The 56062-nt window shown below is 72.3% G+C and carries 52 protein-coding genes (1 of these 52 only partly in view); 24 read left to right on the top strand and 28 right to left on the bottom strand.

All coding sequences use genetic code 11. The annotated features are described in order from the left end of the window. On the bottom strand, positions 1-941 hold the 5' portion of the coding sequence (locus ACZ7G1_RS17020) for an amino acid ABC transporter permease (protein ID WP_470877216.1). Its footprint begins 202 nt before the window's first position; the window shows 941 of its 1143 coding nt (coding positions 1-941); it begins with the start codon at positions 939-941; the stop codon falls past the left edge of the window. Positions 942-1688: 747 nt separating this feature from the next. Here ACZ7G1_RS17020 and ACZ7G1_RS17015 point away from each other — a divergent pair. The 12 genes from ACZ7G1_RS17015 to ACZ7G1_RS16960 all read left to right on the top strand — a co-directional run bounded on the left by ACZ7G1_RS17015 (position 1689) and on the right by ACZ7G1_RS16960 (position 14094). After that, positions 1689-2819: an LLM class flavin-dependent oxidoreductase gene (locus tag ACZ7G1_RS17015; protein WP_470877217.1), complete on the top strand. Its 1131-nt coding sequence runs from the start codon at positions 1689-1691 to the stop codon at positions 2817-2819. Then, positions 2816-3334, top strand: a complete 519-nt coding sequence (locus ACZ7G1_RS17010; RefSeq protein WP_470877218.1) for a GNAT family N-acetyltransferase — start codon at positions 2816-2818, stop codon at positions 3332-3334. Before ACZ7G1_RS17015 ends, ACZ7G1_RS17010 begins: the two co-directional genes overlap by 4 nt. Then, on the top strand, positions 3331-4296 hold the full coding sequence (locus ACZ7G1_RS17005) for an ABC transporter substrate-binding protein (RefSeq protein ID WP_470877219.1): 966 nt from the start codon (positions 3331-3333) through the stop codon (positions 4294-4296). The genes ACZ7G1_RS17010 and ACZ7G1_RS17005 overlap by 4 nt, the downstream gene beginning before the upstream one ends. 33 nt (positions 4297-4329) lie before the next feature. Continuing rightward, entirely contained in the window at positions 4330-5331 is a 1002-nt protein-coding gene (locus ACZ7G1_RS17000; RefSeq protein ID WP_470877220.1) for an amino acid ABC transporter permease, read from the top strand. Next, complete coding sequence (locus ACZ7G1_RS16995) at positions 5328-6092, top strand: amino acid ABC transporter ATP-binding protein (protein ID WP_470877221.1); 765 nt, start codon at positions 5328-5330, stop codon at positions 6090-6092. Before ACZ7G1_RS17000 ends, ACZ7G1_RS16995 begins: the two co-directional genes overlap by 4 nt. A 61-nt stretch (positions 6093-6153) precedes the next feature. Next, positions 6154-7143 (top strand): ABC transporter substrate-binding protein, encoded by a 990-nt coding sequence (locus ACZ7G1_RS16990; protein ID WP_470877222.1) that lies wholly within the window; start codon positions 6154-6156, stop codon positions 7141-7143. An 88-nt stretch (positions 7144-7231) separates the two neighbouring features. Continuing rightward, a complete protein-coding gene (ssuE, locus tag ACZ7G1_RS16985; protein ID WP_470877223.1) occupies positions 7232-7798 on the top strand; it encodes an NADPH-dependent FMN reductase in 567 nt (188 codons plus the stop codon). A gap of 55 nt (positions 7799-7853) precedes the next feature. Continuing rightward, positions 7854-8954 carry an LLM class flavin-dependent oxidoreductase gene (locus tag ACZ7G1_RS16980; protein WP_470877224.1) on the top strand — a complete coding sequence of 367 codons (1101 nt, stop codon included), beginning with the start codon at positions 7854-7856 and terminating at the stop codon, positions 8952-8954. Positions 8955-9204: 250 nt separating this feature from the next. Next, the gene (locus tag ACZ7G1_RS16975; RefSeq protein WP_470877225.1) at positions 9205-10410 is read left to right on the top strand and encodes an LLM class flavin-dependent oxidoreductase; all 1206 of its coding nucleotides are present in this window, start codon (positions 9205-9207) and stop codon (positions 10408-10410) included. 18 nt (positions 10411-10428) lie between these two features. After that, positions 10429-11832, top strand: coding sequence for an NtaA/DmoA family FMN-dependent monooxygenase (locus ACZ7G1_RS16970; protein ID WP_470877226.1), 1404 nt, complete (start codon positions 10429-10431; stop codon positions 11830-11832). Continuing rightward, positions 11829-12944, top strand: coding sequence for an LLM class flavin-dependent oxidoreductase (locus ACZ7G1_RS16965; RefSeq protein ID WP_470877227.1), 1116 nt, complete (start codon positions 11829-11831; stop codon positions 12942-12944). The genes ACZ7G1_RS16970 and ACZ7G1_RS16965 overlap by 4 nt, the downstream gene beginning before the upstream one ends. Positions 12945-12960: 16 nt before the next feature. Further along, positions 12961-14094, top strand: a complete 1134-nt coding sequence (locus ACZ7G1_RS16960; RefSeq protein ID WP_470877228.1) for an LLM class flavin-dependent oxidoreductase — start codon at positions 12961-12963, stop codon at positions 14092-14094. Between the two features lie 82 nt (positions 14095-14176). Here ACZ7G1_RS16960 and ACZ7G1_RS16955 read toward each other — a convergent pair whose 3' ends face one another. After that, the gene (locus ACZ7G1_RS16955) at positions 14177-15148 is read right to left on the bottom strand and encodes a GlxA family transcriptional regulator (RefSeq protein WP_470877229.1); all 972 of its coding nucleotides are present in this window, start codon (positions 15146-15148) and stop codon (positions 14177-14179) included. A 98-nt stretch (positions 15149-15246) separates the two neighbouring features. Between ACZ7G1_RS16955 and ACZ7G1_RS16950 the strand changes: the two genes are divergently transcribed. Further along, on the top strand, positions 15247-15651 hold the full coding sequence (locus ACZ7G1_RS16950; RefSeq protein WP_470877230.1) for a hypothetical protein: 405 nt from the start codon (positions 15247-15249) through the stop codon (positions 15649-15651). 8 nt (positions 15652-15659) lie between these two features. Here the strand turns inward: ACZ7G1_RS16950 and ACZ7G1_RS16945 are convergent, their stop codons facing one another. The 4 genes from ACZ7G1_RS16945 to ACZ7G1_RS16930 all read right to left on the bottom strand — a co-directional run bounded on the left by ACZ7G1_RS16945 (position 15660) and on the right by ACZ7G1_RS16930 (position 18732). Then, positions 15660-16835 carry a GTP-binding protein gene (locus tag ACZ7G1_RS16945; RefSeq protein ID WP_470877231.1) on the bottom strand — a complete coding sequence of 392 codons (1176 nt, stop codon included), beginning with the start codon at positions 16833-16835 and terminating at the stop codon, positions 15660-15662. 7 nt (positions 16836-16842) lie between these two features. After that, a complete protein-coding gene (rpmF, locus tag ACZ7G1_RS16940) occupies positions 16843-17013 on the bottom strand; it encodes a 50S ribosomal protein L32 (protein ID WP_470877232.1) in 171 nt (56 codons plus the stop codon). 158 nt (positions 17014-17171) lie between these two features. After that, entirely contained in the window at positions 17172-17867 is a 696-nt protein-coding gene (locus ACZ7G1_RS16935) for a sigma-70 family RNA polymerase sigma factor (RefSeq protein WP_470877233.1), read from the bottom strand. A 157-nt stretch (positions 17868-18024) separates the two neighbouring features. After that, positions 18025-18732 (bottom strand): hypothetical protein, encoded by a 708-nt coding sequence (locus ACZ7G1_RS16930; RefSeq protein WP_470877234.1) that lies wholly within the window; start codon positions 18730-18732, stop codon positions 18025-18027. 203 nt (positions 18733-18935) lie between these two features. Between ACZ7G1_RS16930 and ACZ7G1_RS16925 the strand changes: the two genes are divergently transcribed. Continuing rightward, positions 18936-20162, top strand: a complete 1227-nt coding sequence (locus ACZ7G1_RS16925) for an MFS transporter (RefSeq protein ID WP_470877235.1) — start codon at positions 18936-18938, stop codon at positions 20160-20162. Continuing rightward, positions 20159-21247: a sugar ABC transporter permease gene (locus tag ACZ7G1_RS16920; RefSeq protein ID WP_470877236.1), complete on the top strand. Its 1089-nt coding sequence runs from the start codon at positions 20159-20161 to the stop codon at positions 21245-21247. The genes ACZ7G1_RS16925 and ACZ7G1_RS16920 overlap by 4 nt, the downstream gene beginning before the upstream one ends. Here ACZ7G1_RS16920 and ACZ7G1_RS16915 read toward each other — a convergent pair. Continuing rightward, the gene (locus ACZ7G1_RS16915; RefSeq protein WP_470877237.1) at positions 21234-22430 is read right to left on the bottom strand and encodes an acyl-CoA dehydrogenase family protein; all 1197 of its coding nucleotides are present in this window, start codon (positions 22428-22430) and stop codon (positions 21234-21236) included. The genes ACZ7G1_RS16920 and ACZ7G1_RS16915 overlap by 14 nt on opposite strands. Before the next feature lie 145 nt (positions 22431-22575). On the opposite strand from ACZ7G1_RS16915, the gene ACZ7G1_RS16910 reads away from it, so the two are divergent. Further along, positions 22576-24372, top strand: a complete 1797-nt coding sequence (locus ACZ7G1_RS16910) for a CoA transferase (protein WP_470877238.1) — start codon at positions 22576-22578, stop codon at positions 24370-24372. Beyond that, positions 24369-26024 carry a class I adenylate-forming enzyme family protein gene (locus ACZ7G1_RS16905; RefSeq protein WP_470877239.1) on the top strand — a complete coding sequence of 552 codons (1656 nt, stop codon included), beginning with the start codon at positions 24369-24371 and terminating at the stop codon, positions 26022-26024. Before ACZ7G1_RS16910 ends, ACZ7G1_RS16905 begins: the two co-directional genes overlap by 4 nt. Positions 26025-26084: 60 nt before the next feature. Here the strand turns inward: ACZ7G1_RS16905 and ACZ7G1_RS16900 are convergent, their stop codons facing one another. The 6 genes from ACZ7G1_RS16900 to ACZ7G1_RS16875 all read right to left on the bottom strand — a co-directional run bounded on the left by ACZ7G1_RS16900 (position 26085) and on the right by ACZ7G1_RS16875 (position 32420). Beyond that, positions 26085-26888, bottom strand: coding sequence for a metal ABC transporter solute-binding protein, Zn/Mn family (locus tag ACZ7G1_RS16900; protein ID WP_470877240.1), 804 nt, complete (start codon positions 26886-26888; stop codon positions 26085-26087). Continuing rightward, positions 26837-27715: a metal ABC transporter permease gene (locus ACZ7G1_RS16895; RefSeq protein WP_470877241.1), complete on the bottom strand. Its 879-nt coding sequence runs from the start codon at positions 27713-27715 to the stop codon at positions 26837-26839. Before ACZ7G1_RS16895 ends, ACZ7G1_RS16900 begins: the two co-directional genes overlap by 52 nt. After that, positions 27712-28347, bottom strand: coding sequence for a metal ABC transporter ATP-binding protein (locus ACZ7G1_RS16890; protein WP_470877242.1), 636 nt, complete (start codon positions 28345-28347; stop codon positions 27712-27714). Before ACZ7G1_RS16890 ends, ACZ7G1_RS16895 begins: the two co-directional genes overlap by 4 nt. A 121-nt stretch (positions 28348-28468) precedes the next feature. Beyond that, on the bottom strand, positions 28469-29698 hold the full coding sequence (locus tag ACZ7G1_RS16885) for an ROK family transcriptional regulator (protein ID WP_470877243.1): 1230 nt from the start codon (positions 29696-29698) through the stop codon (positions 28469-28471). A gap of 155 nt (positions 29699-29853) precedes the next feature. Then, the gene (locus ACZ7G1_RS16880) at positions 29854-31077 is read right to left on the bottom strand and encodes a chitosanase (protein ID WP_470877244.1); all 1224 of its coding nucleotides are present in this window, start codon (positions 31075-31077) and stop codon (positions 29854-29856) included. Between the two features lie 242 nt (positions 31078-31319). Further along, a complete protein-coding gene (locus tag ACZ7G1_RS16875) occupies positions 31320-32420 on the bottom strand; it encodes a class I SAM-dependent methyltransferase (protein WP_470877245.1) in 1101 nt (366 codons plus the stop codon). A 161-nt stretch (positions 32421-32581) separates the two neighbouring features. Here ACZ7G1_RS16875 and ACZ7G1_RS16870 point away from each other — a divergent pair, with 161 nt between their 5' ends. Both ACZ7G1_RS16870 and ACZ7G1_RS16865 read left to right on the top strand, forming a co-directional pair. Further along, complete coding sequence (locus ACZ7G1_RS16870) at positions 32582-32974, top strand: carboxymuconolactone decarboxylase family protein (RefSeq protein ID WP_470877246.1); 393 nt, start codon at positions 32582-32584, stop codon at positions 32972-32974. A 3-nt stretch (positions 32975-32977) separates the two neighbouring features. Then, positions 32978-33190 (top strand): hypothetical protein, encoded by a 213-nt coding sequence (locus ACZ7G1_RS16865; RefSeq protein ID WP_470877247.1) that lies wholly within the window; start codon positions 32978-32980, stop codon positions 33188-33190. Positions 33191-33276: 86 nt separating this feature from the next. Here the strand turns inward: ACZ7G1_RS16865 and ACZ7G1_RS16860 are convergent, their stop codons facing one another. After that, a complete protein-coding gene (locus tag ACZ7G1_RS16860; RefSeq protein WP_470877248.1) occupies positions 33277-34668 on the bottom strand; it encodes a copper resistance CopC family protein in 1392 nt (463 codons plus the stop codon). Positions 34669-34815: 147 nt separating this feature from the next. After that, positions 34816-35415: a DUF2867 domain-containing protein gene (locus tag ACZ7G1_RS16855; protein WP_470877249.1), complete on the bottom strand. Its 600-nt coding sequence runs from the start codon at positions 35413-35415 to the stop codon at positions 34816-34818. A gap of 112 nt (positions 35416-35527) precedes the next feature. Between ACZ7G1_RS16855 and ACZ7G1_RS16850 the strand changes: the two genes are divergently transcribed. Together ACZ7G1_RS16850 and ACZ7G1_RS16845 are read left to right on the top strand one after the other, a co-directional pair. Then, positions 35528-36175, top strand: coding sequence for a TetR/AcrR family transcriptional regulator (locus ACZ7G1_RS16850; protein WP_470877250.1), 648 nt, complete (start codon positions 35528-35530; stop codon positions 36173-36175). A 297-nt stretch (positions 36176-36472) separates the two neighbouring features. Beyond that, positions 36473-40270 carry an FG-GAP-like repeat-containing protein gene (locus ACZ7G1_RS16845; protein WP_470877251.1) on the top strand — a complete coding sequence of 1266 codons (3798 nt, stop codon included), beginning with the start codon at positions 36473-36475 and terminating at the stop codon, positions 40268-40270. 81 nt (positions 40271-40351) lie between these two features. Here ACZ7G1_RS16845 and ACZ7G1_RS16840 read toward each other — a convergent pair whose 3' ends face one another. Next, complete coding sequence (locus ACZ7G1_RS16840) at positions 40352-42088, bottom strand: amidase (RefSeq protein WP_470877252.1); 1737 nt, start codon at positions 42086-42088, stop codon at positions 40352-40354. 166 nt (positions 42089-42254) lie between these two features. On the opposite strand from ACZ7G1_RS16840, the gene ACZ7G1_RS16835 reads away from it, so the two are divergent. Continuing rightward, positions 42255-42905, top strand: coding sequence for a TetR/AcrR family transcriptional regulator (locus ACZ7G1_RS16835; RefSeq protein WP_470877253.1), 651 nt, complete (start codon positions 42255-42257; stop codon positions 42903-42905). A 55-nt stretch (positions 42906-42960) separates the two neighbouring features. On the opposite strand, the gene ACZ7G1_RS16830 is transcribed toward ACZ7G1_RS16835, so the two are convergent. Next, positions 42961-43788, bottom strand: a complete 828-nt coding sequence (locus tag ACZ7G1_RS16830; protein ID WP_470877254.1) for a dienelactone hydrolase family protein — start codon at positions 43786-43788, stop codon at positions 42961-42963. Positions 43789-43884: 96 nt separating this feature from the next. On the opposite strand from ACZ7G1_RS16830, the gene ACZ7G1_RS16825 reads away from it, so the two are divergent. Beyond that, entirely contained in the window at positions 43885-44862 is a 978-nt protein-coding gene (locus tag ACZ7G1_RS16825) for a GlxA family transcriptional regulator (RefSeq protein ID WP_470877255.1), read from the top strand. A gap of 46 nt (positions 44863-44908) precedes the next feature. Here the strand turns inward: ACZ7G1_RS16825 and ACZ7G1_RS16820 are convergent, their stop codons facing one another. From ACZ7G1_RS16820 to ACZ7G1_RS16790, 7 genes are all read right to left on the bottom strand, one after another. Continuing rightward, entirely contained in the window at positions 44909-45328 is a 420-nt protein-coding gene (locus ACZ7G1_RS16820; RefSeq protein ID WP_470877256.1) for an SRPBCC family protein, read from the bottom strand. Positions 45329-45367: 39 nt separating this feature from the next. After that, positions 45368-46378, bottom strand: coding sequence for an aldo/keto reductase (locus ACZ7G1_RS16815; protein WP_470877257.1), 1011 nt, complete (start codon positions 46376-46378; stop codon positions 45368-45370). A gap of 110 nt (positions 46379-46488) precedes the next feature. Then, entirely contained in the window at positions 46489-47475 is a 987-nt protein-coding gene (locus tag ACZ7G1_RS16810) for a TIGR03571 family LLM class oxidoreductase (RefSeq protein ID WP_470877258.1), read from the bottom strand. Positions 47476-47581: 106 nt separating this feature from the next. Continuing rightward, on the bottom strand, positions 47582-48427 hold the full coding sequence (locus ACZ7G1_RS16805; protein ID WP_470877259.1) for an aldo/keto reductase: 846 nt from the start codon (positions 48425-48427) through the stop codon (positions 47582-47584). A gap of 11 nt (positions 48428-48438) precedes the next feature. Continuing rightward, a complete protein-coding gene (locus ACZ7G1_RS16800) occupies positions 48439-48786 on the bottom strand; it encodes a nuclear transport factor 2 family protein (RefSeq protein WP_470877260.1) in 348 nt (115 codons plus the stop codon). Then, a complete protein-coding gene (locus ACZ7G1_RS16795; RefSeq protein ID WP_470877261.1) occupies positions 48783-49202 on the bottom strand; it encodes a GlcG/HbpS family heme-binding protein in 420 nt (139 codons plus the stop codon). The genes ACZ7G1_RS16800 and ACZ7G1_RS16795 overlap by 4 nt, the downstream gene beginning before the upstream one ends. 38 nt (positions 49203-49240) lie before the next feature. Next, the gene (locus ACZ7G1_RS16790) at positions 49241-50431 is read right to left on the bottom strand and encodes an MFS transporter (RefSeq protein WP_470877262.1); all 1191 of its coding nucleotides are present in this window, start codon (positions 50429-50431) and stop codon (positions 49241-49243) included. Positions 50432-50605: 174 nt separating this feature from the next. On the opposite strand from ACZ7G1_RS16790, the gene ACZ7G1_RS16785 reads away from it, so the two are divergent. Next, positions 50606-51091 (top strand): MarR family winged helix-turn-helix transcriptional regulator, encoded by a 486-nt coding sequence (locus ACZ7G1_RS16785; protein ID WP_470877263.1) that lies wholly within the window; start codon positions 50606-50608, stop codon positions 51089-51091. A gap of 49 nt (positions 51092-51140) precedes the next feature. Here the strand turns inward: ACZ7G1_RS16785 and ACZ7G1_RS16780 are convergent, their stop codons facing one another. The 4 genes from ACZ7G1_RS16780 to ACZ7G1_RS16765 form a co-directional block, all read right to left on the bottom strand. Beyond that, positions 51141-51788 carry an HAD family hydrolase gene (locus ACZ7G1_RS16780; RefSeq protein WP_470877264.1) on the bottom strand — a complete coding sequence of 216 codons (648 nt, stop codon included), beginning with the start codon at positions 51786-51788 and terminating at the stop codon, positions 51141-51143. Between the two features lie 357 nt (positions 51789-52145). Then, positions 52146-52853: a hypothetical protein gene (locus ACZ7G1_RS16775; protein WP_470877265.1), complete on the bottom strand. Its 708-nt coding sequence runs from the start codon at positions 52851-52853 to the stop codon at positions 52146-52148. Then, complete coding sequence (locus ACZ7G1_RS16770; RefSeq protein WP_470877266.1) at positions 52850-54079, bottom strand: 2-isopropylmalate synthase; 1230 nt, start codon at positions 54077-54079, stop codon at positions 52850-52852. Before ACZ7G1_RS16770 ends, ACZ7G1_RS16775 begins: the two co-directional genes overlap by 4 nt. Positions 54080-54329: 250 nt before the next feature. Next, on the bottom strand, positions 54330-55940 hold the full coding sequence (locus ACZ7G1_RS16765; RefSeq protein WP_470877325.1) for a bifunctional metallophosphatase/5'-nucleotidase: 1611 nt from the start codon (positions 55938-55940) through the stop codon (positions 54330-54332). Positions 55941-56062 lie beyond the last annotated feature (122 nt).

The raw sequence follows: 56062 nt of genomic DNA, 5'->3' as shown, positions 1-56062 counted from the left end.
ATGACCTGGTACGTCTGGTTGTAGACCAGCTGCACCGAGTACAGGAGGTCGTGCACCGCGAGCACGCTGACGATGCTGGTGCCCTTCAGAGTGCCGATCAGCATGTTCCCGGCCGTCGGGACGATGGAGCGCATCGCCTGCGGGATGACGATCCGGCGCAGGGTGCGGGGCCTGCCGATGCCGAGGGCCTGGGCGGCCTCCGTCTGGCCGGCGTCCACCGAGAGGATGCCGCCGCGCACCACCTCGGCGGCGTACGCGGCTTCGTGCAGGGTCAGGCCGATGACGGCGGTGAGGGTGGGGCCGAGCAGGTTGACGGTCCGGACGGTGACGAACTCGGGCCCGAAGGGGATGCCGAGTCCGAGCGTCGGGTAGAGCGCGCCGATGTTGAACCAGAACAGCAGCTGCACCAGGAGCGGTGTGGAACGGAAGATCCAGACGTAGCCCCAGCTCAGCGTGCGCAGCACCGGGTTCGCGGACAGGCGCATCACGGCCAGCGGAGTGCCCAGCAGGAAGCCGAGCACCATCACCACACCGGTCAGCCAGAGCGTGAGCAGCAGGCCGTCGAGCACGGCCGCGGTGGTGAAGTAGCGGCCGACGACGTCCCACTGGAAGGCGCTGTTGCGGACGACGGAGCTGACCGCCATCGCGAAGAGCAGCAGCGCGGCGGCGGCCGTCAGCCAGCGGCCGGTGTGCCGGCGCGGCACGATCCGTGGGGGAGCTGCCTCGGGATCCTTGCCGATCCGTGGGGGAGCGGCACCGGGGCCTTGGTCGTCGGGGGCACTCAGGAGCGGTGCGGGCGGTGTGGGCGGTTCCGGCTGTGCGGACGGTGCCGGTGGTGCGGGCTGTGCGGACGGTGCCGGTGGTGCGGGCGGCGCGGACTGCGTGGACGGTGCGGAGGTGGAGACGTGGGTGGGACCGAAGATGTCGGACGGCGATGCCATCAGAAGGCTCTCCAGGGGAGGGAGGCACGCGGGCGGAGGCGGCCGCCCGGAGCGTGCACGTTCGTGGACTCCGGGCAGACACAGCGCGGGGTAGGGGGTGGTGGCCGATCACCGGCGTCGTCACACTCGCCGCGTCCCTCAACGCGGCCGGTACGGCTGCCGCGAGAAGCGGTGCCGGTCCGGTCTCGATCGTACGGTCGAACCGCGCGTGGATGTCAACCACACCGCGCACGGAAGCCGTTCGGTGCGGGTCCGGTATCCGGGACGTGGTTGACGAGAAGCGCGATGCAATGCTCAATTGGGCCCATGAACGCCGAGCAGCGCCTGGTCACTCGCGACCACATCGACTTCGGTCGGGTGTGGTCCGCGGCGTGTTGCGCCTGACGCGGCAGCGGGCCGTCTGACCGGCCCTTCCCTCCCTCGGTGACCCCGTCGCGGGCCGAGTTTCCCCTTTCGTCGCACCGTCTCGCGTATCGCGGACTCGGCACCTGCCGGGTCCGAGTGCGGGCGGTCGTGCGAGAGACCTGACGCGCGCTGCCGCCGCCCTTCCTCGTCCGAGGCCCCGGAACCTTCCCTCCGCCCCGGCGTCGTCACACCTGCTCACCCCCGATTCCCCGCCCCGATTTCCCCGCCCCCCGAAGCGCCGCCCCCGACGGCCGGCGCCGAGGGCTGCCCTGCTCCGCCGTGCCCAGCCGTGCCACCGCACCACGGCACGGACCAAGAGGACTTGAGGAAAGGTCATCTCCCATGCCTGTGGAGTTCCTTGGCATCGCCGCCACGAACGACGGTTCCGAGACCAACCCGCGCTCCGGCGCCGCCTTCGACAAGGAGTACACGCTCAGGCTCGCCCGGGCGCACGAGGACTACGGCTGGGACCGGGTGCTGTTCGCGTACGGTTCCGGGACGCCCGACCCCGCCCCGGCCGCGGCCTATATCGCGAGCAGACTGGAGAAACTCCAGATCCTGCTCGCCCACCGGCCCAACGTCTCCTACCCCACCTTCGCCGCGAAGACCTTCGCCACCCTCGACCAGATCAGCGAGGGCAGACTGACGGTGCACTTCATCACCGGCGGCAACGACCAGGAGCAGGGCCGCGAGGGGGACACCCTCACGAAGGACGAGCGCTACGCGCGGACCCGCGAGTACATCGACATCGTCAAGAAGATCTGGACCACCCACGAGCCCTTCGACCACGAGGGCGACCACTACCGCTTCCACGACTTCGTCAGCGACGTCTTCCCGGTCCAACAGCCGCGCCCCGGCGTGTCGTTCGGAGGTTCGTCCCCCGCCGCGTACGCCGCCGGCGGCGCCGAGGCGGACATCTACTGCCTGTGGGGCGAGCCCCTGGCGAAGACCGCCGAGCAGATCGAGGCCGTGGAGGCCGCGGCGAAGGCGGCCGGCCGCACCGAGGCGCCCCGTATCCAGGTGGCGTTCCGCCCGATCATCGCCCCGACCGAGGAACTGGCCTGGGAGAAGGCCCACCGCACCGTGGGGGCGATCCGGGAACGGCGCGAGGCGGGGCTCGTACGGCACCATCGCAGAGTTGCCCAGGACGGCCCGGAGAACACGGGCTCGCAGCGGTTGCTCGCCATCGCCGAGGCGGGGGAGCGCTACGACCGCGCCCTGTGGACCCCGACCGCGGCCGCCACCGGCGGGGCGGGCAACTCCAACGCCCTCGTCGGCACCCCGGAGACCGTCGCCCAGGCGCTGCTCGACTACTACGACCTCGGCGTCGACATCCTCTCCGCCCGCGGCTACGACCTCCTCGACGACGCCATCGACTTCGGGCGTTACGTCATCCCGATCGTCCGCGAAGAGGTCGCCAAGCGCGACGTCGAACGCGTGGCGCGCGGCGCCCTCGCGGCGGTGAACGGATGACGTCCGCAGTGGAACTGACGGTGATTCACGTCCCCGTCTCCGATCCCCGGGTGCAGCCCCTGCTGCGGGAACTCGCCGACGAGTACTCCCGGCGCTACGGCAGGATCGCGGACGGCGAGATCTCCCGTTACCCCGACGAGGAGTTCACGGCCCCGCACGGCGGCCTCCTGCTCCTGCTCCTCGAACACGGCGAGCCGGTCGCGGGAGGCGCTTTCCGCCGCTATGACGCGACCACGGCCGAACTGAAACGGATCTGGACGCACTCCGCCCACCGGCGGCGCGGCCTCGCCCGCCGTGTCGTCGCCGAACTGGAGCACGAGGCGAACGCCCGCGGCTACCGGCGGATCTACCTGACCACCGGGCCCCGCCAGCCCGAGGCCCGCGGCCTGTACCTGGCCACCGGCTACGCCCCGCTCTTCGACACGGAGGCCGACCCGGAGACCATCGGCCCGCTGCCCTTCGAGAAGCACCTGCCGACCACCCCCGCACACCCCGGAAAGGCCGCACATCTGTGAGCGCCCGTGACATCGCAACCCGTTCGAGCCGACTGCGCCTCGCCGCCGCGACCGCGCTGCTGCCCTTCCTGGCGCTGACCGCCTGCGGTTCCGGCGACACCTCCGGCACCGCGCCGGCGGGAGCCCAGGCGTCCCCGGCGCCGAGCGGCGACCCGGTCGCCGCCGTCAGGAAGGTGGACTCCGCCGCCGCCCTGCTGCCCGAGGACGTGCGCCGGGCGGGCACGCTCCGGATCGGCAGCTCGATCGGTTTCCCGCCGGGCGCGTACTACCCGAACGGGCAGGAGAAGCCGCCCGCCGGCCAGGACATCGACCTCGCCGACGCGGTGGCCAAGGTCCTCGGCGTGCGGCTGGAGCGGCAGGACGCCTCCTTCGAGACGATCCTGCCCGCCCTCGGCAGCGGCAAGTACGACGTCGGCACCGGCAACTTCGGCGTCACCACCAAACGACTGAAGACCGTCGACTTCGTCACCTACATCAACGACGGCCAGGGCTTCGCCGTGAAGAAGGGCAGCACGACCCTCAAGACGAAGGTCACCGACCTCACCCAGTTGTGCGGGCTGACCATCGGCACCGGCGCCGGCACCACCTTCGAGGCGACCCTGACCGCGAAGAAGGGGGTGTGCGCCGAGGCGGGCAAGAAGCCGTACGACGTCAAGGTCTACTCGGAGAACGGGGCGACGCTCACCGCGCTCCAGCAGGGCCGGATCGATGTCGTCATGTCGACCATCAACGGCCTGCGCTACCAGGCGGCGCAGCCTGCCGCGCAGACGGAGTTCCTCGGCGAGTACCACCGCCTCGACGTCGGCTTCGCCTTCAAGAAGGGTTCCCCGCTCACCAAGGCGTTCCAGGCCGCCGTCAACGAGCTGATCAAGGACGGCACGTACGCCCGGATCCTCGAGAAGTGGGGCACCCCCGCCTCCGCGATCGACGCGTCCCAGGTCAACCCGCCCGAGCACACGTAACGACCCCGCATCACGACCCCACAGGACATGTCGATGGCTCTCACCGCAGACCCCTCTGCCGCGCCACCGAGCGCACCCACCGCGGCCACCGGCCCCGGACCCCGGCCCGGACCGGACGACCCGGCCTCGCTCACGGTCGTACCCGCCCGGCACTACGCACGCTGGGCGGCGGCCGTCGCCGTGATCGTGCTGGTCGCCCAGTTCGCGCACGGGCTGGCCACCAACCCGGTCTGGGAGTGGGGCGTCTTCCGCGCCTACTTCTTCTCCGAGACGATCGTCCAGGCGGTGTGGGTGACCCTGCAGCTCACCGCCTACGCCTCCGTCCTCGGCTTCCTCCTCGGCACCGTCCTGGCCTTCATGAGGCTGTCGCGCAGCCCGGTGCTGCAGACCGTCGCCTGGTCCTACATCTGGATCTTCCGGTCGATCCCGATGATCGTCCAGCTCGTGTTCTGGTTCAATCTGAGTGCGCTGTACGAGGAGTTGGGCGTCGGCATCCCCTTCGGGCCGGTCTTCTGGTCCGTCGACAGCAACAGCCTCATCGGCACCATCGGCGCTGCCGTCATCGGGCTGACGCTGCATCAGGCCGCCTATGCCGCCGAGATCGTGCGCGGCGGCGTCATCGCCGTCGACCACGGACAGCTGGAGGCCGCCGCCTCGCTCGGCATCCCCCGGCTCCGGCAGATCCGCCGGATCGTGCTGCCACAGGCCATGCGCGCCATCCTGCCCACCGCCGGCAACGAGATCATCGGCCTCCTCAAAGGCACCTCGGTGGTCTACGTGATGGCCATCGGCGAGCTCTTCTACCAAGTCCAGGTGATCTACGGCCGCAACGGCCGGGTGATCCCCCTGCTCCTGGTCGCCACTGCCTGGTACGTGATCCTCACCTCCCTGCTGTCGGTCGCGCAGTACTACGTGGAGCGCCACTTCGCCCGGGGCGCCGACCGCACCCCGCCGCCCACCCCGCTCCAGCGCGCCCGCCGCTTCCTGGCGACGCGGCGCCTCGCCGCCACCCACCCCCTGACGGAGAAGACATGAACGACGTCATGGTCGACGTCCACGACGTCCACAAGAGCTTCGGCCCGCTGGAGGTGCTGCGCGGCGTCGACCTGAAGGTCCGTGCCGGCGAGGTGACCGTGATCCTCGGCCCGTCCGGCTCCGGGAAGTCCACCCTGCTGCGGACCATCAACCACCTGGAGAAGGTCAACCGCGGCTGGGTCAGCGTCGACGGCGAGCTCATCGGCTACCGCCGCTCCGGCGGCAAGCTGCACGAGCTGAAGGAGAAGGACGTCCTGAAGCAGCGGACCCACATCGGGTTCGTCTTCCAGAACTTCAACCTCTTCCCGCACCTGACCGTACTCGACAACCTCGTCGAGGCACCGGTCTCCGCCCTGCGCAGGTCGCGCAAGGAGGCGGAGGAGAACGCCCGCAGGCTCCTCGACCGGGTAGGCCTCGCCGACAAGACCGACGCGTATCCGCGTCAGCTGTCCGGAGGCCAGCAGCAGCGCGTGGCCATCGCCCGCGCGCTCGCCCTCGAACCCAAGGTGCTGCTCTTCGACGAGCCCACGTCGGCGCTCGACCCGGAACTCGTCGGCGAAGTCCTCGACGTCATCAAGGCCCTGGCCCGCACCGGCACCACCATGATCGTCGTGACGCACGAGATCGGCTTCGCCCGCGAGGTCGCCGACACCGTCGTGTTCATGGACGGCGGCGTCGTCGTCGAACAGGGCCCGCCCTCGGCCGTACTCGACGCCCCGAGGCACGAGCGCACCCGCGCCTTCCTCTCCAAGGTCCTCTGACCACCCCGTTCACACCGTTCCACCCCTTCTCCCCCGATCTCCCAAGGCAAGGAGCACGACCATGGCCACCACCTCGATCACCCGCCGCCGCACCACCGCCGCCGCGCTGGGACTCACCGCCGCCCTCGCCCTCACCGCCTGCGGCAACCCCTCCGACGGCGGCACGACCGAAGTCGCGGCCGCGTCGGGCGACACGGTGAAGATCAACCTGAGCCCCGACCAGAACCGCGTCACCACCGGAAAGGTCGACTCCATAGCCGCGCGGGTCCCGGAAGCGATCCGCAAGAGAGGCACCCTGGAGATCGTCGACTCGTCCGGTTCGGCGGCGCCCCTGACCTTCCACGCCACCGACAACAAGACCATCATCGGCGTCGAGCCCGACCTCGCCTACCTGGTCGCCGACGTACTCGGCCTCAAGCCGCACATCAACACGGTCTCCTGGGAGAACGTCTTCATCGGTCTGGACAGCGCCAAGTACGACGTCGGCTTCAGCAACATCACCGTCACCGAGGAACGCAAGGAGAAGTACGACTTCGCCACCTACCGCGAGGACAACCTGGGCTTCGGGGCGAAGAAGGGCAGCGGCCTGAAGATCAGCGGACCCGCGGACGTCGCCGGCAGGACCGTCGCCGTGGGCAGCGGCACCAACCAGGAGAAGCTGCTCGTCGAGTGGAGCAAGGAGAACGTGAAGGCCGGCCGCAAGCCGGTGGACATCAAGTACTACCAGAACGACAGCGACACCTACCTCGCCCTCCAGTCCGGCCGCATCGACCTCTACCTCGGCCCCAACCCGACCGCCGCCTACCACGCCGCCACCACCGGGAAGACGGAGGTCGTCGGTACGTACTCCGGCGCCGGCGCCACCCTCCAGGGCCTCATCGCGGCCACCACCAAGAAGGACAGCGGCCTGGCCGCGCCGCTCGCCGACGCGCTCAACGAGGTCATCAAGAACGGCACGTACGCCAAGGTGCTCCAGCGCTGGGGCCTCACCGACGAGGCCGTGACCACGTCCCAGGTCAACCCGCCCGGCCTGCCCAAGACCAACAAGTAGCAGTCCCGGGGAGCGGGGCCGCGACACACCGCCGCCCGCGGCCCCGCCCCCACCCCACGTCACTTCCCACGCCCCCGAAGGGTCCGCCATGGCCACCGTCCTGTCCGTCTCCGGAAGCCCCTCCGCCACCTCTCGCACCGCCAGGCTGCTGCGCCACCTGGACCGGCAGCTCACGGCCCAGGGACACGAGGTGATCCCCCTGGACGTCCGCACCATCCCCGCCGAGGCCCTGCTCGGCGCCGACTTCCGACATCCGGCCATCATCGAGGCGACCGAACTGTTCGCCCGCGTCGACGGGGTCGTCATCGGCACGCCCGTCTACAAGGCCGCCTACTCCGGGCTGCTGAAGTCCCTGCTCGACCTGCTGCCGCAGTACGCGCTGGTCGGCAAGACGGTCCTCCCACTGGCGACCGGCGGAAGCACCGCGCACGTCCTGGCCATCGACTACGCGCTGCGCCCCGTCCTCAGCTCCATGGGGGCCGCGCACATCGTCCAGGGCTGGTTCACCCTCGACAAGGACATCCAGGTCGGCGACGACGGCACCCTGACCGTCGCACCCGGCCCGGCCGAGGCCCTCGCCCACGTCGTCGACCGGTTCTCCGACGCCCTCGGCGGCCGTACGGCCCTGCCGGCCACCGCCGGACGAGCAGCCTGACGGGCCTCGCGCCCACGCCCGACCGGCGACGACGAGCGAAAGGCCCGAGCCTCACGTGACCCTCACCTTCCACTGGTTCCTGCCCACCAACGGCGACAGCCGTCATGTCGTCGGAGGCGGCCACGGCGCTCCCGTCACCGCGACCGGAGGCGACCGGCCGCCGAGCATCGGCTACCTCACGCAGATCGCCCGCGCCGCCGAGGACCTCGGCTTCACCGGCGTGCTGACCCCCACCGGGGCCTGGTGCGAGGACGCCTGGCTGACCACCGCGATGATCAGCCGGCACACCGAGCGCCTGAAGTTCCTGGTCGCGTTCCGGCCCGGCTTCGTCTCGCCCACCCTCGCCGCGCAGATGGCGTCCACCTTCCAACGGCAGACCGGCGGCCGGCTGCTGCTCAACGTGGTCACGGGCGGCGAGAGCCCCGAGCAGCGCGCGTACGGGGACTTCCTCGACAAGGACGCCCGCTACGCCCGCACGGACGAGTTCCTCCAGATCGTCCGCGCGCTGTGGACCGGCGGGACCGTGAACCTCGCGGGCGAGCACCTGCGGGTCGACGACGCGCGTCTCGCCCGGGTGCCCGACCCGCTCCCGGAGGTCTACTTCGCCGGCTCCTCTCCCGCCGCGGGAGGTGTCGCCGCCCGTCACGCGGACGTCTATCTCACCTGGGGCGAGCCGCCCTCCGCCGTCGCCGAGAAGATCGCCTGGATCCGGACCCTGGCCGAGAAGGAGGGCCGGAACGTCCGCTTCGGCATCCGCCTCCACGTCATCACCCGCGACACCTCGGAACAGGCCTGGGCCGAGGCCCGACGACTCCTCGACGGCTTCGCCCCCGAGACCGTCGCCGCCGTGCAGGCCGGGCTCGCCCGAAGCGAGTCCGAGGGCCAGCGGCGCATGCTCGCCCTGCACGGCGGCGGCCGCGACGGCCTGGAGATCCACCCCAACCTGTGGGCCGGCATCGGTCTCGTGCGCGGCGGAGCCGGTACGGCGCTGGTCGGCAGCCACACCGAGGTGGCCGAGCGCATCACCGAGTACCACCGGCTGGGCATCGACGAGTTCGTGCTCTCCGGCTACCCGCACCTGGAGGAGGCGTACTGGTTCGGCGAGAACGTCCTGCCCCGCCTCGTCGGCCCCGCCCACCGCGCGTGGTCCGGCTGACCGCCGTCCCGCGGCTCCGGCGCGGCGCCGGTGACGCCCCCGACCGGCGCCTGCCGCACCCGCGCGGCGGGCTTCACGGAGCCGAAACACGCGCTCCACCTTCACCCGTCCAGCTCCGCCTAGGCTGCGAGGACAGGGGGACCGGCCGTGCCGGCCGGCGCCCTCTGCCGTCGCTGACCTGCTCCCGCCATCGGAACCTCCGCACGAGCGGCCGATGACCCGTACGGTCGACCAGGAAGGCCCCCTTCTCATGTCCGCACGTCCCCCTCTTCATCTCGCCGTGGCGCTGGACGGCACCGGCTGGCACCCGGCCGCGTGGCGCGAGCCGGACGCCCGGCCCGGCGACCTGTTCACCGCCGCCTACTGGGCCGGCCTCGTCGCCGAGGCCGAACGCGGCCTGCTCGACTTCGTGACCTTCGAGGACGGCCTCGGACTGCAGTCCTCGCACCCCACGGAGCCGGACGGGCGCACCGACCAGGTGCGCGGACGGCTGGACGCCGTGCTCGTCGCTGCCCGGATCGCACCGCTCACCCGGCACATCGGGCTCGTACCGACCGTGGTCGCCACGCACACAGAGCCGTTCCACATCTCCAAGGCGATCGCCACCCTGGACTACGTCAGCGGCGGCCGTGCGGGCCTGCGCGTCCAGGTGACCGCGCGGCAGAACGAGGCCGCCCACTTCGGCCGCCGCACCTTCCCGTCCCTCCGCGTCGAGGACCTGGGCACCCCGGCCGGCCGGGACCTGGTCACCGAACTCTTCGACGAGGCCGCCGACCACGTCGAAGTGGTGCGCCGCCTGTGGGACAGCTGGGAGGACGACGCCGAGATCCGCGACGCCGCCACCGGACGCTTCGTCGACCGCGACAAGCTCCACTACATCGACTTCGAGGGCCCGCACTTCCGGGTCAGGGGCCCGTCGATCACCCCCCGGCCGCCGCAGGGCCAGCCCCTCGTCAGCGCGCTCGCGCACGACACCGTGCCCTACCGGCTGGTGGGCCGCTCCGCCGACATCGGCTACGTCACCCCGCACGACACCGACCAGGCCCGTGCCGTCGTCGCCGAGATCCGAGCCGCCCAGGCCGCCGCGGGACGGGCGGAAGAGCGGCTGCACGTCTTCGGAGACCTGGTGGTCTTCCTGGACGACGACCCCGCGGCGGCGGAGTACCACAAGGCCCGCCTGGACGACCTGGCGGGCCACGCCTACACCAGCGACGCCAAGGTGTTCACGGGCACGCCCGCACAACTCGCGGACCTGCTCCTCGAGTTCCGCGAGGCGGGCCTGAGCGGCTTCCGGCTGCGCCCGGGAGCGATCGGCCACGACCTGGAACAGATCACCCGGGGCCTCGTGCCCGAGCTCCAACGCCGAGGCGCCTTCCGGCACGCCTACGAGGCGGACACCCTCCGGGGGCTGCTCGGGCTCGCCCGCCCCGCGAACCGCTACGCCGCCGCCGTCTGAAGCAGGAGTCGCACCACCATGACGAACCCGACCACCGGCAAGCCCCTGAAGCAGATCCATCTCGCGGCCCACTTCCCCGGCGTCAACAACACCACCGTGTGGAGCGACCCGCGGGCCGGCAGCCACATCGACTTCAGCTCGTTCGCGCACTTCGCGCGGACCGCCGAACGCGCCAAGTTCGACTTCCTGTTCCTCGCCGAAGGACTGAGACTGCGCGAACAGGGCGGCCGGATATACGACCTGGACGTGGTGGGCCGGCCCGACACCTTCACCGTCCTGTCCGCGCTCGCCGCCGTCACCGAACGCATCGGCCTGACCGGCACCATCAACTCCACCTTCAACGAGCCCTACGAGGTGGCCCGCCAGTTCGCCAGCCTGGACCACCTGTCGGGCGGACGCGCCGCCTGGAACGTCGTCACCTCCTGGGACGCCTTCACCGGCGAGAACTTCCGGCGCGGCGGCTTCCTCCCGGAGGACCAGCGCTACTCCCGGGCCCGGGAGTTCCTGTCCACCGCCCACGAACTGTTCGACTCCTGGCAGGGCGACGAGATCGTCGCCGACCGCGAATCCGGCACCTTCCTGACGGACGCGAAGGCCGGAGCCTTCGCCCACCAGGGACAGCACTTCGACATCGCCGGCCAGTTCGACGTCCCCCGCGGCCCGCAGGGCCGCCCGGTGATCTTCCAGGCGGGCGACTCCGACGAGGGCCGCGAGTTCGCCGCCGCCGAGGCCGACGCCATCTTCAGCCGGCACAGCACCCTGGAGGCGGGCCGGGCCTTCTACACCGACGTCAAGGGACGACTCGCCCGCCACGGCCGCACCCACGACCAGCTGCTCATCCTGCCCGCGGCGACCTTCGTACTCGGCGACACCGACGCCGAGGCACAGGAGCAGGCCCGGGAGGTACGGCGCCGCCAGGTCAGCGGCCGGACCGCGATCGCGTACCTCGAACACGTCTGGAACCGGGACCTGTCCGCGTACGACCCCGACGGCCCCCTCCCGGACATCGACCCGGACCCCGGCGAGCACACCGTCGCCCGCGGCCGGGCCAGCGTCCGCGAGTTCCGGGACTCCCTCGCCGTCGCCCGGAAATGGCGCGAACGCGCCGCGGCCGACAACCTGTCGATCCGGGAGCTCGTCATCGAGACCACCGGCCGCCAGTCGTTCGTCGGTTCCCCGGCCACCGTCGCCGACGCCATCGACCGGTTCGTCCAGACGGACGCCGCCGACGGCTTCATCCTGGTCCCGCACATCACCCCCGGCGGCCTCGACGAGTTCGCCGACACCGTCGTCCCGCTGCTCCAGGAACGCGGTGTGTTCCGCCACGACTACACGGGCACCACGCTCCGGGACCACCTCGGCCTGGCCCACCCCGACTCCCGCGCGCGCGTGGACGCGGAGAACCGGCGGGTGGCGTCGTGAAGTTCCTCGCCATCACCCTCATCGTGCACGCCCCGGACCCGGTGACCGGCGTACGGAAGTCCACCAACGAGCGCTTCCGCGAGGTGATCGACAACGCGCTCCTCGCCGAGGAACTGGGCTTCGACGGCTTCGGCGTCGGCGAGCGCCACGAGCGGCCGTTCATCTCCTCCTCGCCGCCGGTCGTGCTCAGCCACATCGCCGCGCTCACCTCGCGCATCCGGCTCTTCACCGCCGTCACCACCCTCAGCCTGCTCGACCCGGTGCGCGCCTACGAGGACTACGCGACCCTGGACCACCTGTCCGCGGGCCGCCTCGACCTGATCATCGGCAAGGGCAACGGCACCGCCCAGCGCGAGCTGTTCCACGTCACCCCCGAGGACCAGTGGGACCGCAACGCCGAGAGCTACGAACTGTTCCGCCGCATCTGGCGGCAGGACAAGGTGAGCGCCTCCCCGCGCTTCCGCCCCGGGCTGACCGAAGCGGAGGTGTGGCCGAGACCGCTCCAGCAGCCCATCCGGGTCTGGCACGGCAGCGCGACCAGCCTGGAGTCGGTCGACCTCGCCGCCCGTTACGGGGACCCGCTCTTCTCGGCCAACGTCACCCACCCGATAGAGCCGTACGCCGAACTCGTCCGCCACTACCGGGAGCGCTGGGAGCACTACGGCCACGACCCGGCCCAGGCGGTCGTCGGCGCGGGAACGGCCGGCTACTACGCGGCCCGCACGTCACAGGAGGCCGTCGCGGCGTACCGGCCGGTGTTCGAGGGCCACCTCGCGTTCCAGAAGAGCCTCGGCCTGGAGCCGGTGTTCGCCACCCTGGATGACTTCGTCGAACGCAGCTCGGCGCTGATCGGCAGCCCGCAGCAGATCATCGACAAGGTGCACCGCTACCACGAGCGGTTCGGCCACAGCGTGCTCCACCTGCAGGCCGACGCGAGCGGTCTCCTCCCCGCCCAGCACCACGCGTCGCTCGAACTCTTCCAGTCCGAGATCGCCCCGGTGCTGCGACGCGAGATCCCCGACCCTCCGTTCCCCTGGGCGCCGGTCATCGCGGCGCCCGAGCCCCCGCTCGTGTCCCCGCCCGCACCGGCGCCCGCGTCCACCGACCACTGAGGAGCACCACCCGACCATGCCCGGCATACCTCTCGGAGTCCTCGACCTCGTCCCGATCCCGTCCGGAGCCACCGCCGCCCAAGCGCTGCGCCACACCGTCGACCTGGCCCAACAGACCGAGCGCTTCGGCTACACCCGCTACTGGATCGCCGAGCACCACCTCAACCCGGGGGTCGCCGGGGCCTCTCCCGCCGTCGTGCTGGCCCTGACCGCCGCCGCGACGTCCACCATCAGGATCGGCTCCGGTGCCGTACTGCTCGGCCACCGCACCGCGCTGTCCACCGTCGAGGAGTTCGGCCTGATCGACGCCCTGCATCCCGGGCGGATCGATCTGGGGCTCGGCCGCTCCGGCGCACGCTCGTCCGGGCGGAAGGCGGACCCGCGCCCGACCACGACCCCCGTCGTCGACGGCCGCACGCCCAACGGCCTGAAGATCCCGCCCCGCTTCTCCTTCGAGCACCTGATCGGCTCGCCCCGCTTCCGGGTCCAGCAGCAGTTGCTGCACCAGCCCGGCGCCCAGCCCCAGGACTACGGCGAGCAGGTCGACGACATCCTCGCCCTCCTGCGCGGCGACTACCGCGCGGCGGACGGGACCGAGGCGCACGCCGTCCCCGGCGAGGGCGCGGACCTTGAGGTCTGGATCCTCGGCAGCAGCGGCGGAGAGAGCGCCGACGTCGCCGGCCGCAACGGCCTCCCCTTCGCCGCCAACTACCACGTCAGCCCGGCCACCGTACTGGAGGCGGCGGAAGGCTACCGCGCCGCCTTCCAGCCCTCCGACCACCTCGACAAGCCCTACGTCAGCATCTCCGCCGACGTCGTCGTCGCCGAGGACGACGAGACCGCCCGCGAACTCGCCACCGGCTACGGCCCCTGGGTCCGCAGCATCCGCACGGCCGAGGGCGCCATCCCCTTCCCGACCCCGGACGAGGCCCGCGCCCTCACCCGCACATGGACCGAAGCGGACCGCACCCTCGTCGCGGACCGCCTCGACACCCAGTTCGTCGGCTCACCCCAGCGCGTCGCGGACCACCTCGAACAACTCCAGGAGGCCACCGGCGCCGACGAACTCGTCATCACCACCATCACCCACGACCACGCCGACCGGGTCCGCTCCTACCGCCTCCTGGCAGAGGAGTGGCGACGGCGCTGAGCGGGCTCGCCTCTCAGGATCGCGATGACCTCGGCCCGCGTGGACGCCGCGGCGCCCGCCCGCGCGGCCCCCGGTCATGGACTCAGGCCGTGACCCCGTCGCGGTACCGGGACGGGGAGACGCCGTAGCGGTCCAGGAACGCCTTGCGCAGGGCCTCAGGGGTGCCGAAGCCGCAGCGGGCCGCCACGGAGGCCACGGGGAGGGGACTCGTCCGGAGGAGGTGCGCGGCCGTCTCCGTGCGGACGGCCCGGACGTACCGGCCGGGCGGTTCCCCGAGGCACCGGGTGAAGAGCCGGGTGAGGTGACGGGGTGTCATGCCGGCGCGGGCGGCGAGGGTGGGGGTGCTCAGGTCGTCGTTCGGGTGCGCGGCGATGTAGGACGCGAGGACGCGGACGGTGTCCTCGCGAGGGGGCGGCGCCGTGGTGAACACGCTCATCTGGCGCTGGTCGCCGGGACGTTGCATGTGGACGACGAGGTGCCGGGCCACCTGGCGAGCCGTCTCCGGGCCGTGGTCCTCCTCGACGAAGGCCAGGGTCAGGTCGAGCGCGCTGGTGATCCCGGCCGACGTGTACACGTTGCCGTCGCGGATCCACAGGGGCGCCGGGTCCACCCGTACCGCCGGGTATCCGTCCGCCAGGTGCGGGGCGAACTGCCAGTGGGTGGTGGCCCGTCGGCCGTCGAGGAGACCTGCCGCGGCCAGCACGGCCGCGCCCGTGCAGACCGAGGCGACCCGTCGGCTCTCGCGGCTGAGGCGCCGGACGTGTCCGACGAGGCGGGGATCGCGGGTGAACCGCTCGACACCCAGCCCGCCCGAGACGACGAGCGTGTCCAGCGGCCCCTTCGTCCGCTCCAGGGACTCGACGCCGGCCAGCGTGAGTCCGGTACCGCACCGGATGGAAGCCCCGCCCGGCGCGAGCACCCGCACGCGATACGGCGTCCCGGGGTCCCCGAGCGCGTTGGCGAGGGCCAGTCCGGTCGTGACGCAGGCGATGTCGAGGAGCTCGGCCGACTCGAACCCGACGACGGCCACCACCCGTTCAGCGCGATCCCCCATGCCCCGACCCTAGTCCGCACGGACCTACAGCCCAAGACGACGGACATCCCGTTACCGCACCGGCGGCCGGGGCGGCCGAGCGTCGCACAGTGGGCCGCATGACGACGATCCGCTTCCTCGCACACCGCTGGCCCACCTTGCTCGCCCTCGCCCTCGCCGTGGCCACCTTCGCCGACGGGCTGCCGCCCACCCCCTTCCTCGCCGCCCTCCTCGTGGTCATGCCGCTGTGCTACCTGGCCCTCGGCGCCGCACGCGGCGAACTCGGCACCCGGCGCGCGCTCACCGTCCAGTCCACCGGTCTCCTCGCCTTCGGCGCGTGGGCCGTGGCCGTCCTCCTCCTGGACGGCCGGACCGCGCTGTACCTCGTCGCCGCCGGCTGGCTCGCCCACGGCCTCTGGGACCTGTCACACCACCGCACCGGCCGGGTCGTCCCCCGCGCCTGGTCGGAATGGTGCGGTGTCGTCGACGCGTCGGGCGCCCTGGCGATCGTCCTGCTCGTCTGACCGCGCCCTCACGGCACGTGCACCGCAACGGCGTGTTCGTGTTCGCACGCGTCCTCGATGCCGTAGGTCTCCCAAGCGGGGAAGGCGTCTTCGGAGGGCGCCCGCTCACCGGGGGCGAGGAGGCAGGCGTCGAGAGCCGCGCGGAGGGCTGCGGGGCGCAGGCCGGTTCCGATGAACACCAGCTCCTGGCCCTGTCCGGTGCCGGGGTCGCGGGCACCGGAGGGCTCGAAGCGGGCGACGGCGCCGGCTTGGGACCACAGTCCGGTCACGCGCGGGCGGCTGGCGAGCCAGAAGAAGCCCTTGGAGCGCAGGATTCGACCGTAGGTGCCGCTGTCGAGACCCTTGGTGACGAAGGTCCAGAGGCGGCCGGGGTGGAAGGGCGCGGCGGAGCGGTACACGAGGGAGGAGATGCCGTACTCCTCGGTCTCGGGTACGTGGTCGCCGTTGAGCTCCTTGACCCAGCCGGGGGCCTGCTGGGCGCGCTCGACGTCGAAGAGGCCGGTGCCCAGTACCTGCTGGAGGGCGACTTGTCCGCGGACGGCGGGCACGATCCGGGCCTCGGGGTTGAGGCGGGTGAGCGTCGCGCGCAGCCGCGCCGCCTCGTTCGGTCCGACCAGGTCGAGCTTGTTGAGGACGATGACGTCGGCGAACTCGACCTGGTCCACGAGCAGGTCGCTGACGGTGCGTTCGTCGTCCTCGTACGGGGCGAGTCCGCGGGCGGCGAGTTCGTCGCCGCCCGCGAGTTCCGGCAGGAAGTTCGCCGCGTCGACGACGGTGACCATGGTGTCGAGGCGGGCGAGGTCGCCGAGGGTGGCGCCGTCGTCGCGGGGGAAGGAGAAGGTGGCGGCGACGGGCATGGGCTCGGAGATGCCGCTGGACTCGATGAGCAGGTAGTCGAACCGGCCCTCGCGGGCGAGGCGGTCGACCTCTTCGAGCAGGTCGTCGCGCAGGGTGCAGCAGATGCATCCGTTGGTCATCTCGACCAGGCGTTCGTCGGTGCGGGACAAGGCGGCCTCGCCGCCGCGCACGAGCGCGGCGTCGATGTTGACCTCGCTCATGTCGTTGACGATGACCGCGACCCGCAATCCCTCGCGGTTGCCGAGGACATGGTTGAGCAAGGTGGTCTTCCCCGCGCCGAGGAAGCCGGACAGGACGGTCACGGGCAGGCGGCCGTACGTCGTCATGAGCGGCTCAGCCCTCGGGGCGGAGCAGGCCGCGCTCGTACGCCTTCACCAGGCGCTGCGGCACCTGGTGGACCACGCCGTCGACCGTGATCGGGACGAGCTGGGGGGTGGTGGCCTTCCACTGGGCCCTGCGGTGACGGGTGTTGCTGCGGGACATCTTCCGCTTGGGGACGGCCATGGGGATCTCCAGGGGGTGGGGGACCGGTGATGGCCAAGACCATATATGAAAACGGTTGTCGTTACCAATGTGCCCTGCTGCTCGCCCTCGCCGTCACCGGTGCGGGATCGCGGTCCGACACCGTGATCCCGCACCGGTCAGGGGCGTGCCGTCAGGGCTCAGGCGAGCGCCGGTGTCCGGGTGAACCGTCTGGGTGCGGGCAGCTCGCCGGCCGGGGCGGTCACCGGCGGGGGTGCCGCGTCCTCGTCGCCGCGGAGCAGGGCGACCAGGGAGGTGCGGGCCCGCGCGACGCGGGAGCGGACGGTGCCGACGGGGCAGCCGATGGCTTCGGCGGCCTCGGCGTAGGGGAGGCCGAGGAGTTGGGTGAGGACGAAGGCGTCCTTGCGTTCGGGCGGGATGGCGGCGAGGAGCTCGGCGAGAGCGACGCCGTCCTCGAAGCCGGGGAGGCCCTGGGGCTGGGTGTGCTCGGCCTGGGCCTGCCAGTCGTCGCGGTCGGACAGCCGGGGGCGGGCGGCGGCGTGCCGCAGGCTGTCGACGACCGTGCGGCGGGCTATCGAAAGGAGCCAGGTGCGGGCCGAGGAACGCCCCTGGAAGCGGGGCAGCGCGGCGAGCGCGCGGAGGAAGACCTCCTGGGTGAGGTCGTCGGCCGCCTGGCGGTCGGCACTGAGGTAGGTCACATAGCGCCGGACGTCGCGGTGCAGGGCGCGTACGAAGAGGTCGGCCTTGGCCGGGTCGCCGTCGCGGGCGGCCAGCGCGAGCCGGGTCGTCGCCGCGTCGGTGTCCGCGTCCGGCGCGTGGGCCGAACGGGAGGTCCTCGGCGGGCGCTGAAGGAGGGTGTCGTGGGCAGGAGTCATCGCCACAAGTCCTTACGAGGCAAAGGGAATCCGGCCGGGCGCGCGGATGAGGGCGGCGCCGTGCCGGTGACGGGTACGGCCCGCCGCGACCGAGCGGAGGCGGCGTGGCCGATGCCCGAGCGACGGAACGGTGCCGTCGAGCTCGGGGAGCCGGCTGTCAGAGGACAGCGAGTGCCTGGGGAGGACCTCGGGAGATGAGCGAATGGGCGAGGAGGAGGCGGCGCGGAGCCCGCTCGTCACCGGCCCGCGCGGGCCTGAAGCGAGGCCTGTTCGGCGCGATGGGGACGAAGGACGCGAGCAGCGGACACAGGGGGCGGAACAGTCGCAGGGACGCGGCGCGCAGAAGACGGAACGCCGCCCGCTCGCCGTACGCCATCCACAGTCCGCTCAGGAGCGCGGCCAGGAGGTGTGCCGAGACCATGCCGAAAGATGCCGACATGTTTGTCATGTCATGCGCGGCCGGGAGCTCGGAGACCATGTCGACGGACGCGGCCATGTCCCCGTGACCCATGGCCGCGTGCGACATGTGCGCGTGTGCCCCATGCGTCTCGCCCGTGGGCATCGGCATCGGCGTGAGTATCCGGATCGGCAGCGCCGCCGGCGCCGGCGGCGTCGGCTGGGACCAGGAGAAGGCCGCGTGGAGCGCGCTCTGCACGGCCACGCTCGCCGTGGTGACGGCGAGGAGACCGCGCTCGCGGCTCGCGAGGTACCAGGTGACCGCCGTGGTGGCGGCGAAGGCGAGGGAGAGCGTCCAGGCGGGCACGGCCTGCCCCGACATCACGATGTGACCGGTGGCGGCGAGCAGCACGCAGACGGCCGCGAACATCGCGGCCCGCACTCCTCGCGAACATCGGCCTGGTGTCATGGCGCGCCCATCCTTGCACCCCTCCCCGGAGGCATGAGGGCGGGTACGGCCGACCCGCGGCCGCCCCCTCGACCTGTCGGGACATGAGTACGCGACTGTGGCGCGTCCCACAAGACCGCCTCGGGAACTTCAGGCACGGTCGCCACGACTCCTTCAAGGCGACGGCGTTCGGCCCGTTCGCCGAACGGGGGAGGAGAGACGCGGTGACGAGCGCGGGTACGGCGGCGGAGCCAGGCCATGCCGATGCCGGAGAGGGGCCGGCCCGCGGACTGACCGCACTCCTGACGACGGCCATGGCCTTCTCGATGATGCAGCTCTTCCTGCTCGGAGCACTGGGCCCGCGCCTCGTCGACCGACTCGGCGTCTCGGAGACCGTGCTGGGCCTGACCACCACGGTCGGCTTCGGCACGGCGGCCGTCCTGTCGCCCGTCGGCGGCCGGATCGTCGACCGCGTCGGCCCGCGCCGGGCGCTCGTGGCCCTGCTCTCCCTCTCGGCCGTGGCACTGGGGCTGATCGGCGCCGCGCCCGGCTCCGGCCCGCTGCTCGCGGCCGTCGCGCTCGGCGGCCTGCCCCAGGCGCTCGCCAACCCGGCGACGAACAAGGCGATCCTGGCGTCCGTACCGGTGGCCAGGCGGGGTGCGGTCACCGGCGCCAAACAGTCCGGCGTCCAGCTGGGGGCCTTCGTGGCGGGGCTGCCCCTCGCCGTGGCCGCGAGCGCGATCGGCTGGCGGGGCGCGGTCTGGGTGGCCGCCGGTGCGGCGCTCCTCGCGGCCCTGTGGGCCCGGCGCGCGCTGCCCGCCGACGCGTCACCGTCGCCGAAGGGGGCCGCGAACGGTCCGGCACGGTCCCGCTCCGGTGGTCCCGTGCCGTGGCTGGCCGCCTTCTCGCTCTTCCTCGGCGCGGGGATCGCCTCCGTCAACACCTACCTCGCGCTGTTCGGCGCCCAACGCCTGGGCATGGGGCCCACGGTGGCGGGCGCACTGGTCGCCGTCCTCGGGGTCGCCGGGATCGCCGGCCGCGTCGGCTGGTCCCGGGCCGCCACCCCCGGCCGGGCGCCGTGGCTGCCGGGCCTGCTCGCCGGCGGGGCGGTGGGCGCGGCCGTGCTCCTGGCCGCCGCCGTCCGCGTCGACCCGCTGGTGTGGGTGGCCGCCGTGGCGGTGGGCGTGTTCGCCGTCTCCGGCAACGCCGTCTCGATGGTGCTCGTGATGCAGCGCTCCGCCCCGGGACGAGCCGGTCAGGACTCCGCGCTTGTCGCCGCCGGTTTCTTCGCCGGATTCGCCGTGGGGCCACCGCTGTTCGGCGTCCTCGCGCAACGCGGACGGTACGGGGAGGGCTGGGCGCTGGTCGCCGTCGAGTTCGCCCTCGCGGCGGCCGTCGCGCTCGCCTGGGCGGTACGGGACCGCCGTACGCGCGCGGCGGGTCCGCGGTGACCGCCACGGCCTGGGCCGAGGAGGCCCTCGACCTCGTGCTTCACCGGGTGGGGGAGACCTCGGAGCAGGTGGGACAGCGCTTTCCCCTGTACGCCGACCCGGCCGACGGCCGTTGGACGACGACAGGGCGCGGATCGTGGACGGGAGGTTTCTGGGCGGGACTCCTGTGGCTTCGGGCCGGCCGCACCGGCGGCGACGCGGACCGTGCGGCGGCCTCGGCCGTCACCGCCCGCCTCGCCCCGTGGGCCGAGGCGGACACCGCGACCCGCGGCCTCATCCTCTGGTACGGCACCGCCCTGGCCGGCGAGGACGGCACGGCGAGGGGCCTGCGGGAGCGTGCGGCGAGGAGCGCCGTCGACGCCTTCGATACGGAGCTGGGCCTCGTCCCGTGGGGCGCGGCGCTCGGCGGCGCACGGCTGAGGGCTCGTACGGACGGCGTCCCCGGTCTCGTACCCCTGCTGGCTTCGGCCGGACCCGAGGGGCGGGTCGCGGCCGCCGCGCACCTGCACCGCCACCTGGACCTGTGTCTTCCCCGCGAGGGCGCAGGGCGGCCCCGCCCGGCATGGCGCCGGGACGAGACGGGCGGGTGGACGGTCGAAGCCGACCCCGCGCGCGGCTGGACGCGCGGCGAGGCGTGGCTCCTCCTGGCCGTGGCGGACGCCCTCCTGCTCGCGGACGCCCCGCCGTGGCGCAAGGACCGGCTGACCAGGGCGGCCGAACTCCTGCTCTCCGACTGCGCGATGCTCGTCGGCCCTCTCGTCCCGCCGACGGACGCCCACCGTGCGGACGGGCCGCTCGACACCTCCGCCGCCGCCATCACCGCGGTCGCCCTCCTGAAGCTCGCGCTTCTCCCCGGAGCCGACTGGTCGGCGGCGTGCGCGTCCCGGGCGGAGACCGTCCTGCACCGGCTCGCCCACGTCCACCTCACCCGCCCGGGCGGTCGGCGCCCGGCCGGCATGCTGCTCGACGGCTGCTACGACGCCCCCAGCGGAACGGCCGTCCGCCACGAACTCGTCTGGGGCGACTTCTTCCTGACCCTCGGCCTGGCCGCCCTGCTCGGCCGCGCCGACCTCAGGCGGGTGTGACGGCAGAGCCCTGACGGCCGCGCAGGACGCGCCGGGCCACGGACGAGACGTGCTGCTCGTCCGGCCCGTCGAGGATCCGCGCCGTCCGTCCGGTACGGAACAGCGCCGGCAGCGGCGTGTCCGGACCGAGCCCGGCCGCGCCGAAGACCTGGACGGCACGGTCCGTGACCGTCTGAAGGGTGCGGGCCGCCGCCGTCTTCGCCAGGCCGACCTCCACACGGGCGTCGCGTCCCTCCGCGACCAGGGCCATCGCCTCGTACACGAGGGGCCGCGCCGTCCTCAGCGCCAACAGGGATTCGAAGACGTGCTGTTGGACGAGCTGACGGTCCGAGAGCGGGCCCCGTACGCCCTGACGTGCCGTGGCGCGGTCGCAGAGCAGGTCGAAGGCCCGCTGGGCCTGGCCGATCCACCGCAACGCCCTGAGGGTGCGCCCCAGTTGGAGGCGTTCGGCCGCGATGGCCAGAGCCTGCCCGGTGTCGCCGACGAGGTGATCCTCGTCGACGTCGACACCGTCGAACTCGATCTCGTACTGGCCGGTCGCGCCCAGGATCGGCAGCTCGCGCACGACCCGGAACCCGGGGGAGCCGGTCGGCACGAGGAGGAGCGACAGGCCGGTGCGGTCTCCGGGCGACCCGCCGGTGCGGGCGAGCACGGTCACGAGGTCCGCGTCGCCCGCGTTCGACACGAACCACTTGCGGCCGGTGACGCGCCAGCCGCCGCCGGGCCGTCGCTCCGCCCGGGTCGCCGTGAGCGCCGGTTCGGTCCCGGGCGTGTCCGGCTCCGTCATCGCGTAGCAGGTACGGAGGTCACCGGAGACCAGGCGCCGCAGATACTCCGCGCCCACCTGCGCGGACCCGTGCCGGGACAGCATGGTCACGTCGAGGAGGGACGCCGATCCGAGGGCCGCGGGACCGTGATCAGTGGCGCCCTCGGCCTCGGCGAGCGTCGCGTAGGCGCTCAACGTCAGCCCTCCGCCGCCGAGTTCGGCCGGCAGGGGGAGCGCCCACAGCCCGGACTCGCGGGCTTCCGCGCGCAGCCGTTCCCGAAGGTCCCTGGCGTTCGGGCCGCCGGCGTCGAGCTCCGGCTCGGAGGGGAGGACGCGGTCACGGACGAACGCGGAGACCCGCTTCCGCAGCAGGTCCAGATCGGCATCACCCTGATCCGTTACGTCATGGTCCGTCACTGTTTTCCTCCATCTCGGGAACTCGACAGAACACGCGTCCGACTGCCTGCCCGTGGAAGTGGTCGGGCGCACCGGCTCCCCAGTTCCCGTGACCGTGAAAGCCCCCGTGCGACGGCCGTCACCGCCGCACCAGGAGAGGAGAGCCATGGCGTCATCAGCGACCGCGCACACCGCGGTCCGCCGTCCGCTCGACACAGCCCGCCCGCTCGACGCACTGCGATGCGACATCGGCGGCCCCGAGGCTCTGACCCGCGTCGTCTCCGACCATCTCGGGCGGCTCGGGGCGACGGTGCGGCACGACGGCCCGGATGACATCTCCCTCGGTGGCGCCGGGTTCGCGCCCGTCGCGGCCCGCACCGCCTGGGGACCGGCCGGCTCGGGGATCGAGGACGAGGCCACCGCCCAGGCGGTCACCGGCGTCATGGCCGTCCACGGACGCCGCCACGGAACCCCGCGCGGCCTCGGCGTCGACTATCTGGCCACGGCCACCGGCGTGCTCACCGTCCAGGGCCTGCTGGCGGGGCTCATCGGCCAGGCCCGGGGCGGATCGCCGGCCCGCGCGCGGACGACGACGGCCGATCGGGCCGGACTCCTCACCGTCTCCCAGTACCTCGCCGCCGCCGGTGCCGACGAGCCCGAGGCCGTCGAACCTGCCCCGGGCGGACCGCCGTTCACCTCCGCCGACGGCATCCTGTTCGAGCTGGAGACGCTCGACCCAGGCGCCTGGGCGGACTTCTGGCGCGCCCTGGAGGCACCATCCGACGCCATACGAGCCGGCTGGCGGCCCTTCCAGTTCCGGTACGCCACCGCCTGCGCGCCCCTCCCCGCCGACCTGCACGGGGCGACCCTCCGCCACACCTGGGAACGGATCGGGCAGGCCGCCGCGATGTCGGGAGCCGAGGTGTGCCGGCTGCGCACGCTCGCCGAGCGCGCCCGCGAGGACGACGGCGCCGACCCGTGGAGCCTGCGCCCGCTGGGCGCGGGCCGGCCGGGGACCGCCGTGACCGCCGATGCCGCCACGGCGGACCGGCCGCTGGCCGGCCTGACCGTCCTCGAGGCGGGCCGCCGGATCCAAGCGCCACTCGCCGCCCACCTGTTGGGCCTGCTCGGCGCCCGGGTGATCCGCGTCGAACCGCCGGGCGGCGACCCGCTCCGGGGCATGCCGCCCGCCTGCCACGGGATCTCCGCCCGCTGGCTCGCGCTCAACCGGGGCAAGGAGGCCGTCGAGATCGACATCAAGGCGCCCGCCGACCGGAGCCGCCTGCGCGAACTCGTGGCCGAAGCCGACGTGTTCGTCCACAACTGGGCCCCGGGCAAGGCCGCCGAACTCGAACTCGACGCCGAGCACCTGACCGCCGTGAACCCGTCCCTCGTCTACGCCTACACCGGCGGCTGGGCCGACCGGCTCGACGACGCCCCCATGGGCACCGACTTCATGGTGCAGGCCCGCACCGGAGTCGGGGAAGCCGCCCACCCGGCCGGCGAACCGCCCGCACCGTCCCTGATGACGCTCCTGGACGTCCTGGGCGGCCTGCACGGCGCCGAGGCCCTCCTCGCCGGCCTGCTCCTGCGGGAGCGCACGGGGCACGGCGTACGGGTCGACTCCTCGTTGCTCGGCGCGGCCGACACCCTCCTCGCCCCCGCCCTGCGACAGGCCGCGGCCGGCGCGGACCCCCGGCGCCCCGCCGGATTCCGGCACCCGCTCCGGACCTCGGACGGCTGGATCGCCCCCCGCGACAGCAGCGCGCCCGCCGCCTCCGCGTACGACCTCTCGGGCATGTGCACCGAGGATGCCCTCGACCAGCTGCGCGGCCACGGCCTGACGGCCACCGCCGTCACCACCGACCTGTCCACCCTCCACCACGATCCGCGCCTGTCCGGCTCGATCAGCCGGGACGCGCACGGTGCCCCCGCCGTTCCCGACCCCTGGAGCTTCGCGTGACCGTCACCCTGACCGACCTGCTGCCCGCCGGACTCCGCCGCTCCTGGGTGGTCGACGGCACCTGCCCCGACCTCGACCTCTACAGCCTCTATCGGGCCAGACAGATATCCGACCTGCACCGCACCGCCGTGATCGACGCCAAGGGCAAACTCTGTTACACGGCGCTCGACCGCAAGGTCAGATGTCTGGCCGAGGGCCTGCGCGGGCTCGGGATCGGTGCCGGAGACGTCGTCGCCGTACAGCTCCCCAACAACCGGAACGCCGTCATCGCGGACCTCGCCCTCGCCGCGCTGGGCGCCGTCGCCCTCCCCTTCCCCGTGGGGCGCGGCGCCGTGGAGGCCGAGTGCCTGCTGCGCCGCGCGGAAGCGGTGGCCGTCATCGCCGCGACCGAACACCGCGACCAGCACCACGCCGCCGACCTCCAGGCCCTCGCCCCGGCGCTGCCCGCCCTGCGCCACGTGATCGCCGCAGGACGCGGCCCCGCCCCTGAGGGAACGATTCCCCTCGCCCGGCTGCTGCGGAGCGACCCCGCCGGTTTCGTCCCGGCCCGCCCCGACCCCGACAGCGCCGCGCGCATCCTCGTCTCCTCCGGCTCGGAGGCGGAGCCGAAGATGGTGGCCTACTCGCACAACGCCCTGGCCGGCGGCCGCGGAAACTTCCTCGCGTCGCTCATGCCCGACGGAACCCCGCCCCGCTGCCTCTTCCTCGTCCCCCTCGGCTCGGCCTTCGGGTCGAACGGCACGGCCGTCACGCTCGCCCGGCACGGCGGCACGCTCGTCCTGCTCGACGACTTCACGCCCGAGGCCGCGCTCGCCGCCGTACGGGAACACGAGCCCACCCACATCCTCGGCGTCCCCACCATGATCCGGATGATGCTGGCGGCCCTGGAGAAGACGGACGGCCCACTGCCGACCCCCACCGCGCTCGTCCTGGGCGGCGCACCCCTGGACGAGGTCACCGCTTCGGCGGCCTCCGAGGCGTTCGGCTGTCCGGTCGTCAACCTCTACGGGTCGGCCGACGGCGTCAACTGCCATACGGGACTAGGGCATTCCGTCCCGCCCACCGACCGCTCCGGTGTCGTCGCCGGACGCCCCGACCCCCGGGTCACCGAGATCCGCATCGCCGACCCCGACACGCACGAGCGGCTGCCCGACGGGCGCATCGGGGAGATCGTCTCGCGCGGACCGATGACCCCGCTCCGCTACGTGGCCTCCCCTGAGCTCGACGCCCGCTACCGCACTCCGGAAGGCTGGGTCCGGACGGGCGACCTCGGCTTCCTCGACGACGAGGGCGTCCTCCATGTCGTCGGCCGCCTCAAGGACATCGTGATCCGCGGCGGTGCCAACATCAGCCCCGCCGAGGTCGAGCGCGAACTCGTCTCCCACCCACAGGTGCGGGACGCCGTCTGCGTGGGGGTGCCGGACCCGCTCATGGGGGAGCGGCTCGCCGCCTGCCTGGTGGGCAAGGACGCCGAGGGCCCGACGCTGACGGAGCTCGGCACGTACCTGTCCGCGCGCGGACTCGACCGGCACAAGCACCCCGAGCACCTCCTCGTCCTGCCCGAACTGCCGCTCACCGCCGCCGGGAAGCCCGATCGTGCCGCGCTGCGGCGCCGGATCGTCGAGCGGGCCGGCAGCCTCGTCGGGGCGTGACCGCATGAGGGAGGGGAGGGCCGCGGCCGGCGACCCTCCCCTCCCTCACGCGGCTCGGGCTCAGCCCATGGCCTTCTTCAGCTCGGCCGCCGCGTTGCGGTACACGGCGAGGAGATCCAGGTCCTCGCCCGGGTAGTTCACGATCTCCACCTGCTCGGCGCCCGAGTCGGGCAGCACGGTGCCCGTCGACATATGGGCGTTGTCGAGGACGAAGGCGGGCTTCTTCGCCGAGAGCGTCGCGAGCTGGGCAGGGGTGACCGGCTCGGGGCCGTACGTGCCCACCGTGTTCGCACCGGCCAGTCCGGCCGCCCAACTCGTGAAGACCTGGGTGACGAGGACCGGGCTCTTCCCGCCCGGCCAGGCCGCCTTGAGCTCGCCGTTCAGCTTCGTGACCTCGCCGTCGAGGCGGGTCTTCCACTGTGCGGCGGCGTCCTTCGTGCCGAACAGCCCGCCCAGGCGCACGACTTCGGCCCCAGCCTTCGCAGGGTCGTTGTCGAGGTTCACCTCGACCAGCTTCGCCTTCGAGCCGGCCGCCTCCTTGATCTTCGCCGCGTACGGCTCGAAGGGCGCGTACAGCACGAAGTCGGCCTTCGCGACGGCGGCCAGGTCCGACGGCTTCGGGTCGTAGTCGGGGGCGTGGTGGACCGACTGCGGGACGATCACCGTGATGTCCTCGGCCCCCGCTGCCTTGGCGAAGGCCCCCTCCCAGGTGGTCGTCACGACCACCACCGGCTTGCGGTCCTTGGAATCGGTGGTGCCGGAGGAGGCGGCGTCCTCGCCGCCGCACCCGGTGAGCAGCGGCAGGGCCGCGCTCAGTGCGACGAGGGAAGCGATGCGGGTGTTACGGACGCGGGTGCGCGCCATGAGCTGTTTCTCCGTTCGGGAATGAGATGCGCGGCGAGGACCACGGTCCCCGCCGTCAGGACGAGGACCGGGCCCGGAGGCCAGTCCAGCCACAGGGCCAGGAGGAAACCCGTCGCGTTGACGGCGACCCCGATGCCGACCGCCCACACGGTGATGGACCAGAGCGAGCGGCCGATGCGGCGGGCGGCCAGCGCCGGCAGCAGCGTCAGGGCGTCGACGAGAAGCGCGCCGGTCAGCTTGATGGCCCCGGCGACCGCGACGGCGACGAGTACGAGAAGCGCGGTGGTGAGGAACCGTACGGGCACGCCCGAGCACTGGGCGAGCTCCCGGTCGTACAGCAGCAGCGCCACCTCACGGCGCCGCCACCAGAACAGGGACGGCACGACCACGGCCAGCGCGCCGAGCACCACGAGGTCGGCGGTGCCCACGGAGAGGATCGACCCCCAGAGGAGCGCGAACGCCCCCGAGGCGTTGACGCCGGAGACGGCGAGGAGGAGGAGCGCGGCGGCGATGGCCAGGCTCATCAGCAGGCCCATCGCCCCCGAGAGACCGGCCGGTGTCCGGGCCAGCGGGGCGACGCCCGCCCCCGACAGGGCGCAGGCCACGAGGGCGCACAGCATCGGATCGAGCCCGGTCAGCAGCCCGACGGCGATGCCGAGCAGCGCCACGTGCATCATCGCGAACCGCACCGGCATGATGTCGAGCCCGACGATGACGACCCCGATCACGGGCAGCCCGACGGCCGCGAGGAGCAGGGCCGCTCCTGCCCGCTGGACGGGCACGAGCTGGAGCATGGCGCCCAGGTCGGCGGCCGCGAGCGCGTTCACCGCACCTCCCGCAACCGGCCGGCGGCCATCTCCAGGACCCGGTCGCACCGTTCCGCCAGTGCCCGGTCGTGCGTCACGACGACGAGCGTGACCGGCAGGGCGGTGAGGACGTCGGCCGCTTCCTCCTGCCCCTCGAAGTCGAGGGCGGCGGTCGGTTCGTCGGCGAGGAGCACCTGCGCCCCGGCCGCGACACAGCCGATCGCCCGCGCCAGGTACATGCGCTGCAACTGCCCGCCGGACAAGGTGTCCACAGGCCTCGCCGCCAGGGCGCCGACCCCCAGCCGTGTCGCGGCCTCCGCCGCCTCGGCCGCGGCCCCGCTGCTCGCCAGGAGCTCGTCCCCGCGCAGCGGAAACCGCCCGGCGGCGGGCTTCTGCGGAATCCAGGCGCACGACCGGCGCCGGCACGCCCACTCGGCGGCCGAGCGCGCTCCGGTCCCGCCGACCTCGATGGTGCCGCTCGTGTGCCGGTGGAGTCCGAGGACCGCGCGCAGCAGCGTCGTCTTCCCTGATCCGTTCGTGCCGGTCAGAGCCACCCGCTCGCCCGCGGCGATCTCCAGATCCACCCCCACGACGGCCGCGTTGCGACCGTGCCGACAGGCGACTCCGCGCATGCGTATGTCCAGTCCGCCCATCCTCTGCCTCTCGCCGCCGCCGTGCTCTTGCGGAGAGGGAGTCGTACGGGAAGGGCGTCCGGTTCCCGCGCCACTTCGGGAACTCCGGCGGGCCGGTGTGGAGACGCACGGGCCCGGTCGGTCACCTCTCCTCGGGTCCCCGCACCGCAGCGCCGTAGACCTCCTCGCGGGCGTCCGCGAGCGCCAGGTCCAGAGCACCGCTCAGTACGGGGTTGCCCTCGACGGCCGACAGCCGGATCCGGGCCCGGGAATGGGCCAGCACGCGCAGTTCGCGTTCCACGAGCTCCCGCAGGTGCTCGCCGCCCGCCGCGCTCAGCCGCCCCGCGAGCACCACGAGCCCCGGGTCGACGACCGTGACGATGGAGGCCAGACCGACGGCGAGCCGGGCCGCCACGACCCGGAGCCCGTCCTGGGCCCGCTCGGCGCGGCTCCCCGGGGTCCCGGTGGCGAGGCGGACCGCTTCCGCCACCACGTCGGGGAAGTCGGAGCCCGTCACGCCGTACGTGCGGAGCAGCGCGGACACGGAGTCGCCGCCCGCCAGTTCCTGGTAGCCGTGGTGACCGTAACGCCCCGCGTCGCGGGCCGTGGCCGCGCCGGGGAGCGGAAGGTAGCCGACCTCCCCGGCGCCGCCGAAGAAACCGCGGTGCAGGCGTCCGCCGATGACGAGGGCGGCTCCCAGGCCCTCGTCCGCCCACAACAGGACGAAGTCGGGGCAGTCGGCCGCGGTGTGCGCCTGCTCGGCCACGGCGGCGAGGTTCACGTCGTTCTCGACGCGGACGGGTACGCCGAGCCCCTCGCTGAGGACCCGGTCCAGGTCGGGGACCAGCCAGGCGGCCATGTCCTCCTCGCTGGCGTACTCCAGGCGCCCGGTCGTCGGATCGACGGCCCCCTGGACGCCGATGACCACGCTCCTCGGCGGCTCCGGTGTCGGTACCCGCGCGAGGGCCGTGCGCAGCGCCGCCACCAGCGAGTCCCCGCCGGCCTTCCGGCGCTCTCCCGGCGCGCTCGGGACCGGCGACTCCGCGTCGCCGACGACCGTCCCGGTGATGTCCGCCGCCCGCACCGCGATCCACTCCGGAGTCACGTCGACGGCGGCGACGTATGCCGCCGCCGGGTTGACCCGGTAGGTCTCCGGCACGCGGCCCGGCAGTCCGGTCCTGAGGCCGTTGCCGACCACCAGACCCGATTCCAGCAGGCGGGCCAGCACCTGGGAGACGGTGGGTTTGGAGAGGCCGGTCAGCTTGCTGATCTCCGGGCGCGTGAGCGGGCCGCGCCGGAGCAACAGGTGCAGTGCGGAGCGGTCGTTGATGGCACGCACGAGCCGCGGGGTCCCGCGGACGAGGTCGGTCACTTGCCCTCCGCAGGCAGGTCAGGTCAGGTCACGTGGGGCTTGGCACGGGCAGCGTACAGGCCTGGGAAACCTTCCTTACATCGGTTTCCGGGTTCACGGCACGAGCACGGGAAGGGCCGCCGGGCGCGGTGCCCGGCGGCCCTCCCCGCGTCCGGTTACCGCGCGATCGAGAACGACTCGCCGTAGACGCTCCACGACAGCGGGGTGTTGAGGTGGAGGTTGCCCTCCTTCAGGAACTTGCGCTGCGCGGTGCTGACGCGGGTGGTGTCGCTGTGCGCCTCCTCCCTGCGCATCTCCTCCTCGCGGGCGTCGAGGAACGCGTTCAGGTAGGTGGTCTCGTTGCCGCCCCGGGAAGGCGGGGTCGCACGCGAGAGCGCCACCTGACGGATGCTCCGGAAGCCGTCCTCGCCGTGCATCACGGCCGCGTCGTAGTAGGCGAACTGGCCGAGCGCCTTGAGGCCGTCCGTCTTGGCCTGGGACACCGCCGGGTTGAAGTACACCCGGTCGCGCTCCGCCTCCTGCGTCTGCTGGAACACCGTGTCCTGGGCGGCCTGCCGCCAGGCGTTCTCGAAGGCGGTGCCCAGACCCGCGTGGGAGTCCGTGCCGTTGACGTTGCGCAGGGCCGGCAGGTAGGGCGCCAGCGGGTTGCCCGGCTTCTTCGCGGTGTAGCGCTCGACGAGGTCGAGCATGTCGCCGGTGCCGGAACAGAAGCCGATGATGCCCGCGGTGTAGCCCCGGCCGTCGTCGATGTCCTCGATGTAGGAGAACTGGGCCCGCCAGTCGAGCGAGGAGTTCTCGAAGGTCGACACCAGCTTCATGGCGACCTCCTTCTTCGCCGGGTCGTCGAGGTTGGTGCCGGTCGTGGGCGGCGGAGTGGTCGAGCCGCCACCGCCGTACGCCTCGACCTCCCAGAGCGAGTAGCCGTACGAAGTGCCCCGCTGCGTGCCGAAGACGCGCAGGTAGCGGCCGCTGCCGTTGACGGTCAGGTCGTCGGTGCCGCCGTCGCCGGCGGACGTCGAGTAGACCTGGCTCCAGCTGCTGCCGTCGTTGGACACCTCGACCCGGTACGACTTGGCGTAGGCGGCCTCCCACTTGAGGACCACCCGGCTCAGCGCGGTCACCGCGCCGAGGTCGATCCGTATCCACTGGTTGTCCACGCCTTCCGCGCTGGCCCAGCGGGTGGACGTCGAGCCGTCGACGGCCTTGGCACCGGTGAACGTCCCGTCCTCGGTGGAGGAGACGCTCACCGGCTTGTTCAGTGCGAGGTTGCCGGTCGCGGCGGTCGCCGGCGTGAGGACGACGAGTGCGGGCAGCAGCGCACCCGCGGTCACGGCGGCGGCCGCGGTGACCGCGCGACGCTGAATTCTGCTCAGGGGCATGGGGGTTCCTGTCGCGTACGGAGGGACGGGGCGGGGCACCGGTTCCTGGTGTGAGCTGTCGGGCGCCCTTGTCGTTAGGAAAGCTTCCTAACGATGCGGGGATGGTAGAGCCGCCGCTTCCCGTGCCGCAATGCCCCGGTGCCCGCGCGCCGCATTTGTTACCAAGTGCAAGCAAGATCAAGTGAGTTGCCGGATGACCCGCGCTCGGGCGGGGGACGTCCCCGACCGGGGACGACGCCGGTTCAGGACTTGGTGGCGACGTAGTACACGTTGAACGGGTCGCCCTCGACGGACTTGATGTCGATGCTCTCGAAGCCCGCGTCCCGGAGCATCCGCTCCGCCGCCTCCTGGCCCCAGGCCGTGCCCAGGCCCGCACCGCCGGTGCTCAGCGAGGTCGTCATGCAGTAGAAGACGGAGAACGTGTAGAGCGCGGGACCGAAGGGGTGCCCGATGTTCTCCTCCAGCCTGCTGGAGGCGGCGATGTCACCCATCAGGAACACGCCGCCGGGCCGCAGGGCCTTCGCGATCGCCGCCAGGGTCTCGGCCGGCCGGGCCAGGTCGTGGATCACGTCGAACGCGGTGACGACGTCGTACTCCCCGGTGATCCGCGTCGAGTCGGCGAGCACGTAACGGAGGTTGTCGAGCCCGGCGAGCGCCGCCTCGGCACGTGCGGTCTCGATGGCGGACTCCGACTGGTCAAGGCCGTCGAAGCGGCTGGCGGGAAACTCCCGGGCCAGGACGAGCGGAGCACGCCCCTGCCCGGTGCCCACGTCCAGGACGTCGACGCCCTCCCTCATCCGTTCGGCCAGTCCCGGCACCAGCGGCACGATCGTGTCCACGAGCGCGAGGTCGTACACCCGGGCGCTCTCCTCGGCCTGGAGCCTGTGGAAGCGCGGGTAGGCCGAGTACGGCACGCCGCCGCCGTCCCGGAAGCAGCGCACCACCTGCTGCTCGACCTCGCCCATGAGCCCGATGTACTGCATGATCCCCGCCAGGTTGTCGGGGCCCGCCGCCGTCGTCAGCGAGGCGGCGTGTTCCGGCGGCAGGACATAGGTCCGCCCTCCCGGGTCGTACTCCAGGAATCCGCCGACGACCATGCCGCCCAGCCACTCGCGGACGTACCGCTCGTTCAGGCCCGCCGCCTCCGCGATCTCGGTGCTCGTCGACGGCGGGAGGGCGGCCAGCGTGTCGAACAGGCCGCATTGGTGACCGGCGCTGGTCAGCAGCGCGAGCGCGCTCTTGTTCAGGACGTCGAGGACTTCACCCGCGAACGCCTCCTGCTTGGCGGCGTCGACCGGAGGCCCTGGTGTCCCGGGAGGCCGCGATGTTTCCGGAGTGGACATGGCCAGTCCTTCCACCAGACGTCGGTGGGCGCGCCGAGTGAGACCTCTTCCCACGATACGTCCGGACCGCCACCGGCACGGACCGGTCGCAGCCGGGACGTTTGCTCTCTACCGTGAGAGGTGGGGGCAGTCGATCGGCTGGGCTGAGAGGAGTGGTCATCATGGCCGGCCGTAGCCGAGGCGAGGTGGAAGCGGAGATCAAGGAGACGCTGGGACTCGTTCCGCACTTCTTCTCCCTGATCCCCGACGACCTGCTGGACTACGAGTGGGAGATCTTCAAGAAGATCGAACTCGGCGAGACGCTCATCCCCAACAAGTACAAGGAACTCATCGGCGTCGCTCTGCACTCCGAGACCAAGTGCCGCTACTGCACGCTCTTCCACACCGAGGCCGCCAAACTGTTCGGAGCCACGGACGAGGAGATCCAGGAAGCCGTCCACTACGCGAAGAACAGCCTCGGCTGGAGCGCCTACATCAACGGCATGCGCGAGGACTACGACGAGTTCGCGCAGGAGCTGGGGCAGATCAAGGAATACCTCCAGTCGAAGGGCTGATCCATGCAACTCGAGTGGGCTCGGCCGGGCGTGCTGCGCGCGACCGCTCACGCCTTCGAATTCGCGGCACTCGTCGCCGCGGCCCGATTCGTGGCCGAGTCCGCCCCACCCGAGATCCCCGAGGAGGCGCTCGACCAGCTCCGCCAGGTCCTCGACGCATACGACGAGCAGACATCCCGCCTGCGCAAGGTGCCGCCGTCCCCGGACACCGGGTGACCGGCACCTCTCCCCGCGCGGCGCGGCGGGTGCCGGAGGCCGGCCTCGGTCCGGGCCTCCCGCACCCGCGCTTGCGCGCGCGGAGGTCACCTCTCCGCTTCGTCCGCGCTCTTCTTGTGGCGGCGGACGGTGACGACCATGGCGGCGACCATCCCGACGAGTCCGATGCCGAAGCCGATTCCGATGGCCCGGAGGCTGGTGACCGCCCGCTCGCCGGAAGCCTTGGCCGTGCGGGAGAGGCTGGAGGCGGGGGAGGGAGAGGGAGAAGGAGAGGCGGAGGAAGGCTTCGGGGTCACGGCGGCGGCCGACGGCGTGGTCGAGGCCGACGCGGCGGCGGTCCTCACCGTGAACTCCGACTTCCCCGACACAGGATGACCGTCCGCTGAGACGACCCGATAGCCCACCGTGTACCGGCCGCCGGCCTTCGCGTCCTTGAGTTTCACCGTGACCCGGCTCCCCGCCACGGCGGGTGCGCCGTCGCCGAGCGCGGCGCCGTCCGGTCCCGTGACGGCGACCTGGGCGCCCTTCTGCGTCACGGGGTCGCTGAAGGTGAGCGTGACGGTCCGGGGCAGGACGTCGAGAACCGCGCCGTTCGTCGGGCTGGCGCCCTCCAGGCCGGTGTGGGCGGCGGCCTGCGGAGAGGAGATCGCCAGCAGACCGGTGACGGCGACGGGAACGAGCAGGGAGCGGACCGCCGTACGGGCGGAGCGCGGGTGGCTGATGCGCATGTCGGAAGCACTCTCTGCCGCCCGCCGGCACCGGGTGCGGGCGGGGCGGCGTGTCGAGGAGACCGCGAGAGGCCGGTCCGGCCTCCCCGGTTCGAGACGATCCGACGCGAGACGTCGGATCCCGAGCCGGAAGCCGGTTCCGGCCGGCGGCGGGAACGGGTTCGGGAGGAGCCCGTGAGCCGGCGGGGCGCGTCCGGGGCACGGGTACGCGAGGGCCGCGGACCGCAGGGGCGCCGTCCGGGCGACGGTACGCGGCAGCTCGCCGCGCACGACCCCGGCGACCTTCGGCAGGGGCCGCAGCGCATGCCGAACCCGCCGTGCCGAATCCGCGACGGGCCGGGCGCGCAGGAGCAGCGACTCACCGGTGCCCAGGAGCTGCGCCGCGAGCAGCAGCGTGACCGCGTGACCGGCAAGCAGCAGCGACGGCCCCGGCCCGGCCGACGTCAGCCCGCCGGGATGCTCGCCGCCGTGCGCGTCGGCGAGTGCCGCGCACGCCTCCGGCACCACATAACCGACGTGATGCGCGACCTGCACGCCCACGAACACCGCCGCCAGCCCGCTGTCGGCGAGCCGTCGGCGGGCGAGCGCGACGCACAGGGCCCCGGCGAGCACCGCCACGAGGGTCAGGACGAGCAGGTGAGAAGCGCCCTCACGAAGCAGGCCATGCCCCCCGACCGGCAGCAGTACGCAGAGCACCGCCGACACCCCTGCCCACGACGACCCGGCGTGCGTGGTGCGGACAGCGAGCATGCCGGGCCTTCGGAAGGAAGCGGTACGGGAGGCCGACGGACAGGGACACAACGGACGGCCGCAACGCAGCGTACCGGCCCGCCTCCGACGCACCGGCGGCGGCCGGGCGGCACGCCTACACCGCCGCGCCCCCGCCCCGGACACCCCCTAGGAGCTCTGCCCGAGCAACCGCTCCCGGTCCCGCCAGGCGGCCTCCCACTGGCGGGTCATGGCCGGGTAGACGACGAGGTACCGGAAGGGCGTGATCAGGGCCATGTAGAGGCGGCCCAGGCGGCCGTTGGGCTTGACGAGGACCGCCATGCGGAGTTCGTGACCGCCGGCGGGCGTCTCCACCCAGCCCAGGTGCAGAACCCCGTGGACGGTCTTGTTCGCCAGTTCGCGGGCGCATTCGTCGTGGAGCTCGTACAGCGGGACGAACGGGCCCGGGCCCGGGACGGGGAGGACCGTCGCCGTCAGTTCCTCCGGCATGCGCTCGCGCAGTGAGCGAACGCGGGGGCCGATGCCCGTCTTCGGGTCGTCCCAGCCGAGCAGGGCGCCCAGCTTCCAGCGCACCGCGAACAGGAGTTTCGTCGGCCCGGACTGGCGGGAGAGACCGGCGCCGGCGGCGATCACCGCGAGCACGCGCGGGAAGTCGTCGGGTCCGGCGCCCGGGGTGCGGAAGGACCAGACGTCCTCGGTGGTGAAGTCCGGGGTGAACTCGTGGATCCGCCAAGGGCGGGTGGTGTGTTCGGTGACGGGGAGCTTCATGTCGCTGCCGCCTTCCCACTTCTGTACGCCTACGTATAACGACGACGCCCACGATGCCAGACCGGATGTACGGAGGCGTATATTCGGTGGATCGAGTAAGGGAGGACACATCGTGGGCGCCGCACGCACACCCCGCGAACGATGGGTGCAGGAAGGTCTGACCGTCCTCGCGGACGGCGGCCCGGACGCGGTCCGCGTGGAAGCGCTCGCCAAGCGCCTCGGCGTCACCAAGGGCGGCTTCTACGGTTACTTCGCCGACCGTGACGCCCTCCTCGCCGCCATGCTGGACACCTGGGAGCAGGAGGCCGCCGACCAGGTGATCGACCGCGTCCGTCAGGACCTGTACGGGGACCCGAGGGCCCTCATCACCCTCGCCGGCATGCTCACGTTCTCCGGCGACCGGTTGCGCCCGATCGACCTCGCCGTCCGCGACTGGGCCCGCCGCGACGAGACCGTCGCCACCCGCCTGCGCCGCGTCGACAACCGGCGCATGGAACTGCTCCGCGAGATGATCGGCACCTTCTGTCCCGACCCCGACGAGGTCGAGGCCCGCTCCCTGCTCGCCTTCTGTGTGGCCATCGGCCACCACTTCCTCGCCGCGGACCACCCCGGTCACACCCGCGCCGAGGTCCTCAAGCTCGCCGGCGACCTGATCCTGGACCGGCCGAAGGGCGCGCGCTCCGACGTGGACACCGACCGTCCCAGGAAGGTGCAAACGGGGCCAACGGAAAGTTCACGAACAGGACCGTCACTTTCCTGACAGAGCCGCCCCAACGAGCCGTCAGGGAAAGAGAAGCAGCCCCTTGCACCCCTCCGACCTGCTGTTATTGTCGGTGATCAAGTAATGAGGGGGCGCAGGCGCGCAGGTCGCGTCGATCCCCGAGCTCCCCGCCCTCCTCCGCGGGCGGTCCTCAGTGCTGCCCGCGCTGACGAAAGGACCGTAGTGAGCAAGAGAAGACCCACGCGAGGGGCGTTCGGAGGCCGATGGGTCTCCGGGGCCGTCTCGCTGTCGCTGTCGATCGGCGTGGGCATACCGGCCGCGGTCATGCTGCCCGGCATGACGGGTACCGCGGTCGCGGTGGGCGTGCCGTCGGATCCGGTCGCCGACGGCTCGAAGAGCGAGGAGGAGTACGCACTCGAGCAGGCCGCCGCGAGCGGGCAGCCCTACGAGCTCCAGTCCGCGCGGACCGAGTCGTCGGACACGTGGGCGCTGCCCGACGGGACATGGTCCGTGAAGCGCTACGGCACGCCGGTGCGCATGCTGCGCGCCGGGGCCTGGGTGCCGACCGATCCGACGCTGGTCTTCGCCGCCGACGGCAGCGTGACCCCGAAGGCGTCCTCGGTGGCGGTGACGTTCTCCGGAGGAGGCACGGGCCCCCTGCTCTCCGGCGTCAAGGACGGTCGCACCCTGACGCTCAGCTGGCCCAAGGCCCTGCCCAAGCCGACGCTCGCCGAGAACGTGGCCACGTACGCCGAGGTGCTGCCGGGCGTCGACCTTCAGCTGAAGGCCGAGGTCGAGGGCTTCTCGCAGCTGCTGGTCGTCAAGACCGCGCAGGCCGCGCAGAACCCCGAACTGGAGACGCTGAAGTTCGGTCTGGACACGGTCGGCGTCACCGTCGCCAAGGACCCGGAGACCGGCAGCATCAACGCCGTCGACCCGGCAGGACAGACCGTCTTCACCAGCCCGAGCCCGCTGATGTGGGACTCCACGTCGTCGGCCGGCGGTACGGTCGCCTCGTTCGCCTCCCGGGCGGCCATGACGACCGCCGGCGCGACGGAGACGGCACCGGGTGACCTGTTCGAACCGGCGCCCGGTGCGCAGGACGCGCAGATGCCCACGACGGTGACCGGGGACACCCTCGAGATCAAGCCGGACCAGGCCCTGCTCGACGGCGCGGACACGCGGTATCCGGTCTACATCGACCCCTCCTTCGCCTGGGGCGCCCGTCAGAACTGGACGCGGGTCTACCGGAAGTACCCCAACACCTCCTTCTGGAACACCAAGGAGGTCGTGCGCGTCGGGTACGAGAACGAGACCCTCGGCCTTTCGCGGTCGTTCTTCCAGCTGGACACCGCAGGCATCAGGGGCACCCAGGTCAAGTCCTCCGTCTTCCGCATCAGGAACACCTGGTCGTGGTCCTGCGGGGCACGCCCCGTCGAGTTGTGGCACGTGGGACCCATCTCGTCCAAGACCACGTGGAACCGTCAGCCCGCCAAGATCGGCACGACTCCGGTCGCCACGGTGGACGACGCGAAGGGCTGGAGCTCGGACTGCGCCGCCGGCAACCTCGAGTTCGACGCCACGGCCATCGCCCGCGAAGCGGCCTCGAAGGGCTGGGCGAGCGTCAACCTCGGTCTGTACGCGTCCAACGAGAGCGACACCTTCGGCTGGAAGAAGTTCGACGCGAAGACGGCGGTCCTCGAAACCAAGTTCAACAACCCGCCCAAGGCGCCGACCGGCCTGGGCACGAGCCCCAGGACCGGCTGCGCCGGCGGCGGCATCGGCAACACGCGCGTCAGCCTGTACGCCCTCCACGACGATCCCGACGCCGGTAACCTCACCGCGGAATACCAGGTCTTCAAGGCCGGGAACAGCACGCCCGTGGTGAACCAGTCGATCCCCGCCATCAGGGGCAAGGTCGCCACACTCTCCGTACCCGACGCCAGTCTTCCCACGGGCGACTACACCTGGAAGACGCGCACGAAGGACCAGGACGGCTCCTTCTCGGCCTGGTCGGTGACCTGCAAGTTCACGGTCGACCGCACACGTCCGAGCAAGCCGCCGGTCGTCGAGTCCGCCGTGTTCCCCAACGGCAAGGCGGGCTGGCCCGCCACCACCGCCAAGGCGGGGACGCTCGGCTCCTTCACGTTCAAGCCGAACGGGGTCCCCGACGTCCGCAGGTACTACTACTACACGGACTGGGAGCCGGACGTCCGCGACGTCCCCGTCACCACCGACGACCCGAAGACGCCGGAGATCGAGTCCGAGGCGACCGTGTGGCTGACCCCGCCGGGGTCCGGTCCGCACTGGGTCTACGTCTACAGCGCGGATGCCACCGGCAACCTCTCGGACACCGAGCCGTACCTGTTCTACGCCAACCGGCGCGCGGAGCGTGACGGCCCGAACGACCTCAACGGCGACGGCTTCAACGACCTCTGGAGCCTGGACGCCAACAAGGCCCTGCTGACCTACGCCGGCCAGGGCAAGGGCCAGTTCTCCGCCGCGGCCAACGGCGGCAAGTCCCTCACCGACAGCCAGATCACCTTCCGCGGCGACTGGGACGAGGACGGGCGCAACGACCTCGTCTCCCTGGAGTACAACGCCAACGCGCAGCGGAAGATGCTCTGGACGTACCCCAACAACGGCCGCGGTGTGGTCGAGAACCGGCGCACCGAACTCACGGTCACCTGTCCGGTCAAGGACGACGACCTGGGCTGCTCCCGCGAGGACGGCCAGTGGACCGGCGACGATCACTGGTACAACGCCGAGCAGGTCATCGCCCCCGGTGACATCAACGGCGACACCAAGCCGGACCTCCTGGTCAAGCAGGGCAAGCACTTGTGGGCGTACTTCGGCAACCGGGCCACGCACGACCTGGACCTCGGCGGCGAGCGCGCACCGGTCCTCGTCGGCGGCGGGGACTGGGACCAGTTCACGGTGATCGCCCCGGGAGACGTCGACGGCGACTCGTTCCCGGACCTGTGGCTGCGTCACAACACCACCGGCGACATCTACCGCGCTCTCGGCAAGAAGGGCCCCGACGGCAACGTCGACCCCACCACGTGGGGCGCGGCCGGCGAGCGGGTGAAGATCGGTACCGGCTTCAAGGCCGTCGACTACCCCGTGCTCGGCTCCTCGGGCGACCTGGACGGCGACGGACTGTCCGACCTCTGGGCGCGCAAGTCCGACAACGCGGTCGTGGGATTCCCCGGCCGTGCTCCCGCCGCGGACGGTACGGCCCTGGGCGCGGAGTTCACGATCGGCCGCACCTTGCCGACCGGCACCCCGGGCGGCACCCCCGGCAAGCCCGACATGAGCGGTGACACCTACGCCGACATGATCGTGCTCGACAAGTCCGGCACCCTCTCGATCCGCAGGAAGCACCCCACCGGCCCCTACTTCGACACGGGCACCCAGGTCAGCTGGGGCTGGGACCAGTACCGCGGCAAGGCCGGTCAGGGAAAGCTGTACTTCGCAGACATCAACGGAGACGGCACCAAGGACCTCATCTCCCACGGCACCGACGGCAACATCATCGTCCGCCGGAACGACGGAACGGGAACCGGCTTCGACACCGGCACCCTGATGAGCGCCCAATGGTCGAACTTCCTGGGGCAGCCGGGTCAGGGCCGTCTGTACTTCGCCGATGTCACCGGCGACGGCAAGGCCGACATGATGGTCCACGCGACGGACGGCACGATCAGTGTCCGCAAGAACATGGGGACGTACTTCGACGGCGGCACGGTCATGACGGCGAACTGGTCGAACTTCCTGGGACAGCCGGGTCAGGGCCGTCTGTACTTCGCCGATGTCACCGGCGACGGCAAGGCCGACATGATGGTCCACACGACGGACGGCACGATCAGCGTCCGCAAGAACATGGGGACGTACTTCGACGGCGGCACCGTCATGACGGCGAACTGGTCCAACTTCATGGGACAGCCCGGTCAGGGACACCTGTACTTCGCCGACATCACCGGAGACGGCAAGTCCGACCTCGTGGTGCATCCCACCGACGGTCTCGTCAGCGTGCGCAAGAACATGGGCACGTACTTCGACGGTGGAACACCCGCGAGCGCGTACTGGTCGAACTTCCTCGACGGTCCCGACCAGGGACGGCTCTACTTCGAGTAGCGGCAAGCGAAACCGCCGGGTGGGACGGGCGTCCGCCCTCCCACCCGGCGGTCCATACGGTACGAACGGGCCGCTGTCAGGTCACTCCGCCGACAGGCGCGGCGTGCGCGGCGGCTCGGTGCGCCGGTCGCCGGTCTTCTCGAAGGCGGCGGCGAGGGTCAGCAGGGCGTTGTCGTCGTAGGCGCGGCCCGCGAAGGTCAGCCCGACCGGCATGCCGGTGTCCGTCATGGTGCCCATGGGCACGGTCACGGTGGGGATGCCGAGGTGGCGGGGGACCAGGTTGCCGTTGGCGACCCAGACGCCGTTGCGCCAACCGAGTTCGGCGGAGGCCGCGTCGACGTCCATGTCGGCGGGGCCGACGTCGGCGACGGCGGGGAACACCACCGCGTCCAGACCCAGGCCGTCCATCCACTGCTCCAGGTCGACCCGACGCGTCTCCTCGAGTCCGCGCAGCCCCTGCTCAAGGAGCGGCATGTCGGCGAGGGAGGCGTACGGGCGCTCGCGCACGAAGCGGGGGTAGTCGCCGATCGTGTCGTCGAAGCCCTCGTACCGGTCGGGCAGTTCGCCCTCCCACTTGGGGAAGATGCGGGCGCCGTCGACCTCGGTCAGCGTGGAGAGCGCCGGGTCTCCGTTGGCGCGCAGGAAGTCGTCCCAGGCCCAGGCCGACAGGTCCTCGATCTCGAAGGTGAGGTACTCGCGGGAGACCAGTCCGCGGGTGAGCAGCGAGGGCGCTCCGGGGCGGTCGGCCTCGTAGTTGGTCACCACGGGGAAGTCGACCTCGACCACCTCGGCGCCGGCGGCCTCCAGGTCGCGGCGGGCGGCTTCCCACAGGGCGATCACCGAGGGGCGGGTCTCGATGGGCTGCCCGGTCTGGCCGCCGATGCCGCCGTCGGGGTTCGTCCCGGCGTCGGGGTCGGCGTTGATGTACATCCGGGGCACGCCGACGCGCTTGCCGGCGAGCGCGGCGGGCGCCGCCTCCGCGTCGGCGGGCGCGAGGGCCGGGTAGGAGGCGGGGCGCACCTGCGACGGCGAGGGCAGCGTCAGCCAGGGCTGGGCGCGCCACAGGTCGCCTCGCGCGTCCGCGTCGTCCGCGACGATGACGTCGAGCAGTTCGAGCAGGTCGGCCATGGTGCGGGTGTGCGGGACCACGACGTCCATGGTCGGGACCAGCGGCCAGTTGCCGCGGACCGAGATCACGCCCCGGCTGGGGGTGTAGGCGCACAGCGCGTTGTTCGAGGCGGGGGCACGGCCGGAGGACCAGGTCTCCTCGCCGAGGCCGAACGCGCCGAACGACGCCGCGGTCGCCGTGCCGGAGCCGTTGGAGGAGCCGGAGCCGTAGGCGCTGGTGAGCCAGTCGGCGCTGTACGGGCTCTCCGCGCGGCCGTACACCCCACGCTGCATGCCGCCGTTCGCCATCGGCGGCATGTTGGTGAGGCCGATGAGGACGGCCCCGCCCGCGCGCAGCCGCTCGATGGCGAAGGCGTCACGCTGGGCGACGAGGTGCTCGAAGGCCGGGGAGCCGGACGCGGCCGTCAGGCCCTTCGCGAGGTAGCTGTCCTTGGCGGTGTACGGGATGCCGTCCAGCGGGCCCAGGGTCTCGCCGCGGGCGCGACGCGCGTCGGAGGCCTCGGCCTCCGCGCGGGCGTCCGGGTTCATCACGACCATCGCGTTCAGAGCGGTGGCCGTACCGGGGCGGTCGTACGCCTCGATCCGCGCGAGGTAGGCGTCGAGCAGGCCGACCGCGGTCGTCTCGCCCTTCTCCAGCGCCGCGCGCAGGTCGGCGATACAGGTCTCCACAACATCGAATCCGCGCGTCATGCGGTTCCTCCTGGATGGCGGGTGGTACGGGTGGGCCGCCCCCGTCGGGGCCGGGTGCGGATGCACGGCCGCACGTTCCACCTGAGTAGATTTTCAGTCTAGACTAAGAATCTAGAATCTCGGAACCTAAACTTGAGGCCTGCATTCCGTAACCGAAAGTGAGCACATGGCGACGTCAGGGACCGGGCCCGCGCTGCCCGACAGGAAGCGTCAGCCCAGCGGGGACGAGGCGCGGGCGCGGGCGATGAAGGCCGCCATCAGCCTCATCTCCGAGAAGGGCGCGGCGGCCCTGCGCATGTCGGACATCGCCGAGCGGGCCGGCATGAGCACCGGCCACATCCTCTACCACTTCGGAAAGAAGGACCGGCTCCTGCTCGAAGTCCTGGCATGGAGCCAGGCGGACCTCTGGACCCGCTTCCAGGAGGCCGTGGACAAGGCCACGTCCCCCGCCGAGAAACTCGACCTCTTCGTCCGCTTCTACCTGCCCCGCCACCAGGACGACGAACGCTACGCGCTCTGGACGCAGGTCATGATCCAGCGCCACGACGAAGCGGGCCGGCGCATCCTCACCGACCTCCTGGACGGCTGGGACGAACGACTGGACGCCATCCTGCGCGAAGGCCGGGACCTCGGGCACTTCGCCGACGTGGACCTCCCCGACTTCACCATCCGGGCCGTCGCCATGCTGAGCGGCCTCGCCGAGGACATCATGTTCGGCCGCTCCCGCTGGCAGCACGCCTCCCCGCACGCCTTCGCCCTCTCCGCCCTCGAACGCGAACTGCGTCCCGCCGGCCAGGGCCGACGCCCCGAGAACTGACGACGCCGAACGGTACGTGCACGCCGGCGCCGCCCGGCTCCTCGACAGCCCTCCTTCAGCCTTCGGACCGGCCCAACCGCTCGGTCAGGAAGGCGAGGATCTCGTCCCGGGCCTTCAGCGTGGGATGTCCTTCCTCGTCGACCAGGTGGGCGGTGACGACGCTGTGGGGGGTCCGGACCACATCGCGGAAGAACGGGGGAGGGTTCGTGCCGGCGGAACTGCCCGGAAGGACGCGGCCGTCGAAAGCGTCGCCCAGCAGTGCCTGGTACGCGGCGAAGCGCTGCCCCGTGCACCAGCGGTCGTCGTCGAAGCGGTAGGCGAGGACCCTCAGCCCGTCGCGGGCGACGCGCTCTTGGATCGCGCGCGCGTCCTCCTCGCTCATCTCGAGTCCGGCGGGATCGTCCAGCGGCAGCGACGGGTGGTTGACCACGGGCGCGATGACGGCCGGCTCGATCGCCATGGTGAGGGCGAAGTTTCCGGTGAAGCACAGGCCGATCGCCCCGACGCCCGGACCGCCGCACTCGGCGTGGGCTCGCCGCGCCAGCCCGCGCAGCCACGCCGTGACGGGGCTGGTGCCGCCTCCCGCGAACGCCCGGAACTCGGCGCTGACGCACGCGCGACGGATGACCTCCTCACCGCCCTCGACCGTGGGATAGGCGCCGTCGACCCCGAAGAGCGACGGAACGTGGACGGTGAAGCCCGCATCCCGCACCCAGCGCGCCAGCCGCAGGACGTCGGGGCTGATGCCGGGCATCTCCGGCATCAGGACGACGGCAGGCCCGGAACCCGAGGCGTACACCGTCTTCACCACCCCCTCCACGTCCACCAGGCGGCGGGAGAAGTCTGTGATCGCATCGTCGAGATGTCCGTCGGGAGCAGTCATGACCACAGCGTGGCGTGAAGCACCCCCACAGGGGATAGGCTGGATCGCCATGTAAAAGGGCGATCTCGCCACAGGCATGATGCTCGGGAGGCGAGCGTGAGCGCACTGCGGGTCGGTGTCCTGGCCTATCCGGGCTGCTTCGCGTCCGAGGTGTTCGGCGTACCCGATCTGTTGACCATGGCCGCGCACGTGGCCGGTCCGGACCACGCCGGATACGAGGTGTCGGTCGTTTCGCCCCGCCGTCGCGTCGCCGCGTCAGGTGGTGCGGCCTTGGCCGTCTCTCCACTGCGCGAGGTCGACGTCCTGGTCGTGCCGGGGTTCGAGCTCGTGCCGGGCCACGACATCGACGCGAAGCTCGTACCCCTCGCCCCCGAGATCGCGGCGATCCGCTCGCACGCCGCCGCGGGTCATGCCGTCGTCTCGATCTGCGTCGGCGCGTTCCTGCTGGCCGAGGCGGGACTCCTCGACCGGCGCCGGGCCACGACGGCCTGGTTCCTCGCCGACGAACTGGCTCGGCGCTGTCCGGAGACCGACGTCCGGCCCGAACGTCTGGTCGTCACCGACACGGGGGTGACGACGACGGCGGCCTTCAGCGCCATGTACGACTTCGCACTGGAACTCATCGCTCGACACAACGGTGCCGACGTGGCGCGGACCACCGCGCGGGTGGCGCTCCTCGACCACGCCCGGTCGTCCCAGACCCCGTACGTCGACGCGCGGCTTCTCCCGCAGCCCGGGAACGAGTTCTCCCGGAAGGTCATGCGGCACCTCGACCAGAACCTCGCCGCCCGGTACGACCTCGCCGCGTTGGCGGACGCGTTCGGGGTCAGCACGCGGACCCTGCTGCGGCGGTTCGCGGACGCCACCGGCCAGAGTCCCCTCGAGTACCTGCAGGCGTCACGCGTCCGTCGCGCCCGCCACCTCCTGGAGACCACCGACCGCACCGTGGCCGGCATCGCCACCGCGGTCGGATACAGCGACGCCGGAACCTTCGCCGGTCTCTTCGCCAAGCACACCGGACGGCGCCCGCGCGACTACCGCGCGGCCTTCCGCCGTGGCGCCGACGGCTGGTGACTCCGTCGCACCACGGCAGCGGGCGGGCCCGCAGGAGGAAGGGGGCTCAGGCGGTGAGGGTGGCGTGGAGGGCGTCGAGGCCGTCGCGGTAGATGGTGGCGAAGAGGGCCACGGCCTCGTCCTCGGTGGCGCCGTCGGGGTTGAAGCGGCCGGACCACTGGACCTCGGCGGCGTTCTCCTGGCCGGGGACGGCGTGGACCCGGATGGTGGAGACGTAGCCGTTGACGGGGAACGGTGCTTCCAGGATGGCGTAGCTGTAGTGGCGCTCGGCCTCGCTGAAGGCGACGAGGCGCTCGATGATGATCCCGCCTTCGGGGTTGCGCAGGCGGCGGACGCGGCCGCCTTCGAGGGCGGTGCTCTCGGGGATGTACGGGAGCCAGTCGGGCAGGGAGTCGAAGCCGCCGATGAGGTTCCAGACCTTGTCGGGAGAGGCGGGGACGATGCGGCTGACGGAGGTGGAGGCCATGATCGGGTTTCCTGACGGGTCGGGGGTACGGGGGGTGGTTCAGGCGTCGTACGGCAGCGGGGCGGCCGGGCTGACGAGCCCGGCGGCGCGCAGCTCCTGCCAGAACGCGGCGGGGACGGTCTCGTGGAGCGCCGCCTGGTCCTCGGCGATACGGCTGGGCTTGGTGGCGCCGGCGACGACCGCGGCGGTGACCGGGTGGGCGAGGGGGAACTGCAGGGCCGCCGCCTTGATGCTCACGCCGTGCTTCGCGGTGAGGTCCTTGAGCCGGGTGACGCGCTCGATGATGTGCGCCGGGGCTTCCTGGTACTCGAAGTGGGTGCCGCCGGCGAGGATGCCGGAGCTGTAGGGGCCGCCGACGACCATGCCGACACCCTGCTCCTGCGCCATGGGCAGCAGACGCTGGAGGGCGTGCTCGTGGTCGAGGAGCGTGTAGCGGCCGGCGAGGAGGAAGCCGTCGGGCTGCGGCTCGTCGAGGGACAGGGTCAGCTCGATGGGCTCGGTCTTGTTGACGCCCAGGCCCCAGGCCCCGATGACGCCCTTGTCGCGCAGTCGGGACAGGACGCGGAAGGCGCCGGTGCGGGCCTCCTCGAACTTGCCGAGCCAGGCGTCGCCGTGGAAGTCCTGCGCGATGTCGTGGACCCAGACGATGTCGAGGCGGTCGGTGCCGAGGCGCTTGAGGCTGCCCTCGATGGAGCGCTCGGTGGCGTCGGCGGTCCACTCGTGGAGGATCTTGTTCGGGTTGCCGTGTTCGAACAGGCCGCCCTTCTCGCCGAAGTCCGGGACGTCGGTCTCGTGCTCGTCGAGGACGACGCGGCCGACCTTCGTCGACAGGACGTACTCGTCGCGGGGCTTGCCGGCGAGGACCCGGCCCAGGCGCTCCTCGGCGAGGCCGGCGCCGTAGAAGGGGGCGGTGTCGTAGTAGCGGACGCCCTGCTGCCAGGCGGCCTCGACGGTGTCGAGCGCCTCGGCCTCGGGGATCGCGCGGAACATGTTGCCGAGCGGGGCGGTGCCGTATCCGAGCTTGCCGGGGAGGAATTCCTTGAGGGACATGGTGGTGCCTTTTCGGAGCGGAGGGTGGGGGGTGCGAGGATCACTCGGTAGATGCGAGCGCCCTTTGCATGCTCTAACAATAATTGCAGACGCTGGCTAATGCAAGCGCGCTATGCGACGGATGCGGCAAACCGCGGCAGGACGTACTCCGCGAGCTCCCGCAGCAGCTCCTCCACCGGCCGGTCGTTGGGCCGCAGATTGAAGGAGACGTGCGAGACCCCGAACAGCGCCATGGCCTCCAGGTGCTCGATCAGGGCGTCGCGGCCGGTGCTGAGGCCGAGCCGGATCGGACGGGCCGGGGCGTGCGGATCCTCCTGGAGCGTGAGCATCATCGGAGTCATGTACGGCTTCTCCCCGGCGAGTTCGCGCCACTGGCGGGTCCGCAGGCGCAGCGCGCCCAGGTCGCGGGGGTAGTTGAGCGAGGCGTCGGCGTGCTCGGCGATCCACTCGGGTTTCTGCTGGGCGCCGCCGGCGACGGCGATCGGGATGCCCGCCGCCCGATCCGGTTTCGGCAGGACCTCCAGCTGGAGGTCCGGGCCGAGCCCGGCGGCGGGCAGTTCCAGCGGGCCCGGGCGCCAGGCGGCGCGCAGGGTGTGCAGTCCCTCGCGGAAGGCGGCCCCGCGGGCCTCGAAGTCCCGTCCGAAGAGTGGATACTCGACGGGACGGTCGCCGCTGGCGAGGCCGAGCAGCATCCGGCCGCCGGAGAGCGCGTCGACGGTGGCGGCGGCCTTCGCGACGAGCAGCGGCTCGCGCAGCGGCAGGACGACGGCCGCGGTTCCCAGGACGGCGTGTTCGGTGACGGCGGCGAGGTGACCGAGGTGGGTGAAGGTCTCGAAGACCGTCCCTGCGTCGCCGAAGCGGACGCGGTCGAAGAGCGGGACGTCGCGCACCCAGAGACCGGCGAAGCCGAGCCGGTCGGCGAGCCGGGCGAGCCGCGCGTGGCCCGCGAGGTCCGGGACCCCATGGGGGCGCCCGGCCGTACGGTCGGCGGCCTGCCGGGACGGGCCCCAGTCGTTGTCGAGGGGGAGCTCCAGGCCGAGGGTGAGCCGGCCCTCGCCGGGGGCGAGGCGGGCGAGGGCGGGGTGACGGGGTGCCATGGGCGGATCGGTCCTCAGAGCGGGAGGGAGGGGGAACGGGAGAAGCCCGCCGCGGACCGGCCGGGAGGGGCCGGTTCGCAGCGGGCTTCCGGGGGAGCGGGGCGGATCAGGCGGCGTTGAACTCGTCCGGGTGCGGGCCGGTGCGCAGGCCGCGGTCGGTGACGGCGATGGCCGCCATGTCCTCGTCGGTCAGCCGGAAGTCGAAGACGTCGAGGCTCTGGCGGATGCGCGCCGGGGTGACCGACTTCGGGATCACGACGTTGCCGAGCTGGAGGTGCCAGCGCAGCACCACCTGGGCGGCGGACTTGCCGGTGCGGGCGGCGATCGCGGCGACCGCCGGGTCCTCCAGGACGGCGCCCTGGGCGAGCGGGCTCCACGCCTCGGTGGCGATGCCGTGCTCGGCGTGGAAGTCGCGCAGCTCTGCCTGCTGGAGGCCGGGGTGCAGCTCGACCTGGTTCACGGCCGGGACGAGCTCGCTGTCGTCCAGCAGACGCTGGAGGTGCGCCGGCTGGAAGTTGGAGACGCCCGCGGCACGGATGCGGCCCTCGGAGGCGAGGCGCTCGACGGCGCGCCAGGACTCCATGTAGAGGTCGCGGGCCGGGGTGGGCCAGTGGATCAGGTACAGGTCGATCTGCTCCAGACCGAGCTTGCCGAGGCTGGCGTCGAAGGCGCGCAGCGTGGCGTCGTAGCCCTGGTCGGCGTTCCACAGCTTCGTGGTGACGAACAGCTCCTCGCGCGGCAGGCCGGAGGCGGCCAGCGCCCGGCCGACGCCGGTCTCGTTTCCGTAGATCGCGGCGGTGTCGATGCTGCGGTAGCCCGGCTCCAGAGCGGAGGCGACGGCGGCGGTGGTCTCGTCGTCGGGGACCTGGAAGACGCCGAAGCCGAGCTGGGGGATCTCGACGCCGTTGTTGAGCTTGACGGTGGGGATGGTCGGGATGCTGGGGTTGTTCATGGTGAGCGCTTTCAGAGAGTGCGGTGGGTGAGGGTGTAGCGGACGGTCTGGGCGCCGATGAGTCCGTCGCGGAACACGAAGGTGTCGGTGCCGTCGGTGACCTGGTGGGTGGCGGTGGCGGCGGTCCACTGGAGGAGCAGCACCCCGCCCGCGAACCGCGGGTCCAGCTGCCAGTCGGCGTCCGGGAGATCCGCCAGGAGCCGGCCGATGACCCGCCGGACCCCGTCGTGGCCGCGGAACGCGCCCTCGGGGGTGATGAGGACGGCGTCCTCGGTGTAGTTCCCGGCGATGTGGCCGAGGTCCCCGGTGGCCAGTCGCCGCCCGTGGTCGGCGAACGCCTCCTGCGGGGTGCGGGTCACCGGGCGAGTTCCGTCAGTGCGGCGGTGGCGAAGGCGTGGTCCTGCTCGGGGGCGCCGCCGCCGAGGCCGATGGCGCCGACGAGCCTGCCGTCGCGGTGGATCGGGACGCCGCCGGCGATGAAGAGCAGCGGCCGGTCGAGCGCGGTGGGCAGGGTGTGGAACGGCCCGTCCGGCTTGACGAGGTCGACCAGGTCGGCGGTGGGGGCGCCCAGCTGGAGGGCGGTGTACGCCTTGCGGGTGCTGGTCTCCCCGGAGATCAGTACGGCGCTGTCGTCGCGGAGGAAGGCGAGCAGGTGGCCGCCCGCGTCCAGGACGGTGACGCTGACCGCGACCCCGGCCGCCTGGGCGGCGCGGCGGGCGGCGGCGACGAGGTTCTCGGCGTCGGCGGTGGTCAGCGGGGTGACGGTGGTGGTCATGGCGGCGCTTCTCCTGGAAGGAACGGGGAGGGGGAGAGTCAGTGGTGTACGGCGACGGGGGCGGCGACCGCGCCCTCCCGTACGGGGGAGCGGCGCTCCAGGACGGCGGACCAGACGGCCAGCAGGAGGGCGGCCCCGGCGAGCAGGGCGCCGACCCAGTTCGGGGCGGTGTAGCCGAGGCCGGCGGAGATGACGAGCCCGCCGAGCCAGGCGGCGAGGGCGTTGCCGAGGTTGAAGGCGCCGATGTTGACGGCGGAGGCCAGGGTGGGCGCGCCGTGGGCCTGGTCGAGGACCCGCTTCTGCAGAGGCGGGACCGTGGCGAAGCCGAGCGCCCCGACGAGCAGGATCGAGATCGCGGCGAGGATCTTGTTGTGCGCGGTGAGGGTGAACAGGGCCAGGACGACGGCGAGTCCGCCGAGGGAGGCGTAGAGCATCGGCATCAGCCTGCGGTCGGCGAACCTGCCGCCGAGCAGGTTGCCGAGGAACATCCCGACGCCGAAGAGGACCAGCAGCCAGGTGACGGCGCCGTCGGAGTACCCGGCGACCCGGGTCATCATCGGGGCGACGTACGTGATGGCCGCGAAGACGCCGCCGAAGCCGAGAACGGTCATCGCCATGGCGAGCAGCACCTGGGGGTTGCGGAACGCCGTCAGCTCCCGGCGCAGGTGGGCGCCCTCGGGGCGGGGCAGGGCGGGGACGAGCCTGGCTATGCCGAGCAGCCCGACCACACCGAGCACGGCGACGCCGGCGAAGGTGACGCGCCAGCCGACGGCCTGCCCGATGAAGGTGCCCAGCGGAACGCCGACGATGTTGGCGACGGTGAGGCCGGTGAACATCGTGGCGATGGCGCCGGCCTTCTTGTCCGGGGCCACGAGGTCGGCGGCCACCACCGAGCCGATGCCGAAGAACGCGCCGTGGGCGAGGGAGGCCACGACGCGGCCGGCGAGCATCACGCCCATGGTCGGCGCCACGGCGGAGAGCAGGTTCCCCACCACGAACAGGCCCATGAGGATCATGAGCATCGTCTTGCGGCTGATCCGGGTGCCGAGCACCGTCATCAGCGGGGCGCCGATGACGACGCCGATCGCGTATCCGGTGACCAGGAGCCCGGCGGAGGGGATGGACACCCCGTAGTCGCCGGCGATCTCGGGCAGCAGACCCATGATCACGAACTCGGTCGTACCGATCCCGAATGCTCCGATGGCCAGAGCGAGGAGCGCGAGAGGCATGGTGTGCCGCCCTCCATAAGATTGCTGGTGCGCCTTACGTGCTCCAACAATAGTTGCATGCGCTGGCTATACGCAAATGCGGGCTTCCCCTCCATGCCGATGATGAGCGATGGTCAATATCGCGCGCAGCGGCCTATCATCGAAGTGCACGCATCCGGAAGGAGAACCGCACCCATGACCGCCACCGACCCCGCGCTCACCGCCCTCGCCAACGGCTGGGCCGCCCTCTACCTCCTCGCCGGCCGGATCGAAGCGCACATCGAGCGCACCCTCCAGGCCGAGCACGACCTGAGCGTGCGCGAGTACTCCCTGCTCGACGTGCTCAGCCGCCAGCACGACGGCGAGGGCGGTCACCTCCAGATGAAGCAGGTCGCCGACGCCGTCGTCCTCAGCCAGAGCGCCACCACCCGCCTCGTCACCCGCCTCGAGGACCGCGGCCTCCTCTCGCGCTACCTCTGCGCCACCGACCGCCGCGGCATCTACACCGACGTGACCGGCCCCGGCCTCGACCTCCTGGCCGCGGCCAGGCCCACCAACGAAGCCGCCCTCCGCCAGGCACTCGACGAAGCCGCCAAGAACCCCGAGCTCGCCCCACTGGTCGCCACCGTCGAAGCGATGAACACCTCGCGCCGGCTCCCGGAGCCCGCTGCCACCCGCTGACCGAAGCCGCCTGTCACGGGCTCTCAGCGATAGGCCTCGACGACCTTCCCTAGGCCGTCGTCGGCCGTGAGGACACCCCGCCGACAGCGGAGACGCCGAGTGCGGCGACCAGGGCGTCCCGCGAGGTGAAGTGGTGGCCGTGCATGCCGATGGCTTCGGCGCCCTTGACGTTGGGCTCCCGGTCGTCGACGAAGAGGATCCGGTGGGGCGGGAGGCGGAAGACGTCGGCGCACCACAGGTAGGCGGCGGGTTCGGGCTTGGCGCTGCGGATGCGACAGGAGAGGCCCACGACTTCGAACAGGGCGAGAAGGTCGGCGTGGTGGTGCTCGTAGTGGCGGGTCAGGTCGTCCGAGATGTTCGACAGCAGGCCGACGCGCGTGCCGGTGTCGGTGAGCGCGTGCAGGAGGTCGACCATGGCCTGGTCGAGGTGGCTCCAGCTGTCCATGTCGAGCGCGACGATGGCGCGGATCTCGGCGGGGCCGAAGCGGCGGCCGATGCGGGCGCCGACGGCATTCCAGTACTCGGTGCCGTCGAGGTCGCCCCGGTCGTAGTCCTGCCGGAGTTCCCAGTACGCGTCCCAGAAGGCGGGTGTGTCGTCACCGACGGCCTCGGTGAGGCGGGCCCGTGCCGCGGGGGTCTGGTCGAGGGCGAGGACACCGAACATGTCGAAGAGGACGGCGTCCAGGGGGCGGCTCACTCCGAGATCCGGCGGGGTTCGCCCGCACGCGCCAGGCAGTCGGCCACCTGGCCGCGATAGGTGAGTGGTGCCGCTCCGCTCCGGTCCACGTGCAGCGCGCAGCCGCCGTCGGTTGCGTCGCCGCGATCGAGCGCTGCTGGATGAGGATGTCGAAAGTACCGAGCGCGTTGCGGCGGGCTGGTGCGGGGCGCACGGAACGTAGGCCATGAACGCACAGGGGGACGACGTCGTCCCCCTGTGCGTTCATGGCCGGATCATTGCGCCTCCGTGCGGCTCGCCCCCGCAGCGACGGCCGTCGGCCCCGTGATGAGCTGGCCGGATCCCGATGCTGCATACGGGCCTGGGTCGTGCGCGCGATCAGCCGGTTCCGTCGGCTTCCGAGCAACGGGCGGAGACGAGGCGCAGGTAGTCGTCAGCTTGGCCGGAGGCGAGGTCCTGGGCGCCGTGTCGGTGGAGGTGAAGCCGCCCGTCGGGCAGCACGCGGACGGTGGTGGTCGCCCGCCGCGCCGGCGAGGCGGAGCCGGCACTCGCGTGTCCCACGCCTGGCAGATGGACCACGGGCACGGTGGGCGGAAACATCGCGAGGGCCCCGGCGGTGTGGGCGGCGGGGGATTCGCCGGTGGCGTTGGCGCTGCTGACGTACAGGACGGGGTGGTCGTCGAGCAGGGGGTGCAGCGGCTGCCAGCGGGCGCCGAAGAGCAGCATCCAGCCGTCCTTGACCGCCGGCTCCAGCCACGGCGGTCGCGCGATGCGGTCACGCTCCGGTACGAGGACGGTGAGGTGTTCCTCAGCCAGCAGGCGCAGCACCATCGCGGCGTGGCGGGGGGAGAGGTCCCACAGGCCGGTGAGGACGTGGAGGGTGTCGCGGTGGTGGGCCCACAGGGCCACGGACTGGTCCGCGGGCCGGCCTTTGGCCCGGTTGACGGCTGTCGCGGTGGTCGCGGTGACGACGTGCGTGAGCGGCGCGGGGTTGGGGACGACCACCGCCGCGCCCCGGCGAAGGGCGTGCCGGGCCTCGGTCAGGGTCGCCGGAGCGCGGGTCGGGAGGCTTTCGGCGGCGGTCACGGGGTGCCACCGCCGGAGGCCCGGGTGAGCCCTTCGAGGTAGGTGGCGAAGGCGTCGTCGTCGGTGACGGCCCGACCGGTCCGGTAGGCGCGGGCCTTCGCCCACCCCATGGCCACGCGGGTCTGCTCAGGGTCGAGGCTGTGGCCCAGTCGGGCCGCGACGGCGGTGACCACGCGCGCGCTGGCGAGCTGGGTGAGGACCACATGCGGTTCGATCCCCAGCACCTCTTGCGGGTCGTACGGCTGGAACAGCTCCGGGTGGACGAAAGGCGTGCCGGTGGAGATGGTGCCGACACCGGTCCCGACGATGGGTGTGGTGACGCCCAGGGGCACACCCGTCTCCTCCGCCACCATGCGGGCGATGCCCGGCAGACGGGTCAGGTCGGGGGCCTGCCACCAGGGCGCCGCGCCCGCACCGAGCAGTTCGCCGGCATGCCGGGCGAGGAGGAAGAGGAGCTGCTCGGTGGCGACCATCCCGGCCCGCTCGGCGATGCCGAGCCAGGAGCCGGAGACCACCCGTACCCCGGCCGCGAGTGCCTCCAGGGTGTTGGCCAGGCCGAGCCCGAGGTCGTTGTGCAGGTGGGAGGCCAGGACCACGTCCGGGCCGCATGCCGCCCGGACCCGGGCGAACATGTCGTGGCAGGCGCGGGGGAGCTGGCAGCCCACGGTGTCAGCCAGGACGACCAGCCCCGCCCCGGCATCGGTGACGGCCTGGGCATAGTGGGCCATGAGGGCGGTGTCGGCGCGGGACGCGTCCGCCAGACAGATGTCCACGGCAACGGCATCGTCCCGGTCCCGGGCCCGCTTCACCAGGTCCACGGCCCCCTCAAGCGCCTGCGCGGCGCCGCGGTGGACCATCACCTGAGCCATCGCGTCCGAGGCGGGGACCACCACCATCACCCGCGCGTGCCGACTGCCGCGCACCGAGGCGACGGCCTGTTCCACGTCGCGGTCCACGCCCCGGCACACCGCGGCGACGCTCACGGCCCCTTCGGCCTCCACCGCGACCCGGCGCACGGCCTCGAACTCCTCCGCGCACACCGCGGGGAATCCCGCGGCGAACACAGCGTGCCGAGGCCCGTCGGCACCGAAGACCCGGCCCGTCTCGCGGGCCAGCCGCACCCGGAACCCGGCCCCCATGAGCGTCTTGGCCTGAGCGCCGTCCCGCGCGGACTCCTCCCACAGGACGACCCGTCCAGCCCCGGCCGACTCCCGCACCTCGTCCACCCGCACCACACCCTTCCGCGAATCCCACTCCCCGACGAGGCAACGCTCGCCTCGGCTCCAGCCCGCGCCCGCCTCAGCCGTCCGAGACCACCCGATCGAGTGGCCGGCACGGTGGACAACTGGAGTGGCGGCCCTCTCGTGGTCGACCGGCTGGGCATCGGCCCCCAGGCCCGCGAACAGACCGCGCACGAGCTGATGGTCAACTGCCGGCCTCCTGCTGGCACGTGGCCACCCATCGAACTCAGCGGGCTCAGCGTGTGACGAAGGTAATGCGGCCCGGCGCGGGGGGAGCGGCGGGGGCGGTTGGCGAGGTGGTGGTTTCGAGGTGGTCGACCAGGGCTTCGAGGTCGGTGACCTCGCCGCCTTCCCGTGTGGTGATATCGCCGAAGACGGTGAAGCCGTTGCCGCCGTTGGCGAGGAACTCGTTGAGCACCACCTTGTACGTGGTTCCCGGTGCCACGGGCTGCCCGCCGATCCGCACGGTGTCCGCGAGGAGGCGGTCGGCGCCGGTCCGGCTCATGTCGACGGAGTAGGAGAGCTCCTTGGAGAGCTGGAGGAAGCGCGGGCTGTCCGCGTTCACGCCGGTGAACTGCTGCTGGAGCGCGGTGACGAGCTGGGCGCCGGTCACCGGCACGATCCAGAGAGGAGTCTCGAAGGGCTGGGCCCGGTAGGCGTCCGCGTAGGTGACGGCGCCGCCGTCGTGGAACACGAGGTCGGCGCGCATGCCGCCCGGGTTGAGGAGGGCCAGCTCGGCCCCGTGGACCTTGCCGGCGGCCACCTGCGCGTCGGCGAGGAAGCTGCCGAGAGGCGTCTCGGGGAGCGGGGAGCCGCGGCCGGGCATGTCGGCGGAGATGTAGCCGACGACGCGGTTCGCCACGCTCTCGGAGCGGGTGCGCCAGGTCTCGATGAGCTTGGCCATGGCGGGCTGCTGTGGGGTGCCGACGGGCACGGGGACGTACCGCGCCCGCACGGTGCTCCGCACCACGTCGCCGGCGGCGTTGAGGTCGAAGCGCAGGTCGGTGAAGGAGCGCCCGAAGGAGTCCGCCTGGGTGACGAGGCGACGGCGGCCGTTCGGATCGTCGACCGTGCACTCGTAGGAGGCGTGGGAGTGACCGCTGACGATCAGGTCGACGGCCGGCACCGCCCGCTCCGCGATCTCCTTGATCCGGCCCCCGAGCCCGGCGCCGGGCCCCTCGTCGTCGCAGGTCCCACCGGCCTGGGTGGGTACCGCCTCGCCCTCGTGGACGAGGACGACCTGGGCGCGTACCCCTTGCCGGGACAGTTCGCGCGAGTACCGCTCGATGGCCGGCAGCTCGTCGTGGAACTCGATGTCCCGGATCATCGCGGCGTTGATGGCGCTGGGGGCCTCCTTGGTGACCAGGCCGATGAAGCCGATGCGCTGCCCGTCGGGCAGCGTCTTGACGGTGTACGGCTTCAACAACGGCCTCGTACTGCCGCGTTCCGTCACGTTGGCGGCGAGATAGGCGAAGCCAGCGCCCTTGTAGGGGGCGTCGGGGGCACAGCCGTCGTCCGGGTGGCAGCCGCCGCCGACGATGCGCCGGAGCTCGGCCGCGCCCTCGTCGAACTCGTGGTTGCCGACGGAGGCGACGCCGAGCCCCAGCTCTTCGAGCGAGTCGACCGTCGGCTCGTCATGGAAGAGCGCCGACATCAGCGGGCTTCCGCCGATCATGTCACCGGCGCCGACCGTCAGGCTGTTGGTCCGGCCCGCGCGGGCCTCGTCCAGAAGCGTGGCCATCTGGGCGAGGCCGCCGGCCTGGATCACCGGACCACGGTGGCTGATGCGTCCGGCCGCCCCGTCCACGGGCAGGAGGTTGCCGTGCGGGTCGTTGAGGGCGAGCAGCTGGACAGGGGTGCGGGCGCCCGGCGCGGACTCCGCCCGAACGGCGTCGGGGGGGGGGGGGGGGGGAGGGGGGGGGGGCGGGGGGGGGGGGGGGGGGGGGGGGGGCGGGGGGGGGGGGGGGG

The sequence above is a fragment of the Streptomyces sp. NPDC037273 genome (genome assembly GCF_055603625.1).
The sequence above is the reverse complement of the archived record's forward strand: the minus strand, read 5'-3'. Positions and strand labels throughout refer to the sequence as shown.

Excerpts from the sequence above, each read along its gene's own strand:
- ACZ7G1_RS17015 (WP_470877217.1), top strand. The coding sequence starts at position 1,689 with ATGCCTGTGGAGTTCCTTGGCATCGCCGCCACGAACGACGGTTCCGAG.
- ACZ7G1_RS17010 (WP_470877218.1), top strand. The coding sequence starts at position 2,816 with ATGACGTCCGCAGTGGAACTGACGGTGATTCACGTCCCCGTCTCCGAT.
- ACZ7G1_RS17000 (WP_470877220.1), top strand. The coding sequence starts at position 4,330 with ATGGCTCTCACCGCAGACCCCTCTGCCGCGCCACCGAGCGCACCCACC.
- ACZ7G1_RS16995 (WP_470877221.1), top strand. The coding sequence starts at position 5,328 with ATGAACGACGTCATGGTCGACGTCCACGACGTCCACAAGAGCTTCGGC.
- ACZ7G1_RS16990 (WP_470877222.1), top strand. The coding sequence starts at position 6,154 with ATGGCCACCACCTCGATCACCCGCCGCCGCACCACCGCCGCCGCGCTG.
- ssuE (WP_470877223.1), top strand. The coding sequence starts at position 7,232 with ATGGCCACCGTCCTGTCCGTCTCCGGAAGCCCCTCCGCCACCTCTCGC.
- ACZ7G1_RS16975 (WP_470877225.1), top strand. The coding sequence starts at position 9,205 with ATGTCCGCACGTCCCCCTCTTCATCTCGCCGTGGCGCTGGACGGCACC.
- ACZ7G1_RS16970 (WP_470877226.1), top strand. The coding sequence starts at position 10,429 with ATGACGAACCCGACCACCGGCAAGCCCCTGAAGCAGATCCATCTCGCG.
- ACZ7G1_RS16960 (WP_470877228.1), top strand. The coding sequence starts at position 12,961 with ATGCCCGGCATACCTCTCGGAGTCCTCGACCTCGTCCCGATCCCGTCC.
- ACZ7G1_RS16955 (WP_470877229.1), bottom strand. The coding sequence starts at position 15,148 with ATGGGGGATCGCGCTGAACGGGTGGTGGCCGTCGTCGGGTTCGAGTCG.
- ACZ7G1_RS16950 (WP_470877230.1), top strand. The coding sequence starts at position 15,247 with ATGACGACGATCCGCTTCCTCGCACACCGCTGGCCCACCTTGCTCGCC.
- ACZ7G1_RS16945 (WP_470877231.1), bottom strand. The coding sequence starts at position 16,835 with ATGACGACGTACGGCCGCCTGCCCGTGACCGTCCTGTCCGGCTTCCTC.
- rpmF (WP_470877232.1), bottom strand. The coding sequence starts at position 17,013 with ATGGCCGTCCCCAAGCGGAAGATGTCCCGCAGCAACACCCGTCACCGC.
- ACZ7G1_RS16935 (WP_470877233.1), bottom strand. The coding sequence starts at position 17,867 with ATGACTCCTGCCCACGACACCCTCCTTCAGCGCCCGCCGAGGACCTCC.
- ACZ7G1_RS16930 (WP_470877234.1), bottom strand. The coding sequence starts at position 18,732 with ATGACACCAGGCCGATGTTCGCGAGGAGTGCGGGCCGCGATGTTCGCG.
- ACZ7G1_RS16910 (WP_470877238.1), top strand. The coding sequence starts at position 22,576 with ATGGCGTCATCAGCGACCGCGCACACCGCGGTCCGCCGTCCGCTCGAC.
- ACZ7G1_RS16900 (WP_470877240.1), bottom strand. The coding sequence starts at position 26,888 with ATGGCGCGCACCCGCGTCCGTAACACCCGCATCGCTTCCCTCGTCGCA.
- ACZ7G1_RS16890 (WP_470877242.1), bottom strand. The coding sequence starts at position 28,347 with ATGGGCGGACTGGACATACGCATGCGCGGAGTCGCCTGTCGGCACGGT.
- ACZ7G1_RS16880 (WP_470877244.1), bottom strand. The coding sequence starts at position 31,077 with ATGCCCCTGAGCAGAATTCAGCGTCGCGCGGTCACCGCGGCCGCCGCC.
- ACZ7G1_RS16875 (WP_470877245.1), bottom strand. The coding sequence starts at position 32,420 with ATGTCCACTCCGGAAACATCGCGGCCTCCCGGGACACCAGGGCCTCCG.
- ACZ7G1_RS16870 (WP_470877246.1), top strand. The coding sequence starts at position 32,582 with ATGGCCGGCCGTAGCCGAGGCGAGGTGGAAGCGGAGATCAAGGAGACG.
- ACZ7G1_RS16865 (WP_470877247.1), top strand. The coding sequence starts at position 32,978 with ATGCAACTCGAGTGGGCTCGGCCGGGCGTGCTGCGCGCGACCGCTCAC.
- ACZ7G1_RS16860 (WP_470877248.1), bottom strand. The coding sequence starts at position 34,668 with ATGCTCGCTGTCCGCACCACGCACGCCGGGTCGTCGTGGGCAGGGGTG.
- ACZ7G1_RS16855 (WP_470877249.1), bottom strand. The coding sequence starts at position 35,415 with ATGAAGCTCCCCGTCACCGAACACACCACCCGCCCTTGGCGGATCCAC.
- ACZ7G1_RS16845 (WP_470877251.1), top strand. The coding sequence starts at position 36,473 with ATGACGGGTACCGCGGTCGCGGTGGGCGTGCCGTCGGATCCGGTCGCC.
- ACZ7G1_RS16840 (WP_470877252.1), bottom strand. The coding sequence starts at position 42,088 with ATGACGCGCGGATTCGATGTTGTGGAGACCTGTATCGCCGACCTGCGC.
- ACZ7G1_RS16835 (WP_470877253.1), top strand. The coding sequence starts at position 42,255 with ATGGCGACGTCAGGGACCGGGCCCGCGCTGCCCGACAGGAAGCGTCAG.
- ACZ7G1_RS16830 (WP_470877254.1), bottom strand. The coding sequence starts at position 43,788 with ATGACTGCTCCCGACGGACATCTCGACGATGCGATCACAGACTTCTCC.
- ACZ7G1_RS16820 (WP_470877256.1), bottom strand. The coding sequence starts at position 45,328 with ATGGCCTCCACCTCCGTCAGCCGCATCGTCCCCGCCTCTCCCGACAAG.
- ACZ7G1_RS16815 (WP_470877257.1), bottom strand. The coding sequence starts at position 46,378 with ATGTCCCTCAAGGAATTCCTCCCCGGCAAGCTCGGATACGGCACCGCC.
- ACZ7G1_RS16810 (WP_470877258.1), bottom strand. The coding sequence starts at position 47,475 with ATGGCACCCCGTCACCCCGCCCTCGCCCGCCTCGCCCCCGGCGAGGGC.
- ACZ7G1_RS16805 (WP_470877259.1), bottom strand. The coding sequence starts at position 48,427 with ATGAACAACCCCAGCATCCCGACCATCCCCACCGTCAAGCTCAACAAC.
- ACZ7G1_RS16795 (WP_470877261.1), bottom strand. The coding sequence starts at position 49,202 with ATGACCACCACCGTCACCCCGCTGACCACCGCCGACGCCGAGAACCTC.
- ACZ7G1_RS16790 (WP_470877262.1), bottom strand. The coding sequence starts at position 50,431 with ATGCCTCTCGCGCTCCTCGCTCTGGCCATCGGAGCATTCGGGATCGGT.
- ACZ7G1_RS16785 (WP_470877263.1), top strand. The coding sequence starts at position 50,606 with ATGACCGCCACCGACCCCGCGCTCACCGCCCTCGCCAACGGCTGGGCC.